The organism is Kitasatospora sp. NPDC058406 (assembly GCF_042722765.1).
Classification (GTDB): Bacteria; Actinomycetota; Actinomycetes; order Streptomycetales; family Streptomycetaceae; genus Kitasatospora.
In genome coordinates this window covers 1-44,427 of record NZ_JBHXKE010000044.1, presented here as the reverse complement: position 1 = coordinate 44,427, position 44,427 = coordinate 1, and the positions used below count along the sequence as shown (strand labels likewise).

The 44,427-nt window shown below is 73.4% G+C and carries 31 protein-coding genes; 12 read left to right on the top strand and 19 right to left on the bottom strand.

Features of this window, described 5'->3' with window-relative positions; all coding sequences use genetic code 11:
* Nucleotides 1–119 precede the first annotated feature (119 nt).
* A complete protein-coding gene (locus tag ACFWOG_RS11800; RefSeq protein ID WP_380357215.1) occupies nucleotides 120–758 on the top strand; it encodes a DUF6114 domain-containing protein in 639 nt (212 codons plus the stop codon).
* Nucleotides 755–2,278 (top strand): hypothetical protein, encoded by a 1,524-nt coding sequence (locus ACFWOG_RS11795; RefSeq protein ID WP_380357212.1) that lies wholly within the window; start codon nucleotides 755–757, stop codon nucleotides 2,276–2,278. The genes ACFWOG_RS11800 and ACFWOG_RS11795 overlap by 4 nt, the downstream gene beginning before the upstream one ends.
* Before the next feature lie 94 nt (nucleotides 2,279–2,372).
* Here the strand turns inward: ACFWOG_RS11795 and pyk are convergent, their stop codons facing one another.
* From pyk to ACFWOG_RS11755, 8 genes are all read right to left on the bottom strand, one after another.
* A complete protein-coding gene (gene pyk / locus ACFWOG_RS11790; RefSeq protein ID WP_355408526.1) occupies nucleotides 2,373–3,803 on the bottom strand; it encodes a pyruvate kinase in 1,431 nt (476 codons plus the stop codon).
* Nucleotides 3,804–3,897: 94 nt separating this feature from the next.
* Nucleotides 3,898–5,112 carry an acetate kinase gene (locus ACFWOG_RS11785; RefSeq protein WP_329952206.1) on the bottom strand — a complete coding sequence of 405 codons (1,215 nt, stop codon included), beginning with the start codon at nucleotides 5,110–5,112 and terminating at the stop codon, nucleotides 3,898–3,900.
* Nucleotides 5,109–7,271 (bottom strand): phosphate acetyltransferase, encoded by a 2,163-nt coding sequence (gene pta / locus ACFWOG_RS11780; RefSeq protein WP_380357208.1) that lies wholly within the window; start codon nucleotides 7,269–7,271, stop codon nucleotides 5,109–5,111. Before pta ends, ACFWOG_RS11785 begins: the two co-directional genes overlap by 4 nt.
* Before the next feature lie 109 nt (nucleotides 7,272–7,380).
* Complete coding sequence (locus ACFWOG_RS11775) at nucleotides 7,381–8,061, bottom strand: hypothetical protein (protein ID WP_380357205.1); 681 nt, start codon at nucleotides 8,059–8,061, stop codon at nucleotides 7,381–7,383.
* A gap of 147 nt (nucleotides 8,062–8,208) precedes the next feature.
* Nucleotides 8,209–10,728 (bottom strand): 1,4-alpha-glucan branching enzyme, encoded by a 2,520-nt coding sequence (gene glgB, locus ACFWOG_RS11770; RefSeq protein WP_380357203.1) that lies wholly within the window; start codon nucleotides 10,726–10,728, stop codon nucleotides 8,209–8,211.
* Between the two features lie 151 nt (nucleotides 10,729–10,879).
* Entirely contained in the window at nucleotides 10,880–12,370 is a 1,491-nt protein-coding gene (locus ACFWOG_RS11765) for a phosphotransferase (protein ID WP_380357199.1), read from the bottom strand.
* A 240-nt stretch (nucleotides 12,371–12,610) separates the two neighbouring features.
* A complete protein-coding gene (gene treS / locus ACFWOG_RS11760; RefSeq protein ID WP_329882976.1) occupies nucleotides 12,611–14,335 on the bottom strand; it encodes a maltose alpha-D-glucosyltransferase in 1,725 nt (574 codons plus the stop codon).
* Complete coding sequence (locus ACFWOG_RS11755) at nucleotides 14,332–16,287, bottom strand: alpha-1,4-glucan--maltose-1-phosphate maltosyltransferase (protein WP_355409016.1); 1,956 nt, start codon at nucleotides 16,285–16,287, stop codon at nucleotides 14,332–14,334. Before ACFWOG_RS11755 ends, treS begins: the two co-directional genes overlap by 4 nt.
* Nucleotides 16,288–17,322: 1,035 nt before the next feature.
* On the opposite strand from ACFWOG_RS11755, the gene glgP reads away from it, so the two are divergent.
* Nucleotides 17,323–20,097, top strand: a complete 2,775-nt coding sequence (gene glgP, locus ACFWOG_RS11750) for an alpha-glucan family phosphorylase (RefSeq protein ID WP_380357195.1) — start codon at nucleotides 17,323–17,325, stop codon at nucleotides 20,095–20,097.
* A gap of 110 nt (nucleotides 20,098–20,207) precedes the next feature.
* Here glgP and ACFWOG_RS11745 read toward each other — a convergent pair whose 3' ends face one another.
* From ACFWOG_RS11745 to glgX, 4 genes are all read right to left on the bottom strand, one after another.
* Entirely contained in the window at nucleotides 20,208–20,960 is a 753-nt protein-coding gene (locus ACFWOG_RS11745) for a class I SAM-dependent methyltransferase (protein WP_329952200.1), read from the bottom strand.
* A gap of 121 nt (nucleotides 20,961–21,081) precedes the next feature.
* Nucleotides 21,082–23,076, bottom strand: coding sequence for an ABC transporter ATP-binding protein (locus ACFWOG_RS11740; protein ID WP_380357191.1), 1,995 nt, complete (start codon nucleotides 23,074–23,076; stop codon nucleotides 21,082–21,084).
* Complete coding sequence (locus tag ACFWOG_RS11735; protein WP_329952198.1) at nucleotides 23,073–24,899, bottom strand: ABC transporter ATP-binding protein; 1,827 nt, start codon at nucleotides 24,897–24,899, stop codon at nucleotides 23,073–23,075. The genes ACFWOG_RS11740 and ACFWOG_RS11735 overlap by 4 nt, the downstream gene beginning before the upstream one ends.
* Before the next feature lie 205 nt (nucleotides 24,900–25,104).
* Nucleotides 25,105–27,366 carry a glycogen debranching protein GlgX gene (gene glgX, locus ACFWOG_RS11730; RefSeq protein WP_329952197.1) on the bottom strand — a complete coding sequence of 754 codons (2,262 nt, stop codon included), beginning with the start codon at nucleotides 27,364–27,366 and terminating at the stop codon, nucleotides 25,105–25,107.
* A gap of 777 nt (nucleotides 27,367–28,143) precedes the next feature.
* Between glgX and ACFWOG_RS11725 the strand changes: the two genes are divergently transcribed.
* From ACFWOG_RS11725 to ACFWOG_RS11710, 4 genes are all read left to right on the top strand, one after another.
* Entirely contained in the window at nucleotides 28,144–29,475 is a 1,332-nt protein-coding gene (locus tag ACFWOG_RS11725; RefSeq protein WP_380357187.1) for an Ig-like domain-containing protein, read from the top strand.
* 325 nt (nucleotides 29,476–29,800) lie between these two features.
* Nucleotides 29,801–31,009 carry an Ig-like domain-containing protein gene (locus ACFWOG_RS11720; RefSeq protein WP_380357184.1) on the top strand — a complete coding sequence of 403 codons (1,209 nt, stop codon included), beginning with the start codon at nucleotides 29,801–29,803 and terminating at the stop codon, nucleotides 31,007–31,009.
* A gap of 211 nt (nucleotides 31,010–31,220) precedes the next feature.
* Nucleotides 31,221–32,516, top strand: a complete 1,296-nt coding sequence (locus ACFWOG_RS11715) for an Ig-like domain-containing protein (protein ID WP_380357181.1) — start codon at nucleotides 31,221–31,223, stop codon at nucleotides 32,514–32,516.
* A gap of 177 nt (nucleotides 32,517–32,693) precedes the next feature.
* Entirely contained in the window at nucleotides 32,694–33,191 is a 498-nt protein-coding gene (locus ACFWOG_RS11710; RefSeq protein WP_329882967.1) for an ATP-binding protein, read from the top strand.
* Between the two features lie 356 nt (nucleotides 33,192–33,547).
* Here ACFWOG_RS11710 and ACFWOG_RS11705 read toward each other — a convergent pair whose 3' ends face one another.
* The 3 genes from ACFWOG_RS11705 to ACFWOG_RS11695 form a co-directional block, all read right to left on the bottom strand.
* Nucleotides 33,548–34,030: a hypothetical protein gene (locus ACFWOG_RS11705; protein WP_329882966.1), complete on the bottom strand. Its 483-nt coding sequence runs from the start codon at nucleotides 34,028–34,030 to the stop codon at nucleotides 33,548–33,550.
* Nucleotides 34,030–34,446 (bottom strand): helix-turn-helix transcriptional regulator, encoded by a 417-nt coding sequence (locus tag ACFWOG_RS11700; protein WP_329882965.1) that lies wholly within the window; start codon nucleotides 34,444–34,446, stop codon nucleotides 34,030–34,032. The genes ACFWOG_RS11705 and ACFWOG_RS11700 overlap by 1 nt, the downstream gene beginning before the upstream one ends.
* Before the next feature lie 62 nt (nucleotides 34,447–34,508).
* Nucleotides 34,509–34,871: a type II toxin-antitoxin system RelE/ParE family toxin gene (locus ACFWOG_RS11695; RefSeq protein ID WP_329882964.1), complete on the bottom strand. Its 363-nt coding sequence runs from the start codon at nucleotides 34,869–34,871 to the stop codon at nucleotides 34,509–34,511.
* A 336-nt stretch (nucleotides 34,872–35,207) separates the two neighbouring features.
* Here ACFWOG_RS11695 and ACFWOG_RS11690 point away from each other — a divergent pair, with 336 nt between their 5' ends.
* Nucleotides 35,208–35,780: a dihydrofolate reductase family protein gene (locus tag ACFWOG_RS11690; protein WP_329952193.1), complete on the top strand. Its 573-nt coding sequence runs from the start codon at nucleotides 35,208–35,210 to the stop codon at nucleotides 35,778–35,780.
* Between the two features lie 43 nt (nucleotides 35,781–35,823).
* Here ACFWOG_RS11690 and ACFWOG_RS11685 read toward each other — a convergent pair whose 3' ends face one another.
* The 3 genes from ACFWOG_RS11685 to ACFWOG_RS11675 form a co-directional block, all read right to left on the bottom strand.
* Nucleotides 35,824–37,203, bottom strand: coding sequence for a pyridoxal-phosphate dependent enzyme (locus ACFWOG_RS11685; RefSeq protein ID WP_380357176.1), 1,380 nt, complete (start codon nucleotides 37,201–37,203; stop codon nucleotides 35,824–35,826).
* A 170-nt stretch (nucleotides 37,204–37,373) separates the two neighbouring features.
* Nucleotides 37,374–37,949, bottom strand: coding sequence for a DUF4240 domain-containing protein (locus tag ACFWOG_RS11680; protein WP_329952191.1), 576 nt, complete (start codon nucleotides 37,947–37,949; stop codon nucleotides 37,374–37,376).
* A 159-nt stretch (nucleotides 37,950–38,108) separates the two neighbouring features.
* Nucleotides 38,109–39,512: a helix-turn-helix domain-containing protein gene (locus ACFWOG_RS11675; RefSeq protein ID WP_380357173.1), complete on the bottom strand. Its 1,404-nt coding sequence runs from the start codon at nucleotides 39,510–39,512 to the stop codon at nucleotides 38,109–38,111.
* A 214-nt stretch (nucleotides 39,513–39,726) separates the two neighbouring features.
* Between ACFWOG_RS11675 and ACFWOG_RS11670 the strand changes: the two genes are divergently transcribed.
* The gene (locus tag ACFWOG_RS11670; protein ID WP_380357170.1) at nucleotides 39,727–40,341 is read left to right on the top strand and encodes a hypothetical protein; all 615 of its coding nucleotides are present in this window, start codon (nucleotides 39,727–39,729) and stop codon (nucleotides 40,339–40,341) included.
* 98 nt (nucleotides 40,342–40,439) lie between these two features.
* Complete coding sequence (locus tag ACFWOG_RS11665) at nucleotides 40,440–41,252, top strand: trypsin-like serine protease (RefSeq protein WP_329952188.1); 813 nt, start codon at nucleotides 40,440–40,442, stop codon at nucleotides 41,250–41,252.
* A gap of 91 nt (nucleotides 41,253–41,343) precedes the next feature.
* Here ACFWOG_RS11665 and ACFWOG_RS11660 read toward each other — a convergent pair whose 3' ends face one another.
* Nucleotides 41,344–42,087: a TetR/AcrR family transcriptional regulator C-terminal domain-containing protein gene (locus ACFWOG_RS11660; RefSeq protein ID WP_380357167.1), complete on the bottom strand. Its 744-nt coding sequence runs from the start codon at nucleotides 42,085–42,087 to the stop codon at nucleotides 41,344–41,346.
* A 153-nt stretch (nucleotides 42,088–42,240) separates the two neighbouring features.
* Here ACFWOG_RS11660 and ACFWOG_RS11655 point away from each other — a divergent pair, with 153 nt between their 5' ends.
* Together ACFWOG_RS11655 and ACFWOG_RS11650 are read left to right on the top strand one after the other, a co-directional pair.
* Nucleotides 42,241–42,849, top strand: a complete 609-nt coding sequence (locus tag ACFWOG_RS11655; protein ID WP_380357157.1) for an NADPH-dependent FMN reductase — start codon at nucleotides 42,241–42,243, stop codon at nucleotides 42,847–42,849.
* Between the two features lie 47 nt (nucleotides 42,850–42,896).
* On the top strand, nucleotides 42,897–44,411 hold the full coding sequence (locus tag ACFWOG_RS11650; RefSeq protein ID WP_380357154.1) for an MDR family MFS transporter: 1,515 nt from the start codon (nucleotides 42,897–42,899) through the stop codon (nucleotides 44,409–44,411).
* Nucleotides 44,412–44,427 lie beyond the last annotated feature (16 nt).

Genomic DNA, 44,427 nt, shown 5'->3' with positions numbered 1-44,427 from the left:
GCCGCCTGGCTGGGCGGGTGGGGGGGGGGTGGCCGGTGGGGGTGGGGGGCGGGGGCCAGCCCCCCCCCCGGGCCCCACGCCACTGTTTCTCCCTCGTAGAGACATCGAGGAGCTGCACCATGTCCAGCGCAACGGCCGACGCTCGGCCCGAACACCGGAACCCGGTCGGATGGCTCTGGCGGAACTTCCGCGAATTCCGCCGTACCCGGCCCTTCTGGGGCGGTCTGCTGGCCATGATCGCCGGCGTCCCGATCCTGTACTTCCCCTATGCGAACCTGTCGCTGGGCGGCGTCACCATCGCCATGTCGACCACGGCGGGCGCCGGTTCGCTGATCATCGGCGTGCTGCTGATCCTGCTCGGCTTCACCGCCTGGTTCCAGCCCGCCGTGCGGATCTTCGCGGGCGTCGCCACCACGCTGCTCATCCTCGTCTCGATCCCGGTCTCGAACCTGGCCGGCTTCGGCCTGGCCCTGCTGCCCGGGCTCATCGGCGGCGGGCTGATGATGGCCTGGGCGCCGGTGCCGGAGGCGGCGGTCGAGGCCGTCGACCCGGGTGCCGACCAGGGCGTCGCCGAGAGGACCGCCACCGGGACGGCTGCCGCCGGGGCGTTCGCCGCCGAGGGGACCGACGCCGAGGCCGCCACCGCGCCGCTCCCGGCCGTCCCCGCCCAGGGCGAACCGTCGGTCGGGGGCCCGGCCGGGCCCGCCGCCGAGGGAACCGTTCCGCCGCAGGCCGGCGAGCCCAAGGAGGTTCGGTGACCGAGCCCGACGAGCGGCAGGGGGATCCCGTCGTTCCCGCCCCGCGCTCCGCCCGGCACGCGGCGCCCCGGACACCCGTCCGGATCCGCCTGCGCGGCCGCGCGCTGGCGATGGCCGCGGTACCGACCGCCCTGCTGATGGCCGCCGCCTACACGCCGGGCTCGGCCATCGCCGAGACCTCGGCGAGCAAGCCGTGCGCCACCGCGCCGGACGCCGCGCCGCTGCCGCCGAAGGTGGCCGAGACGCCCGTCCCGAAGAGCGAGCTGCCGCCGCCGATCCCGGGCCCGTCGGTCCCGCTTCCCGAGGCGACCGCCCCGACGACCGCCCCGGCGACTCCACCGGCGAGTGTGCCGGCCACGGCCCCGACGGCCGTCCCCACGCCCGCCGTCCCCACGACGGCCGTCCCGACGGCCGTCCCGCCGACTGCCGCGCCGACCGCCGCGGCGACGAGTGCCGCGCCGTCGGCACCTCAGCCGAAGGCCGCGACCCCGCCGCCGGCCGCGACCGCCGGCACCGCGGGCGGGGCCACCCGGGCCGGGCTCATCGACGACATCGTCGGGGGCGTCATCGACCTCGTCCGCCCGGGCGGTGCGCCGAGCCCGACCGCGGCGCCGTCCGCCGGTGTCCACGCGGTGGCCCCGGCCGCTCCCGCGCCCTCGCCGACCGGACCCGCCCCGACCGCACCGGCGCCGACCGCCACCGCGCCTGCGCCCGTCACCCCGAGCGGTACGGCGAGCGGTGTCCCGAGCGGCACCCCGTCCGGAGCACCGTCCGGAGCACCGAGCGGTTCGGCCTCCGCCAAGCCCTCCACCAAGCCCTCCACCAAGTCCTCCACCAAGCCCACCGCCGGTTCCTCCGCGGGCTCCGGGGCGAGCTCCTCGCCGTCGGCCCCGGCCAGGTCCTCCGCGCCGGGTACCCCGACGCCCTCCGGTTCGGCCTCGGCCACGCCGACCAAGGACCCGAACTGCCTGGTCGACACCAAGGCGCTCAACCCGGCCGGCAAGCCGCCGGACAACCCGATCCTCGTCCCGGACCAGAACTGGACCCTGCAGACCTCCCGGCTGGTGCTGAACCACGCGGTGCTGCTCGGTGTGGTCAACGTCCAGACGCCCACCGGCACCAAGCGGGTGCTGAAGTTCGAGGTCGAGAGCGTCGACATCGAGAACCTGCACATGTCGACGCTGGAGGGCAACGACAAGACCTTCCACGTCAAGGGCGCGCCCGGCTCGGTCTCGACCATGCGCAGCGGCACCGTCACCATGTACGTGGAGCGGCTCTCCGGCCACCTGTCCAAGGTGCTGGGCCTGCCGATCCCGATCGACCTGGGGGAGCTCACCCTCACGCCGGACGGGCCCCTGCCACAGTGGCTGTACGACCTGATAGGTCAGCTCCAACTGCCGCTCTGGCTGGAGCTGACCGGCGTCACCGCCGTCCAGGCCGGTCAGTTCGGCGGCACCCTGACGATCCCCGGTATGCAGCTCTACAACGACGACACCCCGTACGTGGGCAACGCGAAGTAGCCCCGGGCGGGCTCCGGCCCGGACACCGGCACCGAACGCCCGTGGGGCGGCCCCTCCGACCGGAGGAGCCGCCCCACGGGCGTCGTGCGGGGGACTACTTGTCGCTGCGGGTACCGAGGTGGTGGACCTGGACCATGTTGGTGTTGCCGGGGACGCCGGGCGGGGAGCCGGCGGTGACGATGACGGTGTCGCCCTCGGCCAGCTCGCCGATGCGGAGCAGTTCGCCGTCGACCTGGGCCACCATCTCGTCGGTCGAGCCGACCTGCTCGGTCACGTGGGCCTCGACGCCCCAGCTCAGCGAGAGCTGGTTGCGGGTGGCGTTGTCCGGGGTGAACGCGATCACCGGGATCGGCGAGCGGTACCGGGAGAGCCGGCGCGCGGTGTCACCGGACTTGGTGAACGCGACCAGCGCCTTGCCGTTGAGGAAGTCGCCCAGCTCGCACGCGGCGCGGGCGATCGAGCCGCCCTGGGTGCGCGGCTTGCGGCCCGGGTTGAGCGGCTGGAGACCCTGGGAGAGCAGCTCCTCCTCGGCCTTCTCGCAGATCCGGCTCATGGTGCGGACGGTCTCGATCGGGTACTTGCCCACGCTGGACTCGGCGGAGAGCATGACCGCGTCGGTGCCGTCCAGGATGGCGTTGGCGACGTCGGAGACCTCGGCGCGGGTCGGGCGCGAGGCGTGGATCATCGACTCCATCATCTGGGTGGCGACGATGACGGGCTTGGCGTTCCGGCGGGCCAGCGTGATGAGCTGCTTCTGGACCAGCGGCACCCGCTCCAGCGGGTACTCGACGGCCAGGTCACCGCGGGCGACCATGATGGCGTCGAAGGCGAGGACGATCTCCTCCATGGCCTCGACGGCCTGCGGCTTCTCGATCTTGGCGATGACCGGCACCCGGATGCCGACCGCGTCCATGACCTCGTGGACGTCCTTGACGTCGGCCGCGTTGCGGACGAACGAGAGGGCGACCATGTCGACGCCCAGCTCCAGCGCGAAGCGCAGGTCGTCCTTGTCCTTCTCGGACAGCGCGGGCACGTTGACGGCCGCGCCGGGAAGGTTGATGCCCTTGTTGTTCGAGAGCACGCCGCCCTCGACGACCACGGTCCGCACCCGCGGGCCGTCGACGCTGACGACCTCCAGGGCGATGACGCCGTCGTTGATCAGGATCGGGTCGCCGGCCTTGACGTCGCCGGGCAGGCCCTTGTACGTGGTCCCGCAGATGTGCTGGTCACCGGGGACGTCCTCGGTGGTGATGGTGAACTCGTCGCCGTTGTCGACGGTCACCGGGCCGTTGGCGAAGGTCGCCAGACGGATCTTGGGACCCTGGAGGTCGGCCAGGACGCCGATGGCCTTGCCGGTGTCCTCCGAGACCTGGCGGACCTTGCGGTACCGCTCCTCGTGGTCCGCGTGGGTGCCGTGGCTCATGTTCAGTCGGGCGACGTTCATGCCCGCCTCGACGATGGCCTTCAGCTGTTCGTAGGAGTCCGTCGCCGGACCCAGGGTGCAGACAATTTTCGCTCGGCGCATATCGATCAGTCTATCCGTTCGTGTTATAGGTGCATTCGGCCCGAATCGAGAGGAATCGCCGACGAAGGATTCCGGGGAGCGAGACGACGGGGGGTCAGTTTTCGGACGACCGGTGCACCAGGGCGAAGGCCTGCCGGGCGATCTCCAACTCCTCGTCGGTGGGCACGACGGCGACCGCCACCCGTGCGTACTCGGGGGAGATCAGCCGGGGCTCGCGCGAGCGTACCGAGTTGAGTTCCGGGTCGACCGCGATGCCCAGCCCGTCCAGGCCGGCCGTGGCGGCCGCCCGGACCGGTGCCGCGTTCTCCCCGACACCCGCCGTGAAGGCGATCGCGTCCACCCGGCCGAGCACCGCGTAGTAGCCGCCGATGTACTTGCGCAGCCGGTGGATGTAGGCGTCGAACGCCAGCCGCGCGTCCTCGTCGCCCTCCTCCGAGCGGCGCATGATCTCGCGCATGTCGTTGTCGCCGCACAGGCCCAGCAGGCCGCTGCGACGGTTGAGCAGGTCGTCGATCTCGTCGATCGAGAGCCCGCCGACCCGGTGCAGGTGGAAGACCACGCCCGCATCGATATCACCCGAACGAGTGCCCATCACCAGGCCCTCCAGCGGGGTCAGCCCCATCGAGGTGTCCACGCACCGGCCGCCCGCGACCGCCGACGCCGAGGCGCCGTTGCCCAGGTGCAGCACGATCACGTTCACCTCGGCCGGGTCCTTGCCGAGCAGCCGCGCGGTGGCCCGCGAGACGTACTGGTGCGAGGTGCCGTGGAAGCCGTAGCGGCGCACCCGGTGCCGGTCGGCGACCTCCTTGTCCACCGCGTACCGGGCGGCGTGCTCCGGCATCGAGGCGTGGAAGGCCGTGTCGAACACGGCGACCTGGGGCAGGTCGGGCCGCAGCGCGCGGGCCACCTCGATGCCGGTGATGTTGGCCGGGTTGTGCAGCGGGGCGACCGGGATCAGCCGGCGGATCTCCCGGAGCACGTCGTCGGTGACCACGGTCGGCTCGGTGAACCGCAGGCCGCCGTGCACCACCCGGTGGCCGATCGCGGCCAGCTCCGGGGAGTCCAGCCCGAGGCCGTCGGCGGCCAGCTCCTCGGCGACCGCCTTCAGCCCCGCGCCGTGGTCGGGGAAGGCCTGGACGCTCTCCCGCTCGGCGCCGCCGCGCGGGGTGTGCACCAGCCGGCCGCCGGCCTCGCCGATCCGCTCGACCAGCCCGGAGGCCAGCCGGGCGCCGTCCAGCATGTCGATCAGCTGGTACTTGACCGACGAGGAGCCGGCGTTCAGCACCAGGACGCGGGTACCTTCACTCATGCCGTTGCTCCTTCGCGGCGTTCCTGGGACTGGATGGCGGTGATCGCCACCGTGTTGACGATGTCCTGCACCAGCGCGCCGCGCGAGAGGTCGTTGACCGGCTTGCGGAGCCCCTGGAGCACCGGGCCGACGGCGACCGCGCCGGCCGAGCGCTGGACGGCCTTGTAGGTGTTGTTGCCGGTGTTGAGGTCCGGGAAGATCAGCACGGTGGCCCGGCCGGCCACCTCGGACCCCGGCAGCTTGGTGGCCGCGACGTGGGCGTCGACCGCCGCGTCGTACTGGATCGGCCCCTCGACCAGGATGTCCGGGCGCAGCTCGCGGACGAGTTCGGTGGCCTTGCGGACCTTGTCGACGTCCGCGCCCGAGCCGGAGGTGCCGGTCGAGTAGGACAGCATCGCGACCCGCGGCTCGACGCCGAACTGGGCGGCGGTGGCGGCCGACTGGATGGCGATGTCGGCCAGCTGCTGGGCGTCCGGGTCCGGGTTGACGGCGCAGTCGCCGTACACCAGCACCTTGTCGGCCAGGCACATGAAGAAGACGCTCGACACGATGGCCGCGCCCGGCGAGGTCTTAATCACCTCGAAGGCGGGCCGGATGGTGGCCGCGGTGGAGTGCACCGCGCCGGAGACCATGCCGTCGGCGATGCCCTCCTGGACCATCAGGGTGCCGAAGTAGGAGACGTCGGTGACCACGTCCAGGGCCAGTTCGACGGTCATCCCCTTGTGCGCCCGCAGCTTCGCGTACAGCTCGGCGAACTGGCGGCGCAGCGGGCTGGTGGTCGGGTCGACGATCCGGACCTGGGCGCGGTCGGCGGCCGGGTTCTCGGCCGGGAGGTCGATGCTCAGGCCCGCGGCCTTGCGGCGGACGGCGTCGACCTCGCCGAGCAGGGTGAGGTCGCAGATGTTGCGGCGGAGCAGGATCTCGGCGGCGCGCAGCACCCGTTCCTCGGTGCCCTCCGGCAGCACGACGTGCCGGCGGGCGCCCCGGGCCCGCTCCAGCAGCGCGTGCTCGAACATCATCGGGGTCACCCGCTCGGACCGGCCGACCTCGATCAGGTTGGTCAACTCGGCCGTGTCCACGTGCAGTTCGAAAAGGCCGAGGGCGAGGTCGGCCTTCCGCGGGCTGGCTGCGGAGAGCTTGCCCTCCAGGTGGGTGAGCGCGGCGGCGGTGAGCCAGCTGCCCTCCGGCACGACCGCGACCGGGGTGCCGGGGGCCAGCCGCGCGGCGAGTGCCATCACGTTCGGCCCCGGGTGCTGGCCGAGGGTGAGCAGCACGCCGGCGATCGGCGGCGCGCCGGCGGCGTGCGCGGCCAGCGAGCCGATCACCAGGTCGGCGCGGTCCCCGGGGGTGACCACCAGGGCGCCCTCGGTCAGCGCGTCGAGGAAGGTCGGCAGCATGGCGCCGCCGAAGACGAAGCCGCGGACGTCCCGGGCCAGGCCCGCGGCGTCCCCGATCAGCACCTCGGCGCCGGTCGCCTCGACCAGCTGGGCGACGGTCGGCGCGGCCAGCGCCGGCTCCTCGGGGATGACGTACGCGGGGATCGGCAGCTTCTCGGTGAGCTTGCGCTGGACCGGCTGCTTGGCGCCCGGCGCGACCCGGTTGGCGACCATCGCCAGGGTCTCGCAGCCCAGGTCGGTGTAGGCCCGGTGGGCGTTGCGGACCTCGGCGACCACGGTGGCGGCGTCCTCGCCGTGCCCGCCGACCACCGGCAGGACGGCGGCGCCGAACTCGTTGGCGAGCCGGGCGTTGAAGGCCAGCTCGTCCGGGATGTTGGTGTCCGCGAAGTCGGTGCCCAGCACCAGTACGGCCTGGCAGCGCCGCTCCAGTGCCCGGAACCGGTCCACCAGGACCGAGACCAGCTCGTCCTGTCCCTGGGCGGCCTGGAGCGCGGCGGCCTCCTCGTACGTCAGCCCGTACAGCTCGCCGGCCGGCAGGTCCAGCCGGTACCGGGCCCGCAGCAGCTCGACCACGTGGTCCGACCCGGGCCCTCCCCCGGCCGGGCGGCCGGAAGCCGCTCCCACGGGCGCGTGCGCGTGTACCAGCGGACGGAACACCCCGACCCGGTCCACCTGGCGGGTGAGCAGCTCCATGACCCCGAGCTCCACCGCCTGTCGCCCGTCCCCCCGGTCGATCCCGGTCACGTACACGCTGCGCGCCACGTGGCTCTCTCCGTCCCGTCGTCTCAGAAAGTGGTCATATCGACCATACCTTCGCACCCTGAACGCCCGTCCGCGAGCAGAGTGGTCGTACCCCGGCAAGGGTCGAAGGTCACAGGGGCGAGAAGCGGTCCGGGCCGACGAGTTCGACCACGGCTCCCCGGTCGAGCTCGTCGAGGCGGAGCACGGTCACCCGCTTGTCCAGCAGCCAGCCGTGCCGGCGGCGGAGGGTGTCGTTCGGTCCGGGCCGCCAGCCGTCGGCGGCGAGCCGTTCGCGCACCCGGCGGCCCACCTCGGAGCCGGGCAGGCCCTCGGGGCTGCCGAGGGTGAGTTCGCGGACGCAGAAGTGCAGGGCGCAGCGGGGATCCTCGCCGCTGTCGTGTTCGACGGTGAGTCCGGCCGGCAGCGAGAACTCGGCCCGGGCGGGGGAGTACGGCTCGTGGACGGCCAGCTGGTAGAGGAGGCCGATGACGAGGCCGATCAGGCTGTGGGCGGCGGTGGCGAGGGTCGCGACGGCCACCGGGCGGCTGTACTCCGGGGACGGCCGGGGGCCGCACCGCCGCCGCTCGACCAGCGCACCGGCCAGGACGACCAGGCCGGCGGCCAGCGGATAGCCGGCCTCGGACTCGGCGGTGGCCCGGCTGTGGAACCAGCCGTGTTCCAGTCCGACCGGGACGGCCGCCAGGCCGGCGAGGACGGCGCCGACCGCCGCTCCGGTCGTGCGGGTGCGCGCCAGCACCGCCCAGCAGGCCGGGGGCAGCAGAACGTAGGCCCACCCCAGGAACGTTGCCACGCGCGAGGCCCCCCAGCCGCCGACGATCAGTAACCGCCCGGGGGAGCCTAGGGGCCACCGCCGCCAGGCACAACGGCCCCTGCCGCGGGGCGCGACCGCGCCGCGGGGGCGGGTGCCGGGCCCGCGGGCCGGCACCCGCCGGGAGCGTCAGACGGGGCGCAGCCAGAGGGTGGCGAGCGGGGGGAGGACCAGTTCGGCGCTGCGGGGCTGGCCGTTCCACTCGACGGGCTCGGACTTTACGGGGCGGGAGTTGGCGATGCCGCTGCCGCCGTAGGTCTCGGCGTCGGTGTTGAGGACCTCTTCCCAGAGCTGGTCACGGCCGTCGAGGGCGGGCAGGCCGACGCGGCGGCCGTGGCGGACCACGGGGGAGAAGTTGCAGACGGCGACCAGCGGGGTGCCGTCCGCGGCGTACCGGACGAACGAGAGCAGGTTGTCCTCGGCGGCGCCGCCGTCGAGCCAGCGGAAGCCGGCCGGGGTGGTGTCCAGCTCCCAGAGGGCGGGGGCGTCGAGGTAGCGGCGGTTGAGGTCGCGGACGAGGCGGCGGACGCCCAGGTGGTCCTGGTGGGCGGGCCACTGCTCGTCGAGCACCCACCACTGCGGGCCCTGCTCGTGGTCCCACTCGGCGCCCTGGGCGAACTCCTGTCCCATGAAGAGGAGCTGCTTGCCCGGGTGGGCCCACATGAAGCCGAGGTAGGCGCGGTGGTTGGCGCGCTGCTGCCACCAGTCGCCGGGCATCTTGGAGACCAGGGCCTGCTTGCCGTGCACCACCTCGTCGTGCGAGATCGGCAGGATGTAGTTCTCGGAGTAGGCGTACACCATCGAGAAGGTGATCTCGTTGTGGTGGTACCTGCGGTGCACCGGTTCCTTGCCGATGTAGACCAGCGAGTCGTGCATCCAGCCCATGTTCCACTTGAGGCCGAACCCGAGGCCGCCGCTGTCGGTGGGCCGGGTGACGCCGTCCCAGGCGGTGGACTCCTCGGCGATGGTGATGACGCCGGGGCAGCGGCGGTAGACGGTGGCGTTCATCTCCTGGAGGAACGAGGCCGCGTCGAGGTTCTCCCGCCCGCCGTACTGGTTGGGGGTCCAGGCGCCGCCCTCGCGCGAGTAGTCGAGGTAGAGCATCGAGGCGACGGCGTCGACCCGCAGGCCGTCGATGTGGAACTCCTCGCACCAGTAGACCGCGTTGGCGACGAGGAAGTTGCGCACCTCGACGCGGCCGTAGTCGAACTCCAGGGTGCCCCAGTCGGGGTGCTCGGCACGCAGCGGGTCGGCGGGCTCGTACAGCGGCTCGCCGTCGAACCGGGCGAGTGCGAAGTCGTCCTTGGGGAAGTGCGCCGGCACCCAGTCGACGATGACGCCGATGCCGTGCCGGTGCAGGGTGTCGACCAGGTGCCGGAAGTCGTCGGGGGTGCCGAGCCGGGCGGTGGGCGCGTAGTAGCCGGACACCTGGTAGCCCCAGGAGCCGCCGAAGGGGTGCTCCATGACCGGCATGAGCTCCACGTGGGAAAAGTTCAACTCCTTGAGGTACCCGGGGAGTTCCTCGGCGATGGCGCGGTACGAGGTGAGGTCGGGGCGCCAGGACGCCAGGTGCAGCTCGTACACCGACATGGGGGCGCGGTGGTGTGCGGTGCGGGCCCGGCCGGCCATCCACTCGTCGTCCTGCCAGCGGTGGGCGGAGGTGGTGACGACCGAGGCGGTGCCGGGCGGGATCTGCGCGGCGCGGGCGAGCGGATCCGCCTTGTCGAGGATCCAGCCCTGCCGGGTGCGGATCTCGTACTTGTACTGGGTGCCCTCGCCGAGGCCGGGCACGAACAGCTCCCAGATGCCGGAGGAGCCGAGCGAGCGCATCGGGTGGCCGGAGCCGTCCCAGTGGTTGAAGTCGCCGATCAGGCGGACCCCGGCGGCGTTCGGCGCCCAGACGGCGAAGGCGGTGCCGGCGACCCCGTCGACGGTGCGCACGTGGGAGCCGAGGGCCTGCCAGAGCTGTTCGTGCCGGCCCTCGGAGATCAGGTGGAGGTCGAGGTCGCCGAGGGTGGGCGGGGTGCGGTAGCCGTCGTGCTGGCGGATCGGCTCGATGCCCGGGTAGCTGACCAGCAGCCGGTAGTCGACCGGGTCCGACGCGGCGGGTCCGGCGCCGGGGAGCAGCCCGGTGAAGAGGCCGCTCTGCTGGTGGGTGAGCTCGGCGGGTCCGAGCGCGGTCTCGACGACGACGCGTTCGGCGAACGGGCGGAGCACCCGGATGGCGGTGCCGCCGTGCACGGGGTGGGCGCCGAGCAGGGAGTGCGGGTCGTGGTGCTGTCCGCCGACCAGCCGGTCGACCTCGGCGGGCGGCAGCGGCGCCTCGGGCAGCCGCAGTGCCCCGGACGGTGCGGCGGCCTCGGCGGCGGCACCCGCCCGGTCGGTGGTCCCGGTGTCGGCCGGGCGCCCGGCCGAGACCCCGGCTGCCGCGGCGGCGGTCCTGGTGCCGGCGGGGGCGTCGCGGGCCTCGGGGCCGGCGACCGGGGCCCCGACCGGGGCCGGGGCGGCGTTGGCCGGGGCCGGTACGGCCGGCGGCCGCGGCTCGGCCCGCCGGGCGGTCGCGGGCTCGCGCTGCGGGGAGTCCGGGCCGGCCAGGAAGGTGGCCGGCACGGTGCGGGTGGTGCGGCCTGGCGGGTCGAGCGGCGTCACTGCGAGGACCTCCTGGATCGGGGCCGGCGGGTTCGGAGGGGCGTCGGTGAACTCGCCGGCGGCTGGTTCCGGCGGATGAGGGTGGACTCGGGTGGAGCGGGGGACAGCGGGTGGCGACAGGTGGAGCCGGACGGAGCCGGACGGAGCGGGATCAGACGGTGAGCGCCAGGCGGTTGATGGCGGCGAGCGGGATCGGCAGCCAGCTCGGCCGGTGCCGGGCCTCGTACACGACCTCGTACACCGCCTTGTCGATCTCCAGGGCGCGCATCAGTTCGGGGGAGGCGGCCGGGTCGGTGCCGCCGCCGGCGGTGTAGCCGGCGCTGTAGGCGGTGCGGTTGCGCTGCGCCCAGGCGGCCGCGAGGTGGGCCAGTTCCGGGTCGGACGGTCCGCCGGCGAGCAGGTGGGCGGCGGCGTAGTCGAAGGAACGGAGCATCGCTGCCACGTCCCGCAGCGCCGTCTGCGGTTCGCGCCGCTCGGTCACCGACTTGGCGGGTTCGCCCTCGAAGTCGAGCAGCACCCAGCCGTGCGGGGTGCGCATGGCCTGGCCGAGGTGCAGGTCGCCGTGGATCCGCTGGACCGGCAGGCCGTCGGGGTGGGCGTCGGCCATCTGCTGGAAGGCGGAGCGCAGCGCGGCCCGGTAGCGCATCAGCCCGGGGACGGCGGCGACCGCGCTGTCGAGGCGGTCGGTCATCGCGGAGGCCAGCCGTCGGGTCTGCGCGCGGTCGAGGCGGGCGACGGGCATCGAGCGGGCCAGTACCCGGTGGACCTCGGCGGTGGCCCGGCCGAGCCGGTGGGCCTCGATGGCGAAGTTGCCGGGGGACGGGTCGCCCTTGAGGCGGCCGACCTGGTCGAGCGCGAGCTCCCAGCCGTCCTCGGCCTCGGGCAGGTAGCGCTGGAGCAGCCCGAGGGTGGCCGGCTCGGCGCGCTCCAGACGGCTCTCGAACCAGGCGGCGACCCGGGGGATGCGGGTCGAGCCGGCCCGGGAGAGCGCCAGCGAGAGTTCGAGGTCGGGGTTGGTGCCGGGGTGGATGCGCCGGAACAGCTTGAGGATGTAGGAGGTGCCGTAGATGACCGAGCTGTTGGACTGCTCGGCGGTGGAGGCGCGGCCCGGGAGGTTGGTGGGAAGCCCGGAGCCGGGGGTGCGGCGGAACGACAGCGAGCCGAACCGGTCGCCGGTGGCGAGGTGTTCGAGCAGCCGACCGGTGAGTTCGGGGTCGTGCACGGCGTCGTAGAGGGCCGCACCGTCGTACGGGCCCTGGGTGAGCCGGCCGAGGACGGCGGTCGGCTCGATGCCGGCCGGGCCCTGCGAGCGGATGCCGAGCAGCAGCTGGTACAGGTCGCCGTGCGGCGCGCCGGCGGTGGTGGCGTGCTCGACCCGGAGCAGCAGGTGCAGCAGGGCGGGGTCGCCGACCTGGAGGGGGGTGCCGACGAGGGGGGTGAGGCCGGTGATCGGCCGTCCCTTGCCGGCGTACCAGCGCTGGGTGGGGAGCCACTCGGCGATCAGGGGCAGAGCCGCCTGGACGAGTTCGCTGACCCCCAGGGCGGTTCTCCGGGCCCCGGTGCCTCGCGTGCCGACCGGCACGGCGGAGCCGGCGGGGGTGTCACGGTGCAGTGGAGCTTGAGAACGGGAGGTTTCGGACATGACTCCCTTTCCCCGGAAGAGGCGGGCGGACTGCCCGACGGGTCTGGCCGGGTCCGTCAGTCTTCCGGATTGCGGCGGCGCGGCGGCGACGGCACGCGAGCGTTGCGCCCGGGTGTCACGCCTTCGTGTGGGTGGCCGTTGGGCTGTTCTCCGTACGCGGTGGTGCAGAGAACTCCGGGGGCGCGGGTTCGAACTCGCGCCCCCGGAGGGTTCGATGAGCTTCCGGCGGCTGCCGGATCGTTACTTCGGATGCCTGGTTCCGCTCAACCGGGGGGGCCGGCGGAGCTGGAACCAGTAGAAGCCGTGCCCGGCGAGGGTGAGCAGGTACGGCCACTCGCCGATCGAGGGGAAGCGCACTCCGCCGATCAGCTCGACCGGGTAGCGTCCTCCGAACTGCCTCAGGTCCAGTTCGGTCGGCTGTGCGAACCGCGAGAAGTTGTTCACGCACATGACCAGGTCCCCTTCGTGCTCACGGACGAAGGCCAGCACCGCGGGGTTGCTGGAGGGCAGTTCGGTGTACGTCCCGAGGCCGAAGGCCGGGTTGAGCTTGCGGATCTCGATCATGCGACGCGTCCAGTGCAGCAGTGAACTCGAACTGCTCTGCTGTGCTTCGACGTTGGTCACCTGGTAGCCGTACACCGGATCCATGATGGGCGGCAGACTGAGCCTGCCCGGGTCGGCGGACGAGAAACCCGCGTTGCGGTCCGGGGTCCACTGCATCGGGGTCCGGACGCCGTCCCGGTCGCCGAGCCAGATGTTGTCCCCCATGCCGATCTCGTCCCCGTAGTAGAGCACCGGCGAGCCGGGGAGGGAGAGCAGCAGCGCGGTGAACAGCTCGATCTGGTTGCGGTCGTTCTCCAGCAGCGGGGCGAGCCGGCGGCGGATGCCCACGTTGGCGCGCATCCGCGGGTCCTTGGCGTACTCCGCGTACATGTAGTCGCGCTCCTCGTCGGTGACCATCTCCAGGGTCAGCTCGTCGTGGTTGCGCAGGAAGATGCCCCACTGGCAGCCGCGCGGGATGCTCGGCGTCTTGGCGAGGATCTCCGAGACCGGGTACCGGGACTCCCGGCGGACCGCCATGAAGATCCGCGGCATCACCGGGAAGTGGAACGCCATGTGGCACTCGTCGCCGCCGGAGGCGAAGTCGCCGAAGTAGTCGACGACGTCCTCCGGCCACTGGTTGGCCTCGGCGAGCAGCACGGTGTCCGGGTAGTTGGCGTCGATCTCCTTGCGGACCCGCTGGAGGAACTCGTGGGTCTCCGGCAGGTTCTCGCAGTTGGTGCCCTCGCGGGCGAACAGGTACGGCACCGCGTCCAGCCGGAAGCCGTCGATGCCGAGGTCGAGCCAGAACCGGAGCCCGGCGATCATCTCGTCCTGGACGCGCGGGTTGTCGTAGTTGAGGTCCGGCTGGTGCGAGAAGAACCGGTGCCAGTAGTACTGCTTGCGCACCGGGTCGTAGGTCCAGTTGGAGGTCTCGGTGTCGACGAAGATGATCCGGGCGTCGGGGTACTGCTTGTCGTCGTCGGCCCACATGTAGAAGTCGCCGTACGGGCCGTCCGGGTCCTCCCGGGAGGCCTGGAACCACGGGTGCTGGTCGCTGGTGTGGTTCATGACGAAGTCGATGACCACGCGCATGCCGCGCAGGTGGGCGGCGTCGACGAACTCCATGAAGTCGGCGAGGTCGCCGAACTCGGGCAGGACCGACTTGTAGTCCGCCACGTCGTACCCGCCGTCGCGCAGCGGTGAGGCGAAGAACGGCGGCAGCCAGAGGCAGTCGACCCCGAGCCACTGCAGGTAGTCGAGTTTGGACGTGAGCCCCCGGAGGTCCCCGACCCCGTCGCCGTTGCTGTCCTGGAAGGACCGCACCAGCACCTCGTAGAAGACCGCACGCTTGAACCATTCCGGGTCCAGGTTCTTCTTCGAGGTCTCGGGGAAGGTGTCGGGAACGGGCTCGTTCACTGTCACGCTGGGTTCCTCCGAACCGTGAGGAGGTGAGCCGGCTCGGTTGAGGGATCGAGCCGGACGTAGTTGTGCCGGCCCCAGGTGTAGGCGGCGCCGGTGAGCTCGTCGTGGACCGCGTACGGCCCCTCCCCGTCGAGGGTGACGGTGGCCTCCTGGGCGTGGTGCGGGTCCAGGTTCACCACGGTGATGACGTGGTCGGTGAGGCCGTCGGGCGTCAGGGCGGTCTTGGAGTAGGCGAGCACCTGGTCGTTGTCGGTGGGGTGGAAGCGCAGGGAACGCAGCTGCTGGAGGGCCGGGTGACGGCGGCGCAGCCGGTTCAGGACGGTGAGCAGCGGGGCGAGGGTGTCGGTGCGGCTCCAGTCCCGGGGGCGCAGTTCGTACTTCTCCGAGTGCAGGTACTCCTCGGAGCCGGGGTGTGCCGGCTCGTTCTCGTACAGCTCGTAGCCGGCGTACACGCCGTAGCTGGGGGAGAGGGTGGCGGCCAGTACGGCGCGCACCGCGAACGCGGCCGGACCGCCGTGCTGGAGGAAGTCGTGCAGGATGTCCGGCGTGTTGGGGAAGAAGTTGGGCCGCATGTAGGCGGCCGCGTCACCGGAGAGTTCGGTGAGGTACTCGATGAGTTCCTGCTTGGTGTTGCGCCAGGTGAAGTACGTGTACGACTGGTGGAAACCGATCTTCCCCAGGGTGTGCATCATCGCGGGGCGGGTGAACGCCTCGGCCAGGAACACCACGTCCGGGTCGGTGCGGGCGATGTCGGCGAGCACCTTCTCCCAGAACGCCACCGGCTTGGTGTGCGGGTTGTCGACCCGGAAGATCCGCACGCCGTGGGCCATCCAGAACCGGAGCACCCGGATCGTCTCCTTGACGATTCCGTCCATGTCCTGGTCGAAGTTGATCGGATAAATATCCTGATACTTTTTCGGCGGGTTCTCGGCATAGGCGATGGTGCCGTCGGTGCGGTGGCTGAACCATTCCGGGTGCTTGTTCACCCACGGGTGGTCCGGCGAGCACTGCAGCGCGAAGTCCAGCGCCACCTCCAGGTGCAGCGCCGCCGCCTCGGCCACGAAGTGGTCGAAGTCCTCGATGGTGCCGAGGTCCGGGTGGACGGCGTCGTGGCCGCCCTCCGGCGAGCCGATCGCCCACGGCGAGCCGACGTCGTGCGGACCGGCCGTCAGGGTGTTGTCCGGCCCCTTGCGGAAGGCTCGCCCGATCGGGTGGACCGGCGGCAGGTAGACCACGTCGAAGCCCATCGCGGCGACCGCCGGAAGCCGCTCGGCCGCCGTCCGGAGACTGCCGGACCGCGGCGGCTCGACGCCCGACGGGTCGACCACCGCCCCCTCCGAGCGGGGGAAGAACTCGTACCAGGAGCCGAACAGCGCCCGCTCCCGGTCCACCTGGAGCGGGAGCGGGCGGGAGGCGCTCAGCAGCTCGCGCAGCGGGAACCGGGCCAGCAGCTCCTGGACGTCCGGGGCGAGCGCGGCGGCCAGCCGGGAGAGCGGCGGCAGACCCGGGTCGCGCAGCGCGTCGACCGCGGCCAGCACCTGGGCCCGGCCGTCCTTCTTCGGCACCCCGGAGGCGGCCCGCTCCAGCAGCTGGGCGCCCTCCTCCAGGACCAGCGCGGTGTCGATCCCGGCCGGCAGCTTGATCGACGCCGTCCGGCGCCAGGTGGCGACCGGGTCGGACCACGCCTCCACCAGGTACGACCAGCGGCCCGGCGCGGTCGGGGTGACGTGCGCGCCCCAGCGGTCGGTGCCCTCGGCCAGCTCGCGCATCGGCGTCCACGGGCCGCTGCGGCCGCGCGGGTCGCGCAGGACCACGTTGGCGTTGACCGCGTCGTGGCCCTCGCGGAAGACGGTCGCGGTGACCAGGAAGGTCTCGCCGGCCACCGCCTTGGCCGGGCGGCGGCCGGCGTCTACGAGGGGGCTGACGTCCAGGACGGGGATGCGGCCGATCACGGTGTCGCTCTCTGTCGTCTTGCGGGCGGCGGGCTTGCGGGCGGCGGGTTTGCTCGTGACGGGTTTGCCGGCGGGGGGCTTGCGTGTCGCGGCGCCGCGGCCGACCGGCTCGGTGCCGGTCCCGGCCTTCGCGGTGGCGGGCTCGGCGGCGGTCGCGCTGCGCCGTGTGGTGGTGGTGCGCTTGCGCGGTGCCGCGGGTCGGCTCTCCTCGGCCCCGGGTTGTCGGGCCGGTTCGTCCGCTCGCTCCGTACGGATAGCCCCGGCTCCCCGGGGACCCGGCATCGACGCGTCTGTCCGGATGTCAGAATCCATCCGTCCGGACGATTCCGCGACCGCTGCGTCGGGGCTGTCGGCCACCGGTGTGGACTGGTCCCGCGTGTCGCCGTGCATGCCAAACTCCTGCCCGAGATCGGCGGCAGCTCCCGCGGGCCGGCGGGGCCAGGGGAGTACCGGGAGGACTGCTGGGTGGGGAGGACGTGCGACCGGAAGCCTGCCCGCGCCGCCGTCCCCGGCAACCTGCCCCGCTCCCGCCGAGCCCGTGGCGGGACCCCCGAGAGCCCGCGCGCGTCCCGGCGCACGCCTCTCGGGGCACACCCCTGGGTGACCCAACCCACCCGTGAACGAGCAGGCCGAGTCCGAGGACACGCGTCGGTGCGCGGTGAGCGCCGAATGGACCAAGGAAGAAGGGGAACGGTCAACGCGAAAAGGATTCGGACGTGCTGCTTCTCGGGGGAGCGCCACCCGTCTCCGCACACCCCGAAGCATCAACGACCTTGGCTCATCGTCGCATCGGCGACACGACTTTCGCAGCGGTATGACAGTAGTTTCGGGCGTGATCGGGGTCGGAACCGTCACCGGAAAAGGATCTTTTCCGCCGTGTTCACGTATTGGTGGCGCGGCCCCCGGAAAAGTGCGCCTCGTGCGCCCCCCGTGCAGCCCAATGCGCCGAATGCGATCTCATCAATAGGCCGAACGGAGGTCGAATAGACCAACTGACGCACCATCATGCCAGTGGCCGCGGCTACGCTTCACGCCGTGAAGGCAATCCGCAGATTCACCGTCCGCACCGTCCTGCCCGAACAACTCCAGCCGTTGCACGAGCTGGCCCTCAACCTGCGCTGGTCCTGGCACCCCGAGACCAGGGACCTCTTCCGGTCCGTGGACCCGGAGGTCTGGGCCGCGACCGGCGAGGACCCGGTGCGACTGCTCGGGGAGGTCCCGGCCGCCCGGCTCGCCGCGCTCGCCACCGACCGGCGCTTCCTGCGCAGACTCGGAGACCTCGCCGACGACCTCCGGGAGTACCTGGCCGGCCCGCGCTGGTACCAGTCGGCCGGGCAGGCGGCCGACGTCCCGCTGCCCGCCGCTGTCGCCTACTTCTCGCCCGAGTACGGCATCGCCGCCGCGCTGCCCCAGTACTCCGGCGGCCTCGGCATCCTCGCCGGGGACCACCTCAAGGCCGCGAGCGACCTCGGCGTCCCGATCATCGGCGTCGGGCTCTTCTACCGGCACGGCTACTTCCGGCAGTCCCTCGACCGGGACGGCTGGCAGCAGGAGCGCTACCCGCTGCTCGACCCGGACGAGCTGGCCGTCACCCTGCTCCGCGAGACCGACGGCACCCCCTGCCGGATCGACCTCGCGCTGCCCGGCGGCCGCACCCTGGCCGCGCACGTCTGGAAGGCCCAGGTCGGGCGCGTCCCGCTGCTGCTGCTCGACTCCGACATCGAGGCCAACTCGCCCGCCGAGCGCGACGTCACCGACCGCCTCTACGGCGGCGGGAGCGAGCACCGGCTCCTTCAGGAGATGCTGCTCGGGATCGGCGGTGTCCGCGCCGTCCGCGCCTACGGCCGGCTCACCGGCCACCCCGCCCCCGAGGTCTTCCACACCAACGAGGGCCATGCCGGCTTCCTCGGCGTCGAGCGGATCCGCGAGCTCGTCGCCGACGCCGGACTCGACTTCGCGGCGGCCCTGGAATCGGTCCGGGCCGGCACCCTCTTCACCACCCACACGCCCGTCCCGGCCGGCATCGACCGGTTCGACCGCGACCTGGTCGCCCGGCACTTCGGCGGGGACACCGCCCTGACCGGCGTCCCGGTCGAGCAGGTCCTCGCACTCGGCGCCGAGAGCTGGCGCGGCGGCGACCCCAAGTTGTTCAACATGGCTGCCATGGGTCTGCGGCTCGCCCAGCGCGCCAACGGCGTCTCCACCCTGCACGGCGAGGTCAGCCGGTCCATGTTCAGCGGCCTCTGGCCAGGGTTCGACACCGCCGACGTCCCGATCACCTCCGTCACCAACGGCGTCCACGCGGCGACCTGGATCGACCCGGCGGTGGTCCGGCTCGGCGCCGCCGAGATCGGCGCCGACCGCGCCGAGGCGGCCATGACCACCGGCGACACCCAGCGCTGGACCGGCCTGGAGCGGATCGGCAACACCGAGATCTGGGAGCTGCGCCGCACCCTGCGCGCCCAGCTGGTCGACGAGGCCCGCCGCCGGCTGCGCGCCTCCTGGCGCCAGCGCGGCGCCGGTGAGGCCGAACTCGGCTGGGTCGCCTCGGTGCTCGACCCGGACGTCCTCACCATCGGGTTCGCCCGCCGGGTGCCCTCGTACAAGCGGCTCACCCTGATGCTCCGCGACCCGGAGCGCCTGCGCGCCCTGCTGCTGCACCCGACCCGGCCGGTCCAGATCGTGGTGGCCGGCAAGGCCCACCCGGCCGACGACGGCGGCAAGCGGCTGATCCAGCAGATGGTGGCCTTCGCCGACGACCCGGCCGTCCGGCACCGGATCGTCTTCCTGCCCGACTACGACATGGCGATGGCCCGGCACCTCTACCCGGGCTGCGACGTCTGGCTCAACAACCCGCTCCGCCCGCTGGAGGCCTGCGGCACCTCGGGGATGAAGGCGGCGCTCAACGGCTGCCTCAACCTGTCCGTGCTGGACGGCTGGTGGGACGAGTGGTTCGACGGCCAGAACGGCTGGGCGATCCCCACGGCCGACACCGGCGACGGGGTGCTCGATCCGGAGAGCCGGGAGGCCGAGCGGCGGGACGACATCGAGGCCGCCGCGCTGTACGACCTGATCGAGGAGCAGGTGGCCGCCCGCTTCTACGACCGGGGCGGCGACGGGCTGCCGCACCGGTGGATCGCGATGGTCCGGCACACCCTGGTGACCCTCGGTCCCAAGGTGCTGGCGGGCCGGATGGTCCGCGAGTACGTGGAGCGGCTCTACGCCCCGGCGGCGGTCGCCCAGCGCGAGCTGGCGGCGGCCGGCCCGGCCGTCGGGACGGCAGGGATCGTCGGGGCGGCAGGGGTCGTCGGAGCGGTGGCGGAGACGGGCGTCGTCGGTGAGGCGGGGGGCTTGGAGACCGGGCCGACCGCCGTCCCGCACGCCGGAGCGCGTGAACTGGCCGCCTGGAAGGCCAGGGTCCGGGAGGGCTGGCCGGCCGTCCGGGTGGAGCACGTCGAGGCGGACTGCCCGGACGAGGCGCAGGAACTGGGGAGTTCGCTGGCGTTGCGGGTGCAGGTCGCGCTCGGTCCGCTGGAACCCGCGGACGTCGAGGTGCAGGCCGTCTCCGGCCGGGTCGACGAGTCGGACCGGATCTCGGACGGCTGCCTGCTCGCCCTCAAACCGGTCGGCGGGCCCGACCTCGACGGGCGGACGAGGTACGAGGGTTCCCTGGAGCTCTGCCGCACCGGTCCGTTCGGCTACACCGTCCGGGTGCTGCCGGCCCATCCGAGGCTGGCCTCGCCGGCCGAGCTGGGACTGGTCGCGCTGCCCCCGGAGGCGTCCGGGATGGACGCCGGGCTGCTGCGCTGAACCCGCCGGGTGTCGCGCGCCGCCCCGCCGCCCCGTCCGCGGTGGCTCACCGCCGGGCCGGGGGCCGTGGCCGACGGCCCCCGGTGGCCGGGGACCCGCCGTTCGCGGCGTCAGCGGACCGCCGCGACCAGGGCGTCACTGACGGAGCGCCACGCCACCCCGGCCTCGCGGAACCCGGCCTCGACCAGCCGCCCGGTGTGCCAGCCGGCCGGATGCGACGCGCCGTCGGCGTGAGACCCGTACATCGCGTTCCGCGCGGCCACCTGCTCGGCGAGCAGCGGGTCGGCCGCGGCGGCGATCCACCAGCCCTCCCAGTCGAGGACGCCCTCGGCCGTCTCGCGCTCCTGGCGCCGGTGCCGGAGGGCCGCGTCGGCGGCGCTGAGCAGCGGGATCGACGCCTCGGGGGTGTGGTCGGCGTTGAGGAAGACGCCGCCGGGCCGGACCAGCCCGGCGAGATCGCCGTAGAGCCGGACCAGGTCGTCGGTGGGCAGCCAGTGCAGGGCGGTCGCGGTCACCACGGCGTCGAACGACCCGGGCGGCAGCGCCCGGGCCCACTCCGGGTCCTTGAGGTCGGCGGTCACGAGGGTGAACCGCCGGTCGTCGCCGAGGACACCGCGGGCGATGGTCATCAGCGCCGGGTCCTGGTCGACGCCGACGCTGACGGCGCCGGGCAGCCGGGCGAACAGCCGCTCGGTGATGCTGCCGGTCCCGCAGGCGAGGTCGAGGACGCGGGGCTCGGGGCCGGTCACCGCCTCGACGACGTCGAGCATCACCCGGAACCGCTCCTCGCGGTCGGGCAGGTACCACTCCTGCTGGCGGTCCCAGCTGCGCTGCCACTGCTCCCAGTGCTGTCGGTCGACCATGGTCGCTCCTTCGGTCCCGAACACGGATCGGTAAGGCCCGGAAACGACTCTAGACCCTTTCAGTAATGGATGAAAGGGTCCAGAGTCTCTTACGGGCTTCGAAGAGGGCGGCAGGTCGGAGTCAGACCAGGCTGTCCCGCCAGGCCTGGTGGAGCTCCGCGAAGCGGCCGGCGCCGTCGATCAGTTCGCGCGGCGTGCCGTCCTCGACGATCCGGCCCTGATCCATCACCAGGACCCGGTCGGCGATCTCCACGGTGGAGAGGCGGTGCGCGATGATCACGGCCGTCCGGCCCGCCAGCACGGTGCGCATCGCCCGCTGCACCGCCTGCTCGCCCGGCACGTCCAGCGAACTGGTCGCCTCGTCCAGGATCAGCACCGCCGGGTCGGCGAGCAGGGCGCGGGCGAAGGCGACCAGCTGGCGCTGGCCGGCCGAGATCCGCCCGCCGCGCTTGCGCACGTCGGTGTCGTAGCCGTCCGGCAGCTCGGCGATGAAGGCGTGCGCGCCGATCGCCCGGGCGGCCTCCTCGACCTCGTCCCGGGTGGCGCCGGGCCGGCCGATCGCGATGTTCTCCGCGACCGTGCCGGAGAACAGGAAGGACTCCTGGGTCACCATCACCACCCCGCGCCGCAGCTCGGGGCCGGCCAGGTCGCGCAGGTCCACCCCGTCCAGGGTGATCCGGCCTTCGGTCGGGTCGTAGAACCGCGCGAGCAGTTTGGCCACCGTCGACTTGCCGGCCCCGGTCGCGCCGACCACGGCGACGGTCCGGCCGGCGGGCAGCACCAGGTCGAAGGGCGGCAGCACCTCCTTGCCGGTGCGGTACGCGAACCGGGTCTTCTCGAAGTGCACCTCGCGGCCCAGGGAGGACGTCGCGGGCAGCTCCTTCGGCTCGGTCGGCTCCGCGACGGTCGGCTCGTGGGCCAGCAGTCCGGCGATCTTCTCCAGCGCGGCGGCGGCCGACTGGTAGCTGTTCAGGAACATCGCCAGCTGGTCGATCGGGTCGTACAGCCGGCGCAGGTAGATCACGAACGCGGTCAGCACGCCCAGCGCCACACTGCCGTCGGTCACCAGGTAGGCGCCGAGCAGCACCGTCCCGGCGGTCCAGACGTTGGCGGTACCGCGGGAGAGGCCGACGTACCGGGCGATCTCCAGGAGGCCGTCCGCGGTGGCGGTCGCCGACTGGCGGTTCACCACGCCGAAGGCGGCGTCGTTGGCCCGCTCGCGGCGGAACGCCTTCACCGGGCGGATGCCGTTCATCGTCTCGGTGAAGCGGACGATCAGTGAGGCCGCCGAGGTGCGCGAGCGGCGGTAGACCCGGCGCGAACGGCGCCGGAACGACCGGGCGACCAGCCAGAGCGGCAGGAACGAGGCCAGCGTGACCAGGCCGAGCCGCCAGTCGAGCACCAGCAGGATGACCGAGATCGAGCAGACCGAGAGGAAGACGGTGAGCAGCTCCTGGAGCCCCTCGGAGAGCAGCTCGCGCAGCGCGTCCACGTCGCTGGTGGCCCGGGAGATGATCCGCCCCGAGGTGTAGCGCTCGTGGAAGTCGAGGCTGAGCCGCTGGGCGTGCCGGAAGATCCGGCCGCGCAGCTCCAGCAGGATGTCCTGGTTGACCCGGGCGCTGATCTTGATGAACGTCCACTGGAGCACGGTGCCCAGGAGCGCGCAGCCCAGGTACGCGCCGATCACCGCGATCAGCGGTCCGGCGTCGTCGTCGCGCAGCGCGGGGATGCCGCGGTCCATCGCGACCGCGACGAGCAGCGGTCCGGCCTGGAGGGCGGCCTGCTGGAGCAGGATCACCGCCATGGCGGCGACGACCCGGCCCCGGTGCGGGCCGAGCAGCGAGCGGAGCAGCACCCCGGGTGCGCCCGGCGGGACGGGGATGTCCTCCTCGTCGGCCGGTGGGGGCGGCAGCTCCTCCTCGTCGCCCGGGGCGCCCGGACCGGCGGACTTCGTGCCGGCGGACTTCACGTCCACCGACTTCACGTCCACCGACTTCGCGTCCACCGACGTCCTGCCGGGGGCCTCGGCGTCGGTCGGGTTCGGGTCGGCGGCCTTCGGATCGGCCGTCCCGGTATCGCCCGCCTTCCGGCCGGCGGGTTCGACGGTGGTGGTCATCGGGCGGTGCTCCCCTCGGGGACGAGGGCGGCCTCGCCCGACATCAGTTCGCGGTAGTGCGGGGAGCCGTGCAGCAGCTCCTGGTGGGTGCCGACCGCCTCGATCCGGCCGTCGACGAGCACCGCCACCCGGTCGGCGAGCATGACGGTGCTCGGCCTGTGGGCGACCACCAGGGCGGTCGCGGAGCCGAGGACCTGGCGCAGCGCGCGTTCGACCAGCGCCTCGGTGTGCACGTCCAACGCGGAGAGCGGGTCGTCCAGGACGAGGAAGGCCGGATCGCCGACCACCGCGCGGGCCAGGGCGAGCCGCTGGCGCTGGCCGCCGGAGAGGCTCAGGCCCTGCTCGCCGACCTCGGTGCCGACGCCCTCCGGCAGCTTCTCGACGAAGCCGGCCTGGGCGGTGGCGAGCGCGGCGTGCAGCCGGTCGTCCCCGGCGCCCGGAGCCCCCATCAGCACGTTCTCCCGGACGGTGGCGGAGAACAGGGTGGGTTCCTCGAAGGCCACCGCGACCAGCTCGCGCAGCCGGGTCCGGTCGAGCTCGCGGATGTCCCGGCCGTCCAGGGTGATGGTGCCGCCGGTGGCCTCGTACAGCCGGGGGAGGAGGGCGGTGAGCGTGGTCTTCCCGCTGCCGGTGGCGCCGACCAGGGCCATCGTCTCGCCGCTGCGGATGTGCAGGTCGATGCCGCGGAGCAGGTCGGGGGTGTCGGCGGGGGCGTCGGGGTAGCGGAAGCGGACGCCGGTGAGCCGGATGCCGTCGAGTCCGGCGGCCGTGGCGGCGGCCGTGGTGGCTGCGGCGAGGTCGGCCCCGGGGGCGCCGGCCTCGGTCTCGGGTTCGTCCATGACCTCGAAGAACCGGTCGGTGGCGGTCGCGGCCTCGTTGGCGTACGCGAGCAGCCAGCCCAGCGACTCGACCGGCCAGCGCAGCGCGAGCGCGGTCGAGAGGAAGGCGACCAGGGTGCCGGCGCTCAGCTCGTCGTGGGCGACGAGGTAGGCGCCGGCGGCGAGGGCGCAGCCGAGGGCCAGCTCGGGCAGCCCGACGATGAGCGCCCAGAGGTTGGCGAGCAGTCCGGCCTTCTTCAGCTCGGTGCGGCGCAGGTCCCGCGAGTGGTCGCGGAAGCGCTCGGCCATCGAGCGGTGGCGGCCGAAGGCCTTGAGGATGCGGATGCCGAGGACGGACTCCTCGACGACGGTCGCGAGGTCGCCGTTCTGGTCCTGCGCGAGGCGGGCGGCACCGGAGTAGCCGGACTCGAAGCGGCGGGTGAGCAGGAACAGCGGCACCACGGGGACGAGCGCGATCAGGGCGAGCCGCCAGTCCTGGGTGAACATCAGGCCGGTGCCGGCGAGGAAGGTGACCGAGTTGACGATCAGGAAGACCAGCGGGAACGCCAGGAACAGCCGCATGGTGTACATGTCGGAGGTGGCGCGGGAGAGCAGCTGGCCGGAGCCCCAGCGGTCGTGGAAGGAGACCGGCAGCCGCTGGAGCTTGGCGAAGAGGTCGCCGCGCATCGCCGTCTCCACCCTGGACAGCGGTCTGGCCAGCACCACCCGGCGGGTGTAGAAGAGGGCCGCTTCGGCGAGGCCCAGCACGAGCAGCAGGCCGACCAGGGGCCAGAGCCCGCCGAGGTCGTGCTCGGCGATCGGCCCGTCGACGATCCGTCCGAGCACGATCGGGACGAGGAGCACGCTGAACGCGGCGAGCAGTGCGGCACTGACCGAGATGGCCAGCCGGGCGCGGATCGGGCGGACGTAGGGCCACAGGCGCAGCAGTGAGCGCACCGTCGACCGGTGGGCGGGCGCGGAGTCGGGAGTCTGGTTCTCGGCCATCGCCGTGAGGGTAGGCCGGGTGGCCGTCATTTCTCATCCGGTTTTTCGGACCTGTCGTCGAATACCGGCCACGGACCCGGCGGCGGCGGTGTTCCGGCCGTGGTGCTCCGGCGGCTCCGGTGACGGGGTGACGGGTGACCCTCGGTGGGCCTCCCCGGCTCTCCCCGGCTCTCCGTGGCCTCCGGGGGCGGCGGGGCGTCCGGGGTCAGGCGCCGCCGGACGGCCCGGCCGGGCGGCCGCCTCCGTCCGGTGTCCGCAACAGCCGCAGCGAGCGCCCGGCCAGGACGACCGCGTCCTGCGGGAGGTGCGTGCCGGTGTCGTCCGCCGCCGTCTCCACGACCGTCTCGTACCGTGCGCCGGGCGCCGCCCAGGGCTCCCCGGGCAGGGTGAAGGTGACCGGTTCGGGCCCGGAGTTGAGCAGCAGGAGGAAGCTGTCGTCGCGCAGGGGCCGGCCGTACCGGTCCCGCTCGGACATCGCCGCGCCCGAGAGCAGCATGCCCAGACCGGCGGTCGGGGTGAACCAGTCGGCCTCGGTCATCTCCTTGCCGAGCGCGGTGAACCAGGCCAGGTCCGGCTGGCCGCCGGGGGCGGGGGCGCGGCCGGAGAAGAACGCCCGCTGCCGCAGCACCGGGTGGGCGCGCCGCAGCCGGACGAGGCGCGCGGTGAACTCGTACAGCCCGCGCCAGGCCGGGTCGGCCAGCAGCGACCAGTCCACCCAGCCGACCTCGTTGTCCTGGCAGTAGGCGTTGTTGTTGCCGCCCTGGGTGCGGCCGAACTCGTCGCCGGCGGTGAGCATCGGGACGCCGGCCGAGAGCAGCAGGGTGGCCGTCAGGTTGCGCAGCTGGCGTTGCCGCAGGGAGTTGACGGCCGGGTCGGCGGTCTCGCCCTCGGCGCCGTGGTTCCAGGACCGGTTGTCGTCGGTGCCGTCCCGGTTGGCCTCGCCGTTGGCCTCGTTGTGCTTGCGGTCGTACGAGACGAGGTCGCGCAGGGTGAAGCCGTCGTGGGCCGTCACGAAGTTGACCGAGGCGTAGGGCCGCCGCCCGCCGCGCTGGTAGAGGTCGGAGGAGCCGGTGAGCCGGTAGCCCAGCTCCCGGACGTCCGGGCGGGCGCCGCGCCAGAAGTCCCGCACGGTGTCCCGGTAGCGGTCGTTCCACTCGGCCCACAGCGGCGGGAAACCGCCGACCTGGTAGCCGCCGGGGCCGACGTCCCAGGGCTCGGCGATCAGCTTCACCCGGCTCAGGACCGGGTCCTGGGCGACGGCGGCGAGGAAGGGGTGGTCCATGTCGACGGCGTCGCCGCCCCGGGCCAGCGCGGCCGCCAGGTCGAATCGGAAGCCGTCCACGCCCATCTCGGTGACCCAGTACCGCAGCGAGTCGGTGATCAGCCGGATCACCTGCGGTCGGCGGGTGTCGAGGGTGTTCCCGCAGCCGGTGTAGTCGGCGTAGCCGCGCGGGCGGTTGGGCGGCAGGCGGTAGTAGCCCGAGTTGTCGATCCCGCGCAGCGAGAGCGAGGGGCCGAGCTCGGCGCCCTCCGCGGTGTGGTTGTAGACCACGTCGAGGATCACCTCGATCCCGGCCGCGTGCAGCGCGCGCACCATCCGTTTGAACTCGCCCACCTGGCCGCCGCGCGAGCCTGCGGCGGAGTAGCCGGCGTGCGGGGCGAAGTAGGCGGCGGTGTTGTAGCCCCAGTAGTTCACCAGCCCGCGGGCCTGGAGGTGGTCCTCGCTGACGTGCTGGTGGACGGGCAGCAGTTCGACCGCGGTGACGCCCAGGCCGGTGAGGTGGGCGACGGCGGCCGGGTGCGCCAGACCGGCGTAGGTGCCGCGCAGTTCGGGCGGGACCCCGGGGTGGCGGAGGGTGAAGCCCCGCACGTGCACCTCGTAGAGGACGGTCTCGGCCCACGGGGTCTTCGGGCGGTGGTCGTCGTACCAGTCGTCGTCGTCCTGGACCACGACGGATCTGGGCACGTACGGGGCCGAGTCGCGGTTGTCCCGGACGGTGTCGGCGACCTCCGCCTCGGGCCAGCCGCGGGCGGCGGCGCAGGCCGCGTCGTGGGAGGTGTAACAGCCGTCGACCGCGCGGGCGTACGGGTCGAGCAGCAGCTTGGCCGGATTCCAGCGGGCGCCGGTCCACGGGTCCCAGCGGCCGTGCACGCGGAAGCCGTACCGGGTGCCGGGGAGCACGCCCGGGACGAAGCCGTGCCAGACCTGGAAGTCCTGCTCGGTGAGCCGGTGCCGGGTCTCCCGGTCGTCCTCGTCGAAGAGGCAGAGCTCCACGGCCTCGGCGCCGGCCGCCCAGAGCGCGAAGTTGGTGCCGCGGAGGCCGTCCGGCTCGGTGCGGAACCGGGCGCCGAGCGGTTGCCAGCTGCCCGGCCACGGCGGCCCGTCGCCGTGCGCCGCGCCGTGTGCCGCTCCGCGCGCCGTGCCGTGTGCGCGCGCGGCGGTTTCCAGCTCCTGCCCTGACGCCATGGCGGTGCCCTCCCTGGCCGGGGTGTCCCGTACCCCGTGAGGGGTCTCTTTCCCTGATCGCACCGGGTGGATGCGGCTGAACGGTTTCTTACCGGCGGATGGCGGGCGGGCGCACGGAAAGTCGGCGGGTCCGACTTCCCCCGCAGCAGCCACCCGCGTCGGCCGCCTCCGCGGTGCGAGCGGACCGGCCGACCCGCCGTGACCGGCGGGCGGGGACCGGCGGGAAGGGGCACGGCCCGCGTCCACGGGCCCTGCGCGCGTATGCGTCGGGACCCCTCTCGGAGGCCGCCCGGTCCTCGTCGAGGAGGACGGGTTCGAGCACGTGAAGATCGGCGTCGAACGCCGCGTCCCCGAAGAGGAGGAGGCGTAGGAGCCGGAGCACGGAATCCCGGCATCCGCCCACGACAGCGGACCGGGAGGTCGGCGAGGCCGACTTCCCGTGCGGGGAAGCGGGTCGGCCCTCACCGGGAGGCGCGGGGAGGAGGCAGACGCGTCGGTCGTTCCACGTGCCCGGCGTCAAGGCTCGGTGTGCTCTCGGCCACCGGGGTGGGATTCTCCGGCGTGTCCGCGTGTCCCGCCGGGACTGCCCTCGTTGTGGGAGGTATCGGACGGAAACGGCGGGAGGCCCCGGGTATGCGGCCCCGAGGACTGATGTGGGCGCGGCGGGCGGCGGCGTCGTGGTGCTGCCTGGTCGTGCTGGCCGGTTGCTCGGGCGGCGGTGCACCGAGGACCCCGAGCGGCGACGCCGCCCCGCCGGGCGCGGGGGGTCCGCCGCCCGTGTCCCGCGCGGTGATCACCGCGCTGCCCGCCGACAACGCCCAGAACGTCCCGCCGGAGGGCCCGGCCCGGGTGACCGTCGCCCAGGGCCGGCTGGTCTCCGTCCGGCTGGCGGACACCCGGGGCAACGAGGTGGCGGGCGCGATCGCCGAGGACGGCACGAGCTGGGCGCCGTCCGGCCCGCTCCCGCTGGCCACCGCCTTCACCCTGGACGCGGTGGCCGAGGACGACCAGGGCCAGAAGGCCGCCCAGCACTCCGACTTCTCGACGATGGCCCGGGCGCACACCTTCGTGGCGTTCTTCACGCCCGAGGACGGTTCGACGGTGGGCGTCGGCATGCCGGTCTCGCTGCGGTTCAGCAGGACGATCACCGACCGGGCGGCGGTGGAGCGCGCGGTGGTGGTGACCGCGGACCCGCCGGTGGAGGTGGCCGCGCACTGGTTCGGCGGCCAGCGCCTGGACTTCCGGCCCAAGGCCTACTGGGCGGCGGGGACCAGGGTGTCGGTGGCGCTGCGGTTGAAGGACGTGCAGGGCGCGCCGGGCGAGTTCGGCACCCAGACGAAGGACGTCCGGTTCACGATCGGCCGGGCGCAGGTCTCCACCGTGGACCTGGACGCCCACACCCTCACCGTCCGGGCCGGCCAGGGCGGCAAGGTGGTGCGCACGCTCAAGGTGTCCGGCGGCGACGCCAAGCACACGACCTACCGGGGCGTGCTGGTGGTGTCGGAGAAGTACCGGGTGACGAGGATGAACTCGCAGACGGTCGGGATGGGCGACGAGTACGACATCAAGGACGTGCCGCACGCGATGCGGCTGACCAACTCGGGCACGTTCGTGCACGGCAACTACTGGGCGAACCCGGGGGTGTTCGGTACCGCGAACACCAGCCACGGTTGTATCGGGCTGGCGGACGTGAAGGGCGGTGCCAGCAAGGAGAGCCCGGCGGGCTGGCTGTTCGAGCACACCGTCCCGGGGGACGTGCTGGAGGTGAAGGCCTCGACGGGGGACACCGTCCCGCCGAGCAACGGACTGAACGGCTGGAACCTGCCCTGGGCGCAGTGGGTGGCGGGAAGCGCCCTCCAGTCCTCCGCGAGCCCCTCCGGTGCCGCGGCCGCCCCTTCCACCGGGCCGTCCCCTGCCGCGGGCGCGCCGACCGGTCCGGCCGGGGTGACCGGTGCGCCGACCGGTCCGTCGTCGGCCCCGGCGGCCGGTCCGTCCACGAGCCCGTCGACGAGCCCGTCCGTGAGCCCCTTCGCGTCCCCCGCCGCGAGCCGTCCGGCGAGCCGGTCCGCGGGGCCCTCGCCGTCCGGGGCGCCGGTCACCGACCCGTAGGTCACGGACCCGCGGGCCGTCGGGCCGAAGGCCGTCGACGGCGCCCGGCCACGTGTGGCGATCCTGTGCAGGGGATCTTCACCCGCATTCACCCGCATTCACCGGGATCCTCCCCGGGGTTCACCCGTTCGGCCGAGCTATCCTGCTTGCCGCGCCGAAGCCCGGCGCGGAAGATCACCGGTCCGGTGCAACCCACCCGGGCGGAAGCGCGTCCATCAGGGTGGACACCGGGAGGGGAGAAACCGTGAAGCCGGTTAGGGCGGCCGACGCCGCGATACGTACCACCACCAGCCGCCGTCTGCGTCGCAGTGCGGTGGCGCTGGCGATGGGCGGGGTACTGCTGCTCACTGCGGCCTGCAACGACGACAAGAGCGGCGGTGACAAGGCGACCGGGGGAGGCGACGCTGCCGCGACGGCCGGCGCCGACGGCGGGGCCGGCGGCAACGGCGGGACGCCGTCTCCCGCGCAGACCTCGACGGCGCCGAAGACCTCGACGGCGGTGCTGACCGTCGAGCCCAAGGACGGCGCCCAGGACGTCGCGCCGACCAACGCGCTCCAGGTGTCGGTGGCCAACGGCAAGCTCACCACGGTCGAGGTGACCGACAAGGAGGGCAAGCCCGTCGCGGGCGCCATCACCCCGGACGGCCTGGGCTGGAAGCCGGCCGGCGCGCTGGCCGTCGGCATGGCGTACAAGGTGAACGCGCAGGCCGCGGACGCCGAGGGCCTGGTGGCCGCGTCCACCACCTCGTTCACCACACTGACGCCGGACAAGAAGGTCTCCACCAACGACAACATCGCCGACAACGCCACCTACGGCGTCGGCATGATCGTCTCGGTGGTCTTCAACAAGGACATCAAGAACAAGGCCGAGGTCCTCAAGGGCATCTCCTTCGAGACCAACAACGGCACCGAGGTGAAGGGCCACTGGTTCGGCAGCCGCCGGGTGGACTTCCGCCCCGAGAAGTACTGGACGCCGGGCACCAAGGTGACCATCAAGTACCGGCTGAAGAACGTCGAGGTGGCCCCCGGCGTCTACGGCGACGTCGAGAAGGACGAGCCGTTCGTCATCGGCCGCGCGCAGGTCTCCGTGGCGGACTCGGCCTCGCACCAGATGACGGTGACCCGGGACGGCGTGAGCCACACCGTGCCGGTGACCCTCGGGGACGAGAAGAACCCGTCCTGGAACGGCACCATGGTGGTCTCCAGCAAGGAGAAGGTCACCCGGATGAACTCGCAGACCGTCGGCCTCGGCGGCGAGTACGACATCCCGGACGTGCCGCACGCGATGCGGCTGACCACCTCCGGCACCTTCGTGCACGGCAACTACTGGGCCAACCCGTTCGGGAAGAGCAACGCCAGTCACGGCTGCATCTCGATGCAGGACGAGAAGGGCGGCAGCGACACCTCGGTGGCCGGCAAGTTCTTCAACGACTCGATCATCGGTGACGTCATCACCGTGAAGAACTCCAAGGAGAAGACCGTCGCCCCCGACAACGGGCTGAGCGGCTGGAACATCCTCTGGCCCAACTGGTAGCTCCTACCCGCCGGTAGACCGGTGCAGTCCCGGTTCGGCAACCGACCGGCCCGATCCTCACTCGTTGGGGTCGGGCCGGTCGTGTTTTCCGGGCCGATCGCCCCCCGAACGGCGCAACCTTTCCGGTGGCTGCCGCGTGTATCTGTCGGGTCCCCCGACACCCCGGCACCGGGGCGGGGTCGCGCGCGCGGGACCGAGGGAGGGAGCGACGGTGAGGTCGATACGCAGGATGGTGGCCGCCGGTCTGGTCGGCGGTGCGCTGGTGCTGACCAGCGCCTGTGGCGGCGGGGGGAACGGGAGCGCGGCCAGGGCCGAGCTGGGTGTCGGCGGGGCCGCGGGGGCCTCGTCGGCGGCGGCTCCGGCCTCGGGCGGTCCGGACGCCGGGGCCGCCCCGGCGGGCACGGGGACGCCGGGTGCGGCTGCGCCGGGCACCGGGACGCCGAGCGCCACGCCGAAGGTCTCGCAGGCGGTGGTGGACGTCCAGCCGAAGAGCGGGTCCGTGGACGTCGCCCCGGACGGCGCGCTCAAGGTCGCGGTGGCCGGCGGGAGGCTCACCACCGTGAAGGTGAACGACCGGACCGGCAAGGAGGTGGCCGGTGTCATCGCCGCCGACGGGTCGAGTTGGAGCCCGTCCGGTCCGCTGGCGGTCGGCACCGCGTACCAGGTCAGCGCGCTCGCGGTGGACGCCGGCGGCGTGGTCGCGTCGGCGGACAGCAGCTTCAGCACGTTGACGCCGGAGCGCGAGGCGAAGGCCGGCGACAACATCGTCGACGACGCCACCTACGGCGTCGGCATGATCGTCTCGGTGACCTTCGACAAGGACGTCAAGAACAAGGAGGCGGTCGCGAAGGGCATCACCTTCAAGACCGACAACGGCACCGTGGTGAAGGGCCACTGGTTCGGCAACCGCCGGCTGGACTTCCGTCCGGAGAAGTACTGGACGCCGGGGACCAAGGTCACGGTCCAGTACCGGCTGAAGAGCGTGGAGATCGCCGCGGGCGTCTACGGGGGCGTCGACCGGGACGAGCCCTTCACTATCGGGCGATCCCGCGTCTCGACGGTTGACGCCAAGTCCCACCGGATGACGGTGGTCCAGGACGGTCAGAGCTCGGTCGTCGACATCACCTCCGGCTCGCCCGAGCACCCGACCTGGAACGGCACCATGGTCGTCATGTCGAAGGAGGGCGTGGTGCGGATGCAGTCCAGCAGCATGCCCGGTATGACCGGCGACCCCTACGACCTGCAGGTGCCGCACTCCATGCGGCTCACCGACTCCGGTACGTACGTGCACGGGAACTACTGGAGCAACGCCTTCGGCGCCGACAACGTCAGCCACGGTTGCGTGGGCCTGAAGGACGTCAAGGGCGGCGGTGCGGGCACCTCGGCGGGCACGTTCTACGACGGCTCGCTGATCGGGGACGTCGTGTCGGTGAAGAATTCCTCGCGCGGTCAGGTCGCCCCGGACAACGGCCTCAGCGGCTGGAACCTGGACTGGAGTGCCTGGTAGGAGGCGGTACGCGGCAACCCGGGCTTGACGTCCGCCGGACCCGGGTTGCTCGCGGCATATGCCCGGCGGGTAGTGATCGTTTGGTCATTGTCCGTACGCGGCCGCTTGCGTTCCGCAATGATGGACCGCATGGCGGGTTGGGGCGAAACAGATCAGTCATCACTTCTCGCGTCCAGCTTGATTGCTGACGCGTCGTGGGCGTGCTTCCAGGACGCGCTGGCGGCCCTGGAGCGGCTCAGCTCGGAGGAGCTGGAGCGGATGTACGTCGGCAGGCTGTGCGACCAGTCGGCGTCCGGTGAGGTGCGGTTGCCTTCCCGGCCGGAGTCCGGCCCGGTGGCGCGCCGGCTGGTGCTCTCGGTGCTGGAGACCTGGGAGCTGCACCAGCAGCTGGAGGTCGGCGAGTTACTGACCAGCGAGCTGGTGGCCAACGCGGTGCGGCATGCCGCCGGGCGCACCATCGGACTCCAGGTGTCGCGGAAACCCGGCTGGCTCCGGGTCGAGGTGCGGGACTCGTCGCGGGCGTTGCCGTGCATGATCCTGGCCGAGCCGCTGCCGATCAACGAGCGCGGGCGCGGACTCAAGGTGGTCGACGACCTGGCGGACCGCTGGGGTGCCGACCTGATGCCGCGCGGCAAGGGCGTCTGGTTCGAGCTGAAGGTGCGCGAGCGGCACTGAGGGCCGGGGTTCGAACGGACCGGGGGCTCGAACGGCCCCTGCGGCTCGAACGGGCCCGGGAAACACGCAGGGCCCCCGATTCACCGTGGTCCGGTGGCTGGGGGCCCGTGCAGGTCATCGCGCCGGCCAAGGGGGTGCGTGCCGCGCGATGGGCGACGGCTGCGCCAGGTCGGGCCAGCCGTGGTCTCGGTGTGCCCGCAGCGAGTTGTCGTCGCCCGCCGTCGGACATGTCGACTATCGCACGGATCTCAGCATGTGGGCAAACCGAGTGGCTTCGATTGCAAGGTTTGTAACTTAGTTCACCTTGGGAATTTGCATAGGTTCACGCTGGCGCCTGAGATTATTCACGATCGGAGCTATTCACGGCCGGAGTGACCCGTGTGTGCGGCGTGTGCGGGATGTGCCGACGGCCACGTGCTGCGCACCGAGAGCAACGGGGTGTCGATTCCCAGCTTGGCGGCCGTGCTGTGCACCGACTCCCGGAGGTACGGGTAGAGCACCGTCACGCCGATCTGGTCGACGAACCACTGCTGCGCCTCGGCCCCCAGCTCGAACGGCCCGCCGAGCGAGAACGCCGCCACCGCGTCGACGACGAAGTCCGCCTGGGCGGCGGCCAGCTCCAGCCGGCAGCGCACCTCCAGGGTGGCGCCGTCGTCGCCCTGCCGGAGCCAGACCGACAGCGCGGTGCGCAGCTCCTCCTCCGGCCGGGGCTCCGGCCGGTCGAACAGCCGCCTCCCGCCCACCTCCAGGAAGACGACGTCGTCCAGCTGGGCGGCCTCGGCGAGCTCCTGGAAGCTCCCGAACCGCCGGACCGGGCGGCGGGCGGCGGGCGGCGTCATCAGACGGTCACCGACCGGGCGTCGCCGTCCGTCCAGACCGTCGTCCGGGGCCGTCGAGCGCCCTCGCGGGTCGCCACCCGGACCTGCACCCGCACCTCGACGGGCGCGGGCGTCCAGACCGGCGTCAGGTCGGCGGAGGTGTGGTCGACCAGCGTGTGGAGCCGGGCGCCGACGGCCCGGGCGTAGCGCTGGAGCGTCGAGTAGCGGGCGTCGCCGCCGGCGCGCTCGAACTCGGAGACCGTCGACTGGGAGGTGCCCATCAGCTCCGCCACGTCGCGCTGGGTCAGCCCGCACTTCCGGCGGGCCACCACCAGGGTCTCGATCAGCTCGGCGTAGGCCGTCGCGTCGTCCAGCGCGGCTGCGGTGCGGGGATCGTCCGGGTCGATGCCGAGAAGATCATGCAGTGTCGATGCCATGGCCGCCTCCCCTCCGAGTGCTCCCACAGTATCGCCCAAAACCGATACCGAGAACCGGGAACTCATCCGTTCGGTGACCTCCGCCGCCACTCCCGGAGCCGTTTCGAGGCGGTGCCGCGCTCGTTCGACGGGGTCTTCTGGGACTTCTTCTGGAAGAACGACAGGGCGAGCAGGACGAGGCCCCCCGACTCCTCCGCGTAGAGCAGGCGGAAGGTGCGGTGGTCGCCGGTGAGGCGCACCTCCAGCAGGTCGTCGCCCAGGTCCTTGACGTCGCCCGGCAGCGTCTGCCGCTCCTTGACGCGGTTCAGCAGGACGAACAGCCGGGCGCGCTCGTGCGGGGCGAGATCGGCCTTCTGCAGTTCCTTCTGCACCGGCGCCGATCCGTCGACGCCTTGGTAGAACGCCCAGTCCCGTGCCGTCGACACCCCGCCCCACCCCCTCCGTCCGCCCTTCCGGGCAGTCTAGGCGGCGGGCCGATCAACGTCTGTGCGCCGGTTCCCGGTTGAGGGCGGCCCGGGCGCGCCCGGGCGCGTCCGGGCGCGTCCGGCACGCCGGTACGGGCGGACCGCCCTGCGCCGGTCCGCGAATCCGGCGAAGACTCCCGGCGAAGGCTCCCGGCGAAGAAACACCGTGCGGACCGATGACTTCGTCCCTGATCGGCAGTCATAGATCATGACCGGTAAGCCGACGGCCGCCGACGCCGTCGGGGCGCACCGGTCGGACATGCCGGGAAGCGGACACGAGTCACCGAGGACCTTCAGATGCGAACCCTGATCAGCACCGCCTTCATCTCGCTCGACGGCGTCGTCGAGGCTCCGGGCGGCGAGCCCGGATACCGGAACTCCGGCTGGACCTTCAAGGACGTCGAGTTCCTCCCCGACGCCTTCGAGATCAAGGGCCGGGAGCAGCAGGAGGCCGCCGCGATGCTGCTGGGCCGGACCAGCTACGAGGCGTTCAGCGCGGTGTGGCCGGACATGGCGGACTTCGCCGAGTACAAGGTGATGCCGAAGTACGTCGTCTCGACCACGCTCACCGAGGACGGCCTGGTCACCGGCTGGGGCGAGACCACGATCCTGCGCTCGGTCGACGACGTGGCCGCGCTCAAGGAGACCGAGGGCGGACCGATCATCATCCACGGCAGTGCCTCCCTGACCCGGAGCCTCTCCGACGCCGGTCTGATCGACCGCTACCACCTGCTGGTCTTCCCGCTCCTGCTCGGCGCCGGGAAGCGGCTGTTCAGCGCCACCGACAAGGACGTCCAGAAGCTGAAGCTGGTCGAGCACGAGGTCTACGCCAACGGCCTGCAGAAGAACGTGTTCGACGTCGTCCGCTGACCGGGGACCCGGCCAGGACCGGGCGGTCCGCGCCGGGCCCGTCCTATCCGCTGCCGAGGGCCGACCTCGGCAGCACCCCGGCCGCCCGGCCGTCCACCAGGACCAGCACGCCCGGATGCGCCTCCCCCAGCGCCGCGCGGGCCTCGGCCGCCGACTGCCCGACGCCCACCGTCGGCAGCGCCGGCCCGATCAGTGCGCCCAAGGGGGCGTCCGGCTTGGCGGTGCCGTCCGCGAGCGCCGCCGCCAGCACCTCCCGGGACACCGAGCCGACCACCTCCATCACGCTCACCCCGTACGGGCGCGTCGCCCGCGCCAGGACGGCCGGGGCCACGCCGTCCGGCACCGCGCGCAGCGCCCGCGCCGCCTCGCCGACCGTCGCCGCGGCGTCGACCGTGACCAGCGGCCCGGCACCGGCCAGGAGCGGCCGCAGGCCGTCCGGCTCCTCCAGGAAGCCCCACTCCCGCATCCACGCGTCGCTGTGCACCTTGGACAGGTACGAGCGGCCCGAGTCCGGCAGCAGCACCACGACCAGGTCGTCCGGGCCCAGCCGCCGCGCCACCCGCAGGGCCGCCGCCACCGCCGTGCCGGACGACGGCCCGGCCAGGATGCCCTCCTCGCGGGCGAGTCTGCGCACCGTCAGCAGCGACTCGCGGTCCGGGACGCGTTCGAAGGAGTCCGCGACGTCCGGCCGGTAGGCCTCCGGCCAGCGGTCCTCGGCGGTGGCGGGGTGGACGAAGTGGCCGATGCTCTCGACGAAGTACGGGCTGCCGTCCCCGCCTCCGTAGACCGAGGACTCGGGGTCGGCGCCGACGACGGTCACCGCGCCGCCCGAGACCTCCTTGAGGTACTCCCCGGTACCGGTGATGGTGCCGCCGGTGCCGACCCCCGCGACGAAGTGGGTCACCCGGCCGCCGGTCTGCTCCCAGACCTCCGGCCCGGTGGTCCGCACATGGGCGTCGGGATTCGCCGGGTTGTCGTACTGGTTGGCGAACCAGGCTCCGGGAATCTCCTCGGCGAGCCGCCGGACGACGTTGAACAGGTGCGCCGGGTCCTCCAGCGGCAGGACGGTCGGCGCGAGCACCACCTCCGCGCCGTACGCCCGCAGGATGTCCGACTTCTCCGGCGCGGCCTTGTCGGCCACCCCCACGATCACCCGGTACCCGCGCTGTTGCCCGATGAGCGCCAGGCCGATGCCGGTGTTGCCGGAGGTCGCCTCGACGATCGTCCCGCCGGGCTTCAGCAGGCCCTCCCGCTCGGCGGCCAGCACCATGGACAGCGCGGCGCGGTCCTTGACGCTGCCGCCGATGCCGAGGAACTCGACCTTCGCGTAGACCGGCGCGGCGAGTCCGGCGCCGAGTCGGGCGAGACGGATCAGCGGTGTCCCGCCGATCGCGTCGAGTACGGATTCGTGCACTGCGGCCATCGCCGGCTCCTCAGCTCGTTCTGCGACCGTCGTCGACCCGACGTCCGACCGAGCCTGCCCAGCCCCGCGCACCGTTAGGCCGCTTCCCGGCGATCGTTCGATCGCCGCAGGGAACGGCCGGTGGGCGGGCGGACGGCGGACGGCGGACGGCGGCGGTCCGAGGGCGGACCCTAGGCCAGGAACAGTGCGGCCAGGCCGGGGAGCCTGCGGCCGACCTCGTCCTCGTCGTCGAAGTCGAACCCCTCGCCCATGTCGGGTGCGGTGCGCCCGGAGGGCGGTCCGCCGGCGGTCAGCGCGTCCCGGTCCTCCTCGCCGGGGGTCCGCTCGAACGCGCGGTGCGCCGCGTAGTTGGCCTCCTCGTCGAAGAGCAGCTCCTCCAGCTCCTCCGGGTCGCTGCCGCGCGCCACCGGGTGCCCGGCGAGGCTGTCGGGGGAGGCGAGCACGCGCTCGTACCAGTCCCGGCCGAGCGAGATCACCCCGGCGCGGAAGTCCGTGAACGCGTCGTCGGAGCAGCCGCCGCCGATGACGTAGGCCGCGCCCCACACGTCCCACCGGTACAGCGCCCCGTGCAGCTCGCCGAACCGCCGCTCGAACGCGGCGATCTCCGGGCGGGGCCGGGAGGCGAGCAGCGCGGCGAGCCGGCCGGCGAACGGCCGCTCCGCCGAGGCCCGGGCGGCGGCGGTCTCGACGATCGCCCAGAAGTCGTCGAGCGGCATGGCGGGGAGCGGTCGTGCACCGGTGGTCATGGCGGCACTCAACCAGGGAGGTCCGACAGTCACGGACGGAGCGGAGGGGGTTGACGGAGCGGAGGCGGCTGACGGAGCAAAGAGGGTGGAGGGAACGGAGGGGGAGCGGGGACGGGGGGTGGCAGGCCGGTCCCGTCCGGCGTCCTGCTCCCGGCGGGCTCAGTCGTCGGTGGGCGTGCGGGTCCAGCCACGGGTGCCGTCGGCCCAGAAGTAGCCGGGGGCACCGCGCAGGCCGACCGTGCGGAAGGGCTTGCCGTGGTCGTTGACGGTGAGGGTGCCCTGGCGGTCGCCGCTGCTCCACACCACCTCCAGGTACCAGCTGACGTCCTGGCCGGCCGTCGAGGCGTCGACGTTCAGCACCTGCGGGTCGGTGGACGAGACCCGGAACGGGAAGTCGGAGGACTTTCCCCTCGTGTTGCCCTCCGTCGCCGGGACGGGCACGGGCCGGGGCGCGGCCGCGTCCAGGTCGACGGCGAAGGCCGCCGGGGTGAGGCCGCCGCCGCAGCCCGAGCCCATGGTGTAGGCGTTCCACCTGGGCGCCGGGCGGGTGCCGACCACCTGCACGTAGAGGGCGTGCAGGACGACGGGCTTGTCCTCGGAACCCTGCGCGGTCAGCTGCAGCCGCAGGTGCCCGCCGGGGACGGCGTGCTGGGAGGCTGCCCAGGAGTCCGTCCGCCGGCCTCCCAGCGGCGCGGGCGTCGTGCCGGGCGGCTGGGCGGACAGGAACCACTGGCCGCAGGGGCTGCCCCAGTTGTCGGTCAGCACGTTCACGTGGAAGGGCGGCGCGTCGTCCTCGGTGGGCGTCGGCGTGGGCGTGGGCGTCTGCGCGGGCGCGGGTGTGGACGGCGGGGCCGTGGTGGGCGGGGGCGTCCCCGCCGGGTCGGCCGGAGGGACGGCGGCTGCCGACGGTCCGGGGCCCGCCGCAGGGGTCCCGGACCGTCCGGACAGGACGACCACCGGGACCAGCGCGGCCACGACGGCCACGGCGGCTGCGCTCAGCAGGATCCGGGCGACGCGTCGGCGGCGTCGGGGCTCCTGTGGGGGTTCGTCCCCGGCCCTCTCGTCCCCGGCCCGCTCGTCCGGGGCCCGCTCGTCCGGGCCAGGAGCCTCCTGACTCGGAGCCTCCTGGCTGCTCGGCGCGGAGGCCGGTCGGACCGCCGGAGGCTGCGGGCCTCCGCCGGGCCCGGGCGCGGACGGCGACTCCGGCAGAGCCGCCTGCCCGGTCTCCGGCTCGGGCTGCGACTGCGGCTGCGGTTCAGGCAGCGGCTGCGGCACCGGCGCGGGCACCGGCCGGGCGGCCGGGGCTACGGGATCCCGGCGGCGGGACGCGTCCGCCAGGATCCACCGGCGGTGCAGCTCGACGAGCTCGTCGGTGCTCGCCCCGCAGACCCGGGCCAGCCGCTCCACCGGCGCGTACTCGTTGGGTACGGCCGCGCCGTTGCAGTAGCGGTGCAGGGTGGAGGTGCCGACGTGCAGCCGGGCGGCGAGCGTGCCGTAGCTGCGCCCCGAACGGTCCTTCAGCTCCCTCAGCAGCTCCGCGAACCGCTCCGTCTCGACACTCATCCGGTGCCCCCCCTTGTCCCGTGACGGCGTTCCAGGCCCCGCCGAACGCGCAGCTCACGGTACCCGTAGGCGTTCCGGCGTCCCGAATCGCCCGGAAGCTCTGGCGGCCGGGACAGGACCCGGGCGAGTCTGCGGTCCGGCGGCAGACCGACGCCCCGGCCGAGCGGATCCGCCCGACCGGTCGACGCCCTCCGGCGGAGAAGAGGACCCACCCGTGACCGTCCACCGCATCCTGATCCCGTGCACCCTGGCCGTCCTCGGCGCGGTCGCCCTCACCGGGTGCTCCGGCGGTCGACCGGCCGGCGGGACGACCGCCGCGGCGACCGTCCCGCACTCCGCGGTCACGCCGAACGCCACGGCCACGGCGGGAGCTGTGGACGCACCGGCCGCCGTCCCGGCGCCCCCGGCGGCCCGACCCGCCACCCCCGCAGCCGCGCCCGACCGGGCACCGAGCTGCAAGCCCGGGCAGCTCGCCGTCACGGCGAGGCCCGTCTCCCGCCCGGCCGGGCGCCTGCTGCTCACCGCCCGCAACACCGGGACCGCCCCGTGCGATCTGGGCCTGGTCGGGGTCGTCACCTTCGCGGGCGGGATCAAGGCCGCCGTTCCCGGCGGCATCGGCGGCGGGCCGAATGTCCTGATGCCCGGACAGGCGGGATACGAAGCGGTCACGCTGGTCGGTGAGGGCGCCCCGGGCAGCGGCGCCACCTCGACGGCGCTCACCGTCGCGCTCGACGACGGCGCCACGGTGACCGTCCGCACCACGTCCTTCGTCCACGCCCCCTCGTCCGGCCTGTGGCGGTCGACCGAGGCCGAGGCCCTCCGGCAGTGACCGGGCGGGCGGCGACGCCGCCCCGCCGAAGCGAACCGACCCGGGCGAACCGCCCGGCGTCCCACCCCGTGAACCCGAACGAAAGAGGAGCACCCCGCATGCGCATCCCGAACCGCCGCCCGCACCGCACCGCCACCCCCCACCGCACCGACGCCCCCGCCCGCACCGGCCGGCGCCCGCTCGCCGTCCTGCTGGCCGCCGCCGGGCTCCTGGCGGTGGCCGCCACGCCCGCCGCCGCCGTCCACGGCGGGTCGGACACGACGACCAGGGCGCACCCGTTCGTGATCGCCCTGGAGACGGCCGACGGTCAGCAGTGGTGCACCGGCGCCCTGATCGCCCCGACCAAGGTCCTCACGGCCGGCCACTGCGTCACCGAGGCCGACGACCCGACCACCCTGCGGGTGATCGCGGGCCGGACCGACCTCACCGGCACCGGCGGCCAGGAGCGGAGGGTGAAGAGCTTCAAGGTCGACCCCCGCTTCACCTCCGCCCTGGCCCACGACTCGGCGGTGCTCACCCTCGACCGGCCGCTCCGGCAGCGGACGGTCCGGGTGGCGGGCAAGGGCGACGAGAAGCTCTACCGGTACGGCCGCACGGCCACCGTGTACGGCTACGGCCGCACCGGTGACGGGCAGCCGGGCACGCACCTGAAGCAGGCGGTGCTCAGGCTCGCGGCGCCGGTCGACTGCTTCCCGTACGCCGACGCGGAGACCTCGCCGCTGCTGAAGGTCTGCGGCATGCCCGGTCCCGGGACGACCGACAGCATCTGCAAGGGCGACTCCGGCGGGCCGCTCGTCGTGGACGGCGTGGTGATCGGCGTCGTCTCGACCGGCAACAAGTACTGCGACACCCAGATCCCGGTCTCGGTGTTCACCCGGGCCACCGACGTGCCCCGGTCGATCCTGAAGTAGACGGGGCCTCGGGGCCACCGGGCCCGGACGGGAGCGGGCTCGGGCCCCCCGTCCGGGCCCGGGCTCGGCGCTGAGCGGGCCGGCGTGCGGGTCAGATGCCGAGGCGGGCCGCGACGCCGTCCAGGACGCAGTCGAGGCCGGTCTCGAACTGCCAGTCGCGGTCGTCCTTGCGGGTGGCCTCGGCGAGGTAGCGGTGGTAGGCGGGGTAGCGGCCGGTGGCCATCAGCCAGGTCATCCGGGGGGCGAGGGCGGCGCGGGCCGCGTCGCCGTCCGGCCAGCCCTTCTCGTGCTGCAGGGTCTGCAGGGCGACCTCGGTGGCGACCGAGCCGCGCACGTAGTCGGTCACGGTGCGGAAGACGGCCATCGTGGTGTCGGCGTCCAGGCCGTGTTCGGCGAGGGCGGCGAAGGCGTGCTCGGGGACGGCGAGCTGGTGCGGGGTGAGGGCGAAGGTGCCGGCCCGGGAGGTCCACGGGTGGGCGAGGTTCATCGCGCGGAGGGCGAGGGCGAGGGCGCGCATGGTGGCGCGCCAGTCCGTGCCGGAGCGGTCCAGGGGGAGCTCGGCGTAGACGGAGTCGACCATCAGCTCCAGGAGTTCGTCCTTGCCGGAGACGTACCGGTAGGCGGCCATCGGGGCGACGCCCAGTGTGGTGGCGAGGCGGCGCATGGTGACGGCGTCCAGGCCCTCGCTGTCGGCGAGGGCGACCGCGGCCGCGGCGATCCGGTGCGGGGTGAGCGCGTTCCGGGGGGTGGGGGCCGGGCGGTCGAGGCGTTCCCAGAGTGAGGCGGGGGGCTGCTCCGCGGCGGCGTCCTCGGGAGGGGTCTCGGGCGGGGTCATGGGCGGCTCCTTCCGGTGGGGTCGGCCGCCGGGGGCCGGGGGCTCCGGGTGACGGCGGCCGATGTGTACAACGTATCAGCAGTAGACGTTGTACGCGTCGATGTGTACGTTGTATCCATCAGCGATACGTTGTACACATCGAGGGGGATCCCCATGTCCGCGAGCCCGTCCACCACCGTCGAACAGCTCCGCGTCGCCGTCATCGTCGGCTCCACCCGGGGCGGACGCTTCGCGCCGGTCGTCACCGGCTGGCTGCGCGAGCACCTCGACGCCCGGGGCGACCTGGAGGTCGACGTCGTCGACCTGCTCGAAACCCCGCTGCCCGCCGAGCTGCCGGACTTCGGGGGCACGGCCGCGCCCGGGACGGAGGAACTGCTCGCCGCCGTCTCCCCCCGGCTGGCCGCCGCCGACGCCTTCGTGATCGTCACGCCCGAGTACAACCACAGCTACCCCGCGCCGCTGAAGAACGCCCTCGACTGGCACAACCACGAGTTCCACGCCAAGCCGGTCGCCTTCGTGTCGTACGGCGGGATCTCCGGCGGCCTGCGCGCCGTCGAGGCGCTGCGCGTCGTCCTGGCCGAGCTGAACGCCGTGACCATCCGCAACACCGTCAGCTTCCACGGCGCCTGGGAGCGGTTCGACACCGACGGCAAGGCCGTCGACCCGGCCGCCGACGCCGCCGCCAAGACCCTGCTCGACCAGCTGACCTGGTGGGCCCAGGCGCTGCGCGACGCCAAGCGCGTCCGGCCGTTCACCGGCTGAGGGCCGGGACGAGGAGGGGACGAGGACGAGGACGAGGGGGCGGAACCATGGAGCGGTTTCCCTGGCTGGGAGTGATCGGGCTGATGCTCGGGATCTTCCTCGGCGCGCTGGACGGCCAGATCGTCTCGACCGCGCTGCCCACGATGGTGGGCGATCTCGGCGGGCTCGACCATCTCTCCTGGGCGGTGACCGCGTACCTGCTCACCTCCGCCGCCGCCACCCCGCTCTGGGGCAAGCTCGGCGACCTGTACGGGCGGAAGGGCGCGTACCAGGGGGCGGTGGTGCTGTTCCTGGCCGGCTCGGTGCTCGTCGGGCTCGCCCGGTCGATGGAGCAGCTGATCGCCTTCCGGGCCCTCCAGGGGGTGGGCGCGGGCGGACTGATGGTCGGCGCGCTGGCGGTCGTCGGGGTGCTGGTGCCGGCCGAGGGGCGGGGGCGGGTGCAGTCGGTGATCGGTGTGCTGATGCCGGTCGCGTTCGTCGGCGGGCCCCTGCTCGGAGGGTTCCTCACCGACCACCTCAGCTGGCGCTGGGCCTTCTACGTCAACGTGCCGGTCGGGGTGTTCGCCCTCGCCGCAGTCGCGGTCGGTGTCCGGCTGCCGGACACCGACCGCCGGACCGGGGCGCGGATCGACTGGGCCGGCGTCGGCCTGCTGACCGGCGGGGTCCTGGCGCTCACCCTGGTCGGCAGCTGGGGCGGCACCGCGTACGGCTGGACCTCGCCGCAGGTGCTCGGCGCCGCCGCGGTCGCGGTGGTGGCGCTGGCCCGGTTCGTCCGGGTCGAGCGGCGGGCCGTCGAACCGCTGATCCCGCCCGCGCTGTTCCGCCACCGCGCCGTCACCGAGGCCCTGGTGCTCGGCTTCCTGCTCGGCGGGCTGATGCTCGTCCTGGTCGGCTACCTGCCCCAGTACCTGCAGTTCGTCCAGGGCGCCTCCCCGACCACCGGCGGGCTGCTGCTGGTGCCGCTGATGCTCGGGATGATCGGCGCCCAGCTCGCCACCGCCCGGCTGACGGCCCGGGGCGGCAGCGGGCGTCACCACCCGCTGCTCGGCAGCGCCGTCGCGCTGGCCGGCACCCTGCTGCTGCTCACCCTCGGCACGGACACCCCGCAGCTGCTCGCCTCGGCGCTCACCGTCGTCGCCGGGGCCGGGATCGGGCTGGTCATGCAGAGCACCCTGCTGGCCACCATGGCGGCGGTGCCGCCGCGCGACATGGGGGCCGCGATGGGCTCGGTGATGCTGTTCCGGACGATCGGCGGCTCGCTGGGCATGGCCGCCCTCGGTGCGGTCTACACCGCCCGGCTGTCGTCCTCCCTCTCCGGCGGGCCCGGCGCGGACGCCGCCGGTCCGACCGCCGACGGTCTGACCCCCGCCGCCGTGGACCACCTCCCGGCGCAGGCCGCGGAGGCCGTCCGCACCGCCGTCACCACCGGCCTGCACGGCACCCTCCTCGGGGCCGCCGCGATCGCCGCCGCCGCGGTCGTCGTCGCGGCCCTGGCCCGCCGGGCCGCCCCGGCTCCGGCGGGGGACCGGGCCCCGGAGCCGGCGCCCGCAGACCTGGGCTGAGCGCACGGCGCGGACC

Coding starts and splice junctions, on each gene's coding strand:
- ACFWOG_RS11800 (WP_380357215.1), top strand. CDS start 120: ATGTCCAGCGCAACGGCCGACGCTCGGCCCGAACACCGGAACCCGGTC.
- pyk (WP_355408526.1), bottom strand. CDS start 3,803: ATGCGCCGAGCGAAAATTGTCTGCACCCTGGGTCCGGCGACGGACTCC.
- ACFWOG_RS11785 (WP_329952206.1), bottom strand. CDS start 5,112: ATGAGTGAAGGTACCCGCGTCCTGGTGCTGAACGCCGGCTCCTCGTCG.
- ACFWOG_RS11765 (WP_380357199.1), bottom strand. CDS start 12,370: ATGTCCGAAACCTCCCGTTCTCAAGCTCCACTGCACCGTGACACCCCC.
- ACFWOG_RS11745 (WP_329952200.1), bottom strand. CDS start 20,960: ATGGTCGACCGACAGCACTGGGAGCAGTGGCAGCGCAGCTGGGACCGC.
- ACFWOG_RS11740 (WP_380357191.1), bottom strand. CDS start 23,076: ATGACCACCACCGTCGAACCCGCCGGCCGGAAGGCGGGCGATACCGGG.
- ACFWOG_RS11735 (WP_329952198.1), bottom strand. CDS start 24,899: ATGGCCGAGAACCAGACTCCCGACTCCGCGCCCGCCCACCGGTCGACG.
- glgX (WP_329952197.1), bottom strand. CDS start 27,366: ATGGCGTCAGGGCAGGAGCTGGAAACCGCCGCGCGCGCACACGGCACG.
- ACFWOG_RS11720 (WP_380357184.1), top strand. CDS start 29,801: ATGGGCGGGGTACTGCTGCTCACTGCGGCCTGCAACGACGACAAGAGC.
- ACFWOG_RS11705 (WP_329882966.1), bottom strand. CDS start 34,030: ATGACGCCGCCCGCCGCCCGCCGCCCGGTCCGGCGGTTCGGGAGCTTC.
- ACFWOG_RS11700 (WP_329882965.1), bottom strand. CDS start 34,446: ATGGCATCGACACTGCATGATCTTCTCGGCATCGACCCGGACGATCCC.
- ACFWOG_RS11690 (WP_329952193.1), top strand. CDS start 35,208: ATGCGAACCCTGATCAGCACCGCCTTCATCTCGCTCGACGGCGTCGTC.
- ACFWOG_RS11685 (WP_380357176.1), bottom strand. CDS start 37,203: ATGGCCGCAGTGCACGAATCCGTACTCGACGCGATCGGCGGGACACCG.
- ACFWOG_RS11680 (WP_329952191.1), bottom strand. CDS start 37,949: ATGACCACCGGTGCACGACCGCTCCCCGCCATGCCGCTCGACGACTTC.
- ACFWOG_RS11675 (WP_380357173.1), bottom strand. CDS start 39,512: ATGAGTGTCGAGACGGAGCGGTTCGCGGAGCTGCTGAGGGAGCTGAAG.
- ACFWOG_RS11665 (WP_329952188.1), top strand. CDS start 40,440: ATGCGCATCCCGAACCGCCGCCCGCACCGCACCGCCACCCCCCACCGC.
- ACFWOG_RS11660 (WP_380357167.1), bottom strand. CDS start 42,087: ATGACCCCGCCCGAGACCCCTCCCGAGGACGCCGCCGCGGAGCAGCCC.
- ACFWOG_RS11655 (WP_380357157.1), top strand. CDS start 42,241: ATGTCCGCGAGCCCGTCCACCACCGTCGAACAGCTCCGCGTCGCCGTC.
- ACFWOG_RS11650 (WP_380357154.1), top strand. CDS start 42,897: ATGGAGCGGTTTCCCTGGCTGGGAGTGATCGGGCTGATGCTCGGGATC.